The following is a 43,753-nucleotide window of genomic DNA, read 5'->3' on the forward strand; positions in this document are numbered from 1 at the left end:
AGACTATCGAAAAGGGATATTAGTAGGTAGTGGTTGTGCAGATGGAGATGTTTTTACAGCAATGATGCAGACAGGCTATGATGAAGCTAAAGACCTAGCAAAGAAATATGATTTTTTAGAAATTATGCCAAAAGAATCTTATCTACATTTAAAAGAGCGTGAGCTTATAAAAAGTGAAGAAGATTTAGAAGAAATTTTGTCAAATATTGTGAAGTTGGGTGAAGAGTTAGATATTCCTGTAGTGGCAACAGGGAATGTGCATTATTTAAATCCCGAAGATTCTATATATCGAGAAATTATCTTAAAGTCACTAAATCAAAGCAATACACAAGATACCTTACATCCAAAAGTTCACTTTAGAACAACAGATGAAATGATAGAGGCTTTCGCATTTCTAGGAGAAGAAAAAGCTCAGGAAGTTGTAGTGACCAATACTCATAAGATCAAAGAAATGATTGATCCAGAGATTGCTCCGATTAAGGACAAGTTATATACTCCGAAACTGGAAGGTGCGGAAGAAGAAATTCGCAATATTACCTATAACAAAGCGAAAGAATTATATGGTGAGCCTTTACCAGAGATCGTTGAAGCCCGTATTGAGCGTGAATTAGATAGTATTATTGGAAATGGTTTTGCAGTTATTTACTTAATTTCTCAAAAATTAGTAGAAAAAAGTAATCAAAATGGTTATTTAGTTGGATCACGTGGTTCTGTAGGTTCTAGTTTAGTAGCTACATTAACTGGTATTACAGAGGTAAATCCTTTATCTCCGCATTACCGCTGTAAAAAATGTCAATTCAATGAATTTTTTGATGATGGTTCAGTCGGATCTGGTTTTGACTTACCACCAAAAAATTGTCCGGAATGTGGAGAACCTCTTATTGCGGATGGACATGATATTCCTTTTGAGACTTTCCTAGGGTTTAAAGGAGATAAAGTTCCTGATATTGATTTGAACTTCTCAGGTGAGTATCAATCCAAAGCACACGATCATACAAAAGAGTTATTTGGAGAAGAGTATGTCTACCGTGCAGGAACAATTGGAACTATCGCTGAACGAACAGCTTTTGGACATGTCAAAGGTTTTGAAAATGATATGCAATTAAATTATCGTCGAGCGGAAGTAGATCGTCTTGTTAAAGGGATTACGGGAGTTCGTCGAACCACAGGTCAACACCCAGGCGGTATTATTGTTATTCCGGATTATATGGATGTTTATGATTTTACTCCTATTCAATATCCGGCAAACGATCAAGAATCAGAATGGTATACCACTCATTTTGATTTCCATTCAATTGAGGACAATGTTTTAAAACTGGATATTTTAGGACATGATGATCCGACAATGATTCGAATGCTTCAAGATTTATCTGGAATTGATCCAACCGACGTTCCTTTAAATGATCCAGATGTTATGGCCTTATTTAAAGGAACAGAAGTATTAGGAGTTACATCGGAACAAATTTATTCAAAGACAGGTACACTAGGTGTTCCAGAGTTTGGTACCCCATTTGTTCGTGAAATGCTTGAACAAACAGAGCCAGAGACTTTCTCTGAATTACTACAGATTTCTGGGTTATCACATGGGACAGATGTGTGGCTTGGAAATGCACAGGAATTGATTAGAAATTATGACATTCCTTTATCTGAAGTAATTGGTACTCGTGATGACATTATGGTTTATCTCCAATATAAAGGAGTAGATGACAGTCTAGCCTTTAACATTATGGAGCATGTTCGTAAGGGACGCGGGATACCAGATGAATGGCAGGCTGAGATGCGCGCGAATGATGTTCCAGAATGGTACATTGAATCGTGTCTTAAGATTAAATATATGTTCCCGAAAGCTCATGCGGCAGCTTATATTATTATGGCTTTACGTATTGCTTACTTTAAAGTCCATCATCCACTCTATTATTATGCAACATTCTTTTCAGTTCGAGCAAAAGACTTTGATTTAACCGCTATGACAGGTGGTAAATCTGTTCTTAAAGCTCGGATAGAAGAAATTTATAATAAGGGATTGGAAGCAACGACAAAAGAAAATACGTTAGTTGTTACTCTTGAAGTGGCTAATGAGATGTTAGAGCGGGGCTATGAGATTAAAATGGTTGACCTAAATAAATCAGATGCCCGAAATTTTATTATTGAAGGAGATGCTTTAATTGCTCCTTTCCAAGCTGTTCCATCATTAGGTGCGAATGTGGCTAAACAAATTGTAGCTGCAAGAGAAGAAAGTGATTTTCTATCTAAAGAAGATCTTGCAAAACGAGGAAAAGTTAGTCGGACAGTTATGGAGTATTTTGAGATAAATAATGTTGTTAATCATCTGCCAGATGAAAACCAACTTTCGTTATTTGATTTTTAACACAAACACAAAAGTTTAAGCAAAATATAGGATTGAATGAACCTTGATTAATTAAGGCGGGGAGTTTGCATTATACTTCCATTCATGATAATATAGCGCAGTAGTAGAGAATGAACGTGCTGGAGAGTGAGCCATTTTTTTGGCTCACTCTTTTTGCCGAAATACAAAGAACAAATTATCGAGAATTAAAATGGAAAACTAAAGAGGTGACAGAATGAACACAGTTGAAATTGTTGAGGATATTGTTAGACCGATTGCAGACGAAAAGGGTTTTCGGGTCGTTGATATAGAATATGTTAAAGAAGGAAAGAATTGGTTTCTGCGTATCTATATTGATAAGCCCGGTGGCGTTGATTTAAATGACTGTGCAATGTTTAATGAATTAGTAAGTGAACAAATGGACGCACTAGAGCCGGATCCTATTCCTTATGCTTATTATTTAGAAGTTTCATCACCTGGTGCTGAAAGGCCATTAAAAACAGAAGATGATTTTGAAGAGGCAGTTGGTCGCTATATTCATGTCACTCTTTTTGAACCAGTTGAAAAGAATAATGTATATGATGGTACGCTAAAAGATTTAACTAAAGAAAAAATGGTACTAACAGTAAAAGAAAAAAATAAAACAAAAGAGATCGAATTAAAACGAACCAATATATCTAAAGCTCGTTTAGCGATTGAATTTTAAAATAGGAGCGAATAAAAATGAGTGATGCATTAGTAGCGGCATTTGAGTTACTGCAATCAGAGAAAGGTATTTCAGCAGAAGTTATTCAAGAAGCGTTAGAATCTGCGTTAGTTTCAGCTTATAAAAAAGAATATGGAACCTCACAAAATGTAGAAGTAAAGTTTGACGTAAAAACTGGAAATATCGCCGTTTATCAAATGAAAGATGTAGTTGAAGTAGTAGAAAATGAAAATTTAGAGATTTCTTTAGAAGATGCCAAAGAAAAGAATTTCGCTTATGAGATAGGAGATAAAATCCGTTTTGAAGTGACTCCTAAAAACTTTGGGCGTTTAGCTGCCTCAACGGCTAAACAAGTAATTACCCAACGTTTGCGTGAAGCGGAACGATCTGTTATTTATCAAGAATACATTCAGTATGAAGATGATTTAATGACAGGGATTGTTGAACGCCAAGATAACAATTATGTCTTTATTAACTTAGGAAAAGTTGAAGCTGTTATGTCGGAACGAAACCAAATCGAAGGCGAAGTATATAAAGCACATGACCGCATAAAAGTTTATGTAAATAATGTACAAGACTCAACAAAAGGACCACAAGTCTTTGTAAGCCGCACACATCCAAACTTGGTAAAACGATTATTTGAACAAGAAGTTCCCGAAATTTATGATGGAATCGTGGAAATTATGTCTATTTCTCGTGAAGCGGGGGATCGTTCAAAACTTGCGGTCTTTTCTCATGATGAAAATGTAGATGCAGTCGGAACTTGTGTTGGACCTAAAGGTGTTCGAGTACAATCTATTGTAAATGAATTAAATGGGGAAAACATGGATATTGTTGAGTGGGACGAAGATCCAGTCGTCTTTATTAAGAACGCATTGAATCCTGCTGAGGTAATCGATGTTTATATTAATGAAGAAGAGCATGAATGTGTAGCTGTAGTGCCAGACACACAGTTATCATTAGCGATTGGCCGTCGAGGTCAGAATGTTCGACTAGCTGCTCGCTTAACCGGTTATAAAATTGATATTAAATCTGAAAGTGATTTTGATCCGGAAGAATACGCTGAACTTGAAGCAACAAAAGATATCACAGAAGATTCAGAAGAAGAGGAAATTTCCTCTGATCGTTCGATTGAACCTATTTTAGATGAATCAGAAGACTTTTTTGATACATTAGAAGATATGGCAGAAGAATCAGAACCTGAAGAAGTGGAAGATACAGAAGATTTCTTTGATATTTTTGATGATCAGCAGGATGAAGATTCTCCAGTAGATTCATTAGCTATTGATACTGATGAAGATACACCAAGAGAACATGATGAGGTAATGGAAGAACTTGAAGATGAGCATCTTGAAGAACCTATCGATTCAGACGAAGAAATAGATGAAGCAGATGATGAAGTTTCTCGAGAAGTTTCTGAAGATTTAGAAGAAATTGACGAAGAGTTAGATGAACAAGAATAAGTTTTTTGGGAAAAGATATAAGAGGTGGGTGGACATGGCGAAAAATAAAGTCCCATTACGAAAATGTGTAGTTACAGGAGACATGAAACCAAAAAAAGAAATGGTTCGAATTGTAAAAACGAAAGAAAACGAGATATTTATTGATGATACGGGAAAGAAAAATGGTCGTGGCGCTTATGTTTCAATGGACGAAACAGTCATTCAACAAGCAAAAGAAAAAGATATCTTAAGTGGCGTTTTGAGAACACAGATTACAGATGACTTTTATGAAGAACTATTGTCACATGTGCAGTATCGGATAGCTCGTATAGAAATTATGAAGCAAAATGAACAATAAACAAAAAGCATTAAATCTGCTTGGTCTTGCTTTACGTGCAAGACAACTAGAAAGCGGCAGTCCTACAGTATTAGATGCTGTTAGGAAAAAAAGAGCCCGTTTAGTAATTATTGCAGAAGATGCTAGTCCAAACACAAAAAAGCAATTTTTAGATAAATGTGATTTTTATAAAATACCTTCTTATGTTTTATTTTCCAAAGATGAAATTACACAGGCTATTGGGAAAGAAAGGACGGTATGTGCATTCACAGATAACGGATTTGCACAATCCTTTAAAAAATTGCTATAAAAGAACAGAAGGGTGATTGTATGAGCAAAAAACGTGTCTATGAATTTGCTAAAGAATTAAATGTTGAGAGTAAAGAGGTTTTAAAACAAGCCAAAGATTTAGGAATTGAATATGCAAGCCACATGTCTTCGATGACAGATGAAGATATGAAACGAGTAAAACAGAACTTGCAACAACCAACTCAAGCAAAACCTAAACAAAATGCAGCTCCTAAAAAAGAGGAAGCTAAAAATAAGCCTCAACAAAGTCAAAAGAAACAAAGTAATCAAAATAATCAAAACCAAAATCAACAACAAAATAACAAAAATCAAAAACAAACCTCATCTAAACCGAAAAAGAATAATTCGTCAAACAATAAACAACAAACAAATAAACAACAAAACAATAAGAAACAAAACAACAAAAAACAAAGTAAAGTTGAGAACAAACCTAAAGTGGCTAAACGTACAACGAATGAGCAAGAACGAGCAGAAATGCGTAAACAAAGTACAAGTGGAAGACGTAACAAAGGTAGACGATTCCGCGGTACTCGTGGAGGTCCAGCAGGAAGTAAGAGACGTCAAGGCCGAAGCAGAAATCAAGAACAACAACAAAGAGTAAGCCAAAAACCTTTACCGGAATCAGTAGAATATACAGAAGGTATGACAATTGCTGAAATTGCGCATAAACTACATCGCGAACCAGCTGAATTAGTGAAAAAACTATTTATGGATGGTGTTGTGGCTACGCAAAATGATTCATTAAGTAAAGACGTTATTGAAGTTTTATTATTAAACTACGATGTTGAACCAATTGAAAAAATTGAAGTAGACGTTGCGGATTTAGATACGTACTTCGAACAAGACGTAGATGAAGAAAGCCTAGTGAAACGTGCACCTACAGTGACAATTATGGGACACGTTGATCATGGTAAAACTACTTTATTGGATACTTTACGTGATGCAAGTGTTACACAAAGTGAAGCAGGTGGAATTACTCAACATATTGGAGCGTATCAATTAGATGTTGAAGGCGAACCAATTACATTTTTAGATACTCCTGGACATGCTGCATTTACAACAATGCGTGCTCGTGGAGCAGACGTTACAGATATTGCTATTATTGTTGTAGCTGCAGATGATGGGGTAATGCCGCAAACGGTTGAAGCAATTAACCATGCGAAAGCAGCGGATGTTCCAATTATAGTTGCAGTAAATAAAGTAGATAAACCAGAAGCAAATCCTGATCGAGTAAAACAAGAGTTATTAGAATATGAACTTGTTCCTGAAGATTGGGGTGGAGATACAATCTTTGTGGAAATCTCCGCATTATTTAACCAAAACATTGAAGAGCTCCTAGAAATGATTCTTTTAGTAGCAGAAGTTTCAGATTTAAAAGCTGACCCAACAGGTTTAGCAGTAGGTAGTGTGTTAGAAGCACGTTTAGACCGCTCTAAAGGACCAATTGCTACCTTACTTGTTCAAAATGGTACTTTAAGAAAAGGAGATTCTATTGTTGTAGGAACGACTTATGGACGTATTCGTACTATGGTGAATGACAAAGCTCAACAAATTCAAGAAGCAGGTCCTTCTACACCAGTAGAAATCACTGGTTTAAATGAGACACCAAAAGCTGGAGATCAATTTGTTGTCTTTAAAGATGAAAAAACAGCTCGCCAAATTGCTGAAACTCGATCAAATGAAGCCGTTGAAGAGCAACGTCAATCTGTCAACAAAGTAACTTTAGAAAATCTCTTTGATAGTCTTGAAGAAGGCGAATTAAAAGAAGTGAATATCATTGTAAAAGGTGATGTACAAGGATCTGTTGAAGCTCTTGTTGGAAGCTTAGAAAAGATTGAAGTAGATGGTGTTCGAATTAATGTAGTCCATACAGGTGTGGGTGCTATTAACGAGACAGACGTTACTTTAGCTTCAGCAAGTCACGGAATCATTATTGGATTTAACGTACGTCCTACACCACAAGCATCAGAAAATGCTAAATCAGAACATGTAGATGTGAGAACTTATCGAGTAATCTATGATGCAATTGATGAACTTGAGGCAGCAATGAAAGGTATGCTTGATCCAGAATATGAAGAACAAGTGACCGGACAAGCAACGGTTCGCGAAACGTACAGTGTTTCAAGAGTGGGTACAATTGCTGGTGCTTTAGTAAATAATGGTGTCATCAAACGTACAAGCTCTATTCGTCTAATTCGTAATGGAATTGTCGTCCATGAAGGTGAATTAGGAAGCTTGCGACGTTTTGATGATGATGTTCGTGAAGTGCAAAATGGCTATGAATGCGGATTTACTATTGAAAATTATAACGATATTAAAATTGATGATGTAATAGAAGCCTATGAAATGGTAGAAATCGAAAGATAAATAAACAAGAATAATGTAGGTGAAAAACATGGCAAATTATAGAGTAGGCAGAGTTTCGCAAGAAATATTAAGAGAAGTCAATGACATTCTCTTGAATACAGTTCGCGATCCTCGAGTGGATGGAATAACCATTACAGATGTGGATTTAACTGGGGATTTACAAGAAGCTACTATTTTTTATAGTACACTTGAGACAGATGATAAAACAAAAAAAGAAACACAAACAGGTTTAGATAAAGCAACTGGGCTTATTCGTAAAGAATTAGGTGCCCGTTTAACAACTTATCATACGCCAGAACTTGAGTTTAAAAGAGATGAATCTGTAGAATACGGAAATCGAATTGATGAATTATTAAATGAACTTAAAAACGAAGAGAATTAAATTGATTAATTGATAGTAATCCTGATGGGAATTCACTTTCTCATCAGGATTTTTTAAGTTTCGGTTCAAAAAACTGAAAGAATAGAGGATACAAAAGAAATGATGAATGTTACAGATGTAAGTTTACGCTTCTCAGATCGAGTATTATTTGAAGAAGTGAATCTAAATTTTACCCCTGAAAATTGTTATGGGGTTATTGGTGCAAATGGGGCTGGAAAATCGACATTTTTAAAAATTTTAACAGGAGAAATTGAACCATCCACAGGTACAGTTTCTCTAGCACCTGAGGCACGGATTGCGACTCTAAAACAGGATCATTATGAATATGAAGAATATTCAGTAATGGATACTGTTATTATGGGACATAAACGTCTTTATGATATTATGAAAGAAAAAGATACCTTATATATGAAACCAGAATTTTCTGATAAAGATGGTATTCTTGTAGCAGAACTTGAAGGGGAATTTGCTGCCTTAAATGGATGGGAAGCTGAACCTGAAGCAATTGATTTACTAGCAGGATTAGATATTCCAAGTGAGTTACATGGGCAAAAAATGAGCGAACTAAATAGTAGTGATCGTGTAAAGGTATTATTAGCACAAGCCCTATTTGGTGATCCTGATATTCTACTATTAGATGAGCCTACAAATGGTTTAGATACAAAGTCTATTGCATGGTTGACTGATTTTTTAATTAATTTTCAAAATACAGTCGTCGTTATTTCCCATGACCGACATTTTTTAAACAATGTTTGTACTCATATGGTAGATGTTGATTTTAAAAAAATTAAGCAATACGTTGGAAATTATGATTTCTGGTTAGAGTCTAGTCAGTTGGCTGAAAAATTGCAAGCAGACCAAAATAGTAAAAAAGAGGAAAAAATTAAAGAGTTACAAGGATTTATTGCTCGTTTTAGTGCCAATGCTTCAAAATCTAAACAGGCAACTTCTCGTAAAAAACAATTGGAGAATATTACTTTAGAAGATATTCAACCTTCTTCACGCCGCTATCCAATGGTCCATTTTAAACCAGAACGTGAGATTGGAAATGAATTATTATATGTTGAGAATATTTCAAAAACAATTGATGGCAAAAAAGTATTAGATAATATTAGTTTTCGATTGAATAAAGGGGATAAAGTCGCTTTTACGAGTATGAATGATCTTTCCATTACAACACTTTTTAAGATTATTATGGGAGAAATGGAACCAGATAATGGAACCATTAAATGGGGAGTTACAACCTCTCAAGCTTATTTACCAAAGGATCATTCCGATGAATTTTCTAATGGTGATTTAACGATTATAGACTGGTTACGTCAGTATGCATCTAAAGAGGAAGATGACAATACATTCTTGCGAGGATTTTTAGGGCGTATGCTATTTTCTGGAGAAGAAGTTATGAAAGAAATTTCTGTCCTTTCGGGTGGAGAAAAAGTTCGTTGTATGCTGTCTAAATTAATGTTAAGTAAAGCAAATGTGTTAGTTATGGATGACCCGACGAATCATTTAGATTTAGAATCAATTACTTCTTTAAATGATGGTTTGATTGCTTTCAACGGAGCTTTATTATTTAGCTCCCATGACCACCAATTTATTCAAACCATTGCTAATCACATTATCGAAGTGTCCCCTCACGGTGTGGTCGATCGTCCGGAAACGACGTATGATGATTTTTTAAAGAATAAGGATATTCAAAAACAAGTCGAATCTCTTTATGTATAAAACAACTAAAAGAGTCCGGGAAAATGCCCGAACTCTTTTTGGTTGTTAAAATGTTCTATTGATTTATGATTTAATATCTTAACGTTGCAGCTATTGGTGTATTTTCAGGCATTTCCTCGTGTTCTAGAATATAAACATTTCCTTTTGAATTTAATACGTTTTGGACGAGTTCATGAATAAAGTTATTTCGATCATCCGTTTCATCATATAATCCATCATCAGTGATTGAACCAGGGATATTAAAATCTTTTTCCAAGAATAAATGATCAATTCGTCCCTGTAAACTAGCAGATGTTAAATCATCTGGTATGTTCTCAATCCGATTTTCTGGAGAAGTTTCTCTTAATCGAGCAAGCAATTCTTCTCTTTCTGAATCATTTAGTTTACGGATGGTTTCGGAAACTTTCTTTTGAATATCTGGAACACTTAAGCCAGCAGCTGAGCCTATAATATTTACATCATTTAAATATCTATTGTTTGAGATTTCTTTAAATACAGATTGGTTTTCTTCAACTGAATAAACGATTAATGGATAGTTTAATTCATTTGAAAAGTTATCAATTATAAAACGATCGACCAAACGGAAATATCTTTCCCGATCAATATCTTTTTCTTGACTGGTTTCATTATGTCCATGGAAAAATTGTCCAGATCCTGCTTGACTAGACCCCGTGCTATAGGTACCAAAATTGAGGCTACCACCTTCTTTTTCCGTTCCTAGAGCTGTTTCTAAATCAACAGGAGCCTCTTCATATTCTGATAAATCTAGTTCTTGTAGTTTATCGCCATGACCTTCAAATAACCGGATACTTTCTCGATTTAATACAAGTAAGTGGTAATCTCGAGTATACTGGGCATTAGCGGCGACAGGAAGTATATAAGGTAATTCACTAATATATACATGGTCTGTTACAGAAATACTTAAATGATAGAAGAAAATATCATTAGGAGTGATATAGATTACAAGAGCTCCAATAAATTTAACCAGAGAATCACGGTTATTCAATGCTCTATTTAATTGTTCAAGTAAGGCGTCTTTCTCTTTTAACTCGGATTCTTCAACCCTTTTTCTAGCTTCACTGATAAGATTTTCGAATTGAATTCGATCTTTATCATTTGTCAAAGTGGTGGCATGCAATTCCTGAACAATGGTAATATATACTGTATCCTCTTGCAATAATTCTTCTGAAGGGAAAGTAAACAATTGTTTCATAAAAGATCACTACCTTTCTCTATTTTCTAATTTATAGTACCATAGAAGGCCACTTTAATTAAAGTAAGACGCTGTGAGCGTATTCAATTATTAAGGAAATATCTAAAAAATATCAATGAAAACACGTATGAATAACTTATAACTCTTAGTTTTTAACATGAATTATGTTACAATATACAAAGTGAAAAATAGAAATGGTGTGAAAATATGGTAGAAGGAATTTTACCCATTTGGAAAGAAAAAGGAATGACTAGCTTTGCTTGTGTAAGTCGAGTACGCCATTTATTGGGGATTAAAAAAGTAGGCCACGCGGGCACATTAGATCCCGAGGTAGAAGGAGTTTTACCAATTGCAGTTGGAGCAGGAACTAAAGTATTAGAGTACATGCTTGAAGCAGATAAAACATATACGGGTGAGATAACATTTGGGTACTCAACATCTACTGAGGATGCTACAGGAACCACCATTGAAAAATTACCTGTTTCAAAAGATATTCAAAATGAAGATATTGATCAAGTTCTAGCGGAATTTATAGGAAGTATCGAACAAGTTCCACCAATGTTTTCAGCAGTTAAAGTCAAAGGAAAAAAATTATATGAATATGCTTTTGAGGGGATTGAAATTGAAAGATCTGCTCGTCAAGTCCAAATCTATGAGCTAAAAAGAACTTCAGATATTGCCTATAATGAAGACCAAGAAACTTTAAGCTTTTCCTTTGAAGTCTCTTGTAGTAAAGGTACTTATATCCGAACGTTAGCTGTTGATATTGGAAAAAAATTAGGTTATCCGGCTCATATGTCTAAATTGACTCGTATTCGAAGTGGAAATATCTCAGCAGATCAAACGTATACTTTAGTAGAGGTTGAAGCAGCAGTTATCAATGAAAAAATAAACACTTTATTTCTTCCAATTGATTATGGACTTACTCAGTTTAATAAAACAACCATTGATGATAAATTATGGAGCCGAGTAAAAAATGGGGCTCTCCTAAATGAAGAAGAGGTCATAGCTGAAGAATATCCAGTCTTATTGGTATACAATCAAGTGATTGTTGCCTTGTATGATAAGCATCCAAAAAAAGCAGGAAAATTAAAACCTTCAAAAATGTTTAAGATAGAAATGTAGGTATAAATATTGAAGACAATTAAAATTAAACATCCCTATAAAAAAACTGAAATAGTGAATGAAGATATTGTCCTTATACTGGGATATTTTGATGGGGTACATTTAGCTCATCAAGAAGTGATTAAAGAAGGTGTCCGAATCGGACGTGAACGAAATTTGAAAGTGGCATTGATGACTTTCAATCGTCACCCAAGCATCGTTTATCGAAAGATAAATGCCGGACAATATGCAAGCTTAACCCAGCCTGAACAAAAAGAAAAAATTATTGAAAGTCTTGGGGTCGATATCTTATACGAAGTATTTTTCAATTCGGAGTTTGGAAATTTACCTCCTCAGGAATTTGTAGATCGTTATATTGTTGGCTGGCATGCGAAAGTGATTGTAGCAGGTTTTGACTACACTTATGGCAAAGCAGATGTTGCTTCAATGGCTCAATTATCTGACTATGCGAAAGGTCGCTTTGAAATTGTTAAAGTAGGGGAAGCGAAAGAATCAGGAAAAACAATTAGCTCAACCTTGATTCGTCAATATATAAAAAATGGAGAAGTTGAAAAAGCCAACGCTATGCTGGGCTATTCCTATGAAACTTTAGGATTTGTCATTCATGGAGATGCAAGAGGACGAGAACTAGGTTATCCAACAGCCAATATTTATTCCAACCCTTATACATTTCTTCCTGGTGTAGGAATTTATGCTGTTTGGTTTATTGTTAAAGGGAAACGATATATGGGGATGGCTTCCATTGGTTATAATGTAACATTTAAAGATCAATCGGAACTTTCTGTAGAAGTAAATGTTTTAGATTTTAATGAAGAAATTTATGGAGACGATGTAAAAATAGAATGGGTGGCTTATCTACGAGGGGAAGTTCAGTTTGATGGAGCACAAGGACTGATTGACCAACTTCAAAAAGATGAAGAAGCTACGCGAAAAATATTGGAAATGCAAAAAGATTAAAGCATAAAAAGTATGAATTTTTTATGCTTTAAACCCTTTTACATTGACACATTTCATAAAATTTGTTAAATTATACATAGGAATTAGCACTCGAATCATTCGAGTGCTAATTTGTTGGAAAGTAATTGTCTTGTAAGCGAAAGGATGTTGCGCGATGTTAACAGAAAGACAATTATTAATATTGAATAAAATAATAGAACGTTTTACAAAAGACGGACAGCCTGTGAGTTCGAAAACTTTGGTTGAAGATGGCTCAATAAATGTTAGCTCAGCAACTATTCGTAATGAAATGAGCACGTTGGAAGAGCTAGATTATATAGAGAAAGTCCATAGCTCATCGGGGCGAGTTCCTTCTGTAAAAGGTTATCGATTCTATGTTGATCATCTGATGCGACCAAAGCATGTAGATACACATAAACGAGGAAAAATTAAAAATTATATGAATTCTCAAATTTTTGAGATTAGTGATGTCTTCTACCAATCTGCTGAATTACTTTCTGAATTAACCAGTTATACAGCTATTGTATTGGGACCGCAGTCGAAATCAAAAATTTTGACTGGTTTTCGAATTGTACCATTGAATTATCAACAAATGATGTTAATCATGCAGCTAGATAATTTTGAAGTTCAGAATATGATTTTTAAGATTCCATCTGGTTTACATGTAGAGAATTTTAAACAAGTTACAGATTTCATGAACAACAATTTAGTTGGAGAATCTTTAAATACGGTTTATTATGCTTTGCAGACAGATTTACCGAATTTATTTGAAAAGTATCTAACGATGAACTGGAATATTATCGAAATGCTTGAACGAACGTTATTGCATTTTGAGGATGAACAAATGTTTGTTTCAGGTAAAATGAATATTCTAGATTTCACAGAAGATATGAATATTCGGCAAGTAAAAGATTTATATAGCATATTAGATAATGAAGGAAGCTTATTTACTTTATTTAATCAGTTATATGATCGGCAGGGAACCTATAATATTCGAATTGGAGATGAATTCGAAGACCGTTTGTTTGAATCATTTTCTTTAATGTCGGTCCCTTACCAAGATGATTACTTTGGTGGTGGCTTCATTGCCGTATTAGGACCTACAAATATGTCTTATGATTCGACTCTGGGAGTTATTCAAGTATTAAAAGAAGAAATACTAGGTAAGTTAGAAGATTTTTACCTCGAATAAAGATTAAAATCTTATTTAAAATCTTATAGGTATGTGCTACTATGGGGTAGTGAATGCAGTGAAAGGTAGGATGAGATTGACGGAAAAAGAAAATAAGTTCGATTCGGAAGAAAAAAATGAAGAACTTGAAGAAAATCAAGCCACTTCTGAGACTGAAGAAAAGTCAGATTCAGAAGTTGCTGAATTAAAACAAAAATTTGAAGAATTAGAAGACCAAAACTTGCGTCTTCAAGCAGAAATCCAAAATATGAGCCGCCGCAATAAAAAGGAAAGAGAAGCAGCGGTTAGATATCGTTCTCAGGATTTAGGAAAAGAAATGCTTCCAGTACTTGATAATCTAGAACGAGCACTGGATACAGAGGTAACAGATGAAGCAGGCGAGAGCTTAAAACAAGGCCTTGAAATGGTTCTTGAAAGCTTTTATCGAGCACTTAACTCAGCAGGAATAGAAGAGATAGAAGCAGAAGGTGAACCATTTGATCCAAACTTCCATGAAGCCTATGCTCAGGTTCCAGCAGAAGACGGCCAAGAAAGTGGCCATGTAGCTCAGGTTTATGAAAAAGGTTATAAACTACATGATCGAGTGTTACGTGCTGCGAAAGTGACTGTTACAGAATAAAGTTCGTTAAGTATTTTAATAATAATAATTAATGATGAAGGAGATTTTTTTTATGGCTAAGATAATTGGTATTGATTTAGGAACAACAAATTCAGCAGTTGCTGTATTGGAAGGTGGAGAACCAACGATCATCCCGAATAAAGAGGGAAATCGTACAACACCATCTGTTGTTTCATTTAAAGACGGGGAAACTCAAGTAGGTGAAGTTGCTAAACGTCAAGCAATTACAAATCCTAATACAGTAATGTCTATTAAACGTTATATGGGAGAAGATCATAAAGTAGATGTTGAAGGAAAACAATATACTCCTCAAGAAATTTCTGCTTTAATCTTACAACATTTAAAAAGCTACGCTGAAGATTATTTAGGTGAAGAAGTTACAAATGCAGTTATTACGGTTCCAGCTTACTTTAATGACTCGCAACGTCAAGCAACAAAAGACGCAGGTCGAATTGCTGGTTTAGAAGTTGATCGTATCGTAAATGAACCAACTGCTGCATCATTGGCTTACGGATTAGAAAAACAAGATCAAGAAGAAAATATTCTAGTCTTTGACTTAGGTGGAGGAACTTTTGACGTTTCTATTCTTGAATTAGGAGACGGTGTCTTCGATGTTCTTTCTACAGCAGGTGATAACTCGCTTGGTGGAGATGACTTCGATGATAAAATTATTGACTTCTTAGTTTCATCTTTTAAAGCAGATAATGGTGTCGACTTATCAAACGATAAAATGGCTTTACAACGTCTAAAAGACGCTGCAGAAAAAGCGAAAAAAGAATTATCTAGTGTGTCTTCTACACAAATTAGCTTACCATTTATCTCTGCAGGGGATGCTGGTCCATTGCATTTAGAACAAACATTAACTCGTGCGAAGTTTGACGAATTAACTCAAGATTTAGTTGACCGCACAAAAGACCCTTTACGTCGTGCAATTAGCGATGCAGGTCTTTCAAAATCTGATATTAACCAAGTTATCTTGGTCGGTGGATCAACACGTATTCCAGCTGTTGTAGATACAGTGAAACAAGAAACTGGAAAAGATCCAAACCGTTCAGTAAACCCTGATGAAGTTGTCGCAATGGGAGCTGCCGTACAAGGAGGAGTAATTTCTGGTGATGTGAAAGATATCGTATTGCTAGACGTTACACCTTTATCTCTTGGTATTGAAACAATGGGTTCTGTATTTACGAAATTAATTGATCGAAATACAACCATTCCAACAAGCAAATCACAAGTATTCTCTACAGCAGCAGATAACCAACCAGCCGTAGATATTCATGTTTTACAAGGTGAACGCTCAATGGCTACAGATAACAAAACATTAGGACGTTTCCAATTAACAGATATTCCACCAGCACCACGTGGAATCCCTCAAATCGAAGTAAAATTTGATATTGATAAAAATGGTATTGTAACAGTTTCTGCTAAAGATCAAGGAACTGGAAAAGAACAAAACATTACAATCAAATCTTCTTCAGGTTTATCTGATGATGAAATAGACCGTATGGTTAAAGAGGCTGAAGAAAATGCTGAAGCAGATAAAGAACGTAAAGAAGAAGTAGAACTTCGAAACGAAGCGGATCAACTCGTCTTCCAAACAGACAAAACATTAAAAGATCTCGAAGGTAAAGTTGACGAAGAAGAAGTTAAAAAAGCAGAGGCAGCTCGTGATGAGTTGAAAGAAGCTATTGAAGAAGATAATATTGATTTAATTAAAGAAAAACGTGATGCATTAAGTGAAATCGTCCAAGAGTTAACTGTAAAACTATATGAACAAGCAGCAGCTGAACAACAAGCTCAAGAAGGAGCTGCTGAAGGAGAAGATACAGCAACTGACGACGATGTAGTAGATGCTGATTTTGAAGAAGTAGATGACGACGAAGAATAAAATAAAGGTAGGAAAAAATTAAATTCAGTAGGATGCTTAAGAGAAAGCTAAATATTTAGCTTTCTCTTTCCACTGTATTTAATGATTCCTAACATTTTTTAGATAAAATGACGGAGGATTTAATGGCTGAAAAACGAGATTTATACGATGTATTGGGTGTCTCAAAAGACGCTTCGCAAGATGAAATAAAAAAAGCATACCGACGACTATCTAAAAAATATCACCCAGACTTGAACGATGCACCGGATGCCGAAGAAAAGTTTAAAGAAGTCGCCGATGCATATGAAACATTATCAGACCAAAATAAACGCTCACAGTATGACCAGTATGGGCATGCGTCAACGGATCCAAACTTCAATGGTGGAGGATTCGGTGGCTTTGGCGGTGCTGGTGGAGGAGATTCATTCTCTGGCTTTGAGGATATTTTTGATCAATTCTTTGGTGGTGGCAGAAGTGCTTCACGTAATCCAAATGCGCCAAGACAAGGTGAAGACTTACAATATGTAATGGATTTATCTTTTGAAGAAGCCGTTTTTGGAAAATCAACCACTATACGCTATAATCGAAAAAACGTTTGTAAAACATGTGAAGGAAGTGGAGCTAAACCAGGCACAAGCCCAGAAACATGTTCACGTTGTGGTGGAGCTGGTCAAATAAATGTTGAACAGAATACACCATTCGGTCGAGTAATGACACAAACCGTTTGTCCTGATTGTGAAGGAACAGGGAAAATTATAAAAGAAAAATGTCCAGACTGTAGTGGAGAAGGCTTCCAATCAGAACGACACTCTGTAAAAATTGAAGTTCCAGCAGGTGTTGAAGATGGAAACCAAATTCGTCTACAAAGTCAAGGAGATGCTGGAAAGAACGGCGGACCTTATGGTGATCTTTATGTAATATTCCGAGTAAAACCTTCTGATATTTATACACGTCGTGGAACGGAAATTTATTATGAATTACCTATCAATATTGTTCAAGCAACATTAGGTGATGAACTAGAAGTCCCAACAGTGCATGGAAAAGTAAAATTAAAAATTCCAGCAGGTACACAAGCTGGTACAACATTTCGCTTAAGAGGAAAAGGAGCTCCATCGTTACGTACTCACCATACTGGAGATCAACACGTACGAGTTAAGGTGGAAATCCCTAAAAAAGTTACAGAAGAACAAGCCCAACATTTACGTGAATTTGCTAAGGAAAGTGGCTACGAAGAAACAAAGGAACAAAAAGGTGAAACCTTTTTCTCAAAAGTAAAAGATGCATTTAAAGATAAAGATTAATTATTAATTGATAAATAATTGGTCAACATTTTTATTTACTTGAAGATTTTATGACGCTTTCAGTCAAACAATGTAAATAAATTGTTGACCTTTTTTTATTTAATAAAGAATGCGATATGTCCAACAAAGACAACTTTGGAAAGATTGTATATCAAGCAAATGCTTGATATAATAAAGAATGAAGATTTTTATGTAGAATAAGGATTGAGGTTATAAATGATTGATAAAAATAAAGCACGTGAACGCCAGAAAATAGTGCGTAACTTTTCAATAATTGCGCATATTGACCATGGAAAATCAACTTTAGCAGATAGAATCTTAGAATTTACAAAAACACTCGCTGACCGAGAAATGACAGAACAAGTTTTAGATTCGATGGATTTAGAGCGTGAACGTGGTATAACAATTAAATTAAATACAGTTGAAGTAGAATATACAGCCAAAGATGGTGTCACTTATATCCTTCATCTAATTGATACTCCTGGGCATGTGGATTTCACTTATGAAGTTTCACGAAGCTTAGCAGCTTGTGAAGGGGCTATATTGATTGTTGATGCTGCTCAAGGAATTGAAGCACAGACATTGGCAAACGTTTATTTAGCATTGGATAACGATTTAGAAATTGTACCTGTTATTAATAAGATTGACTTACCAGCGGCAGATCCTGAACGTGTGGCACTTGAAATAGAAGACGTCATTGGTTTACCAGCCGAAGATGTCGTGCTTGCCAGTGCGAAAAATGGGATTGGAATAGAAGATGTACTTGAAAAAGTAGTACAAGAAGTTCCTGCACCTCAAGGCGATATTGATCATCCCTTACAAGCTCTAATTTTTGATTCAGAATATGATTCATATCGTGGCGTTGTATTAAGTATCAACGTGCAAGAAGGAGTCATTCAAAAAGGGGATATCATTGAACTAATGCATAACGGAAAAACGTTTGAAGTGACCGAGGTTGGAGTGTTTTCACCACATCCAGTAGTCCGTGAAGCTTTAACCGTTGGAGATGTCGGTTATGTAACAGCAAATATCAAAAGTGTTAAAGATACACAGGTAGGGGATACAATTACCTTAGCCAATAATCCTGCTGAAAAACCACTTCCCGGTTACCAACAAATGAAACCAATGGTATATAGTGGCTTATTCCCATCAGATTCGGGAGATTATGAAGATTTACGAGAAGCCCTTGAACGATTACAGTTAAATGATTCATCTTTACGATTTGAACCGGAAGTTTCTCAAGCTTTAGGCTTTGGTTTCCGCTGTGGTTTTTTGGGTATGTTACACATGGACGTTGTACAAGAACGTTTAGAACGTGAATTTGACTTAGATTTAATCACGACAGCGCCTTCTGTAATTTATGAAGTAGATAAAACAGACGGAGAAACGATAGAAGTCTCAAATCCATCAGAGATGCCTGATCAGACATTCGTTGATAAAATTCATGAACCATTTGTAAAAGCAACGATCTCTGCTCCTAATGACTATGTAGGACCGGTAATGGAACTTTGTCAAAGTAAACGTGGAGAATTTATCACGATGGAGTATTTAGATGATATTCGAGTAAATATTCTATATTATCTACCACTGTCAGAAATCGTCTTTGATTTTTTTGACCGATTAAAATCCAATACAAAAGGGTATGCTTCTTTAAATTATGAAGAAGCAGGTTACCGAGAAAGTAATTTAGTAAAAGTCGATATTTTAATTCATGGAGACCAAGTAGATGCCTTAAGTTTTATTGTGCATAAAGATGAAAGTGAAGATCGAGGCCGAAAAATTGTTAAGAAACTAAAAGAGGTTATTCCTCGTCAACAATTTGAAATCCCTGTTCAAGCAGCAATTGGTAACCATGTCATCGCTCGTTCAACCGTTCGTGCTTTCCGTAAAGATGTTACTGAAAAATTATATGGTGGAGATGTTACTCGCCGTATGAAACTTTTAGAAAAACAAAAAGAAGGTAAGAAACGAATGAAAAGTGTTGGAAATGTAGATATTCCACAAGATGCTTTTATGGCTGTATTGAATTTGGATGAAGATCAGAGTAAAAAATAATTAAATAGACGGGTCTAAAAATATAGTGTCAAAAACCGTTTGTCTTCCTGTATTAGGGAGGTAAACGGTTTTTAAATTTTATAATTTTTCAGTTAAAAAATATTCAGTTCTTTTGTTTGTGAAAAAAACGGAATAAATTCTATTAGATATTCCTAAACATTGTGAGATATAACTTCATTACGAGAGCGTCTCTGCAAGATTGTGAAATTTGTGTTATAATAGATATACAGAATAATAAGGATCATTTAAAGGACTGAAATAATTTTTTTAGGAAATGAATAGCAGATTTTTATATGGAGGATAACAAATTGACAAAAACAAATCTTATAGAACTAGATTGGGACAGTTTACTTACACCGGAAGATCTATCTACTGAAGAAGTTGAAGTTCATGCCACACTCATTGCTAATTATCTTTCAAATATAACAATAGATGAAGGAATTCATTCAACGATTCCTAAGAACATAACAAAAGTAACCGTTAGTAATTCTTTATTAGAGACTAAAGATCTCGCACTAGACAAAATTTCCAATGATCAACTCTTTGAATATTTTCAAGAAGACAAAGTAAAAATCGATTCAACGATTCTTTTCCCTAAAATAAAAAGAATCAATCATTTGTTTTGGTTTTTACATAATTTAAGTACATTGAATATTCGTGATTCAAAACTGTTGATTAGTAATCAGGATGAATTATCGATTCATTTTCACCAATTAATTGAATCTGCTTTGTTCTTTGGCTTTTTAACCCGGGTGAAAGAAGAAAATAATATCTATTTGATCCCAACAAACGTGTACGAAGAATTCATGGAACAACCTACAGAACAACAATATCCTTTGTTTTTATTAGCTCTTGCTCATAATGAGACAGTAAGTGAAGTGCTTCAAGTTCAATTAAACGATCCCATTTATGATAATATTAGTCGAGAAATGGTCTATAACATTTTAGTAGGGGATCCAAATATTCAACAAGAATCTCTATCCAGTGATGAGATTAAAGGAATTGCCAATAATTTTAGGTATTGGTTTTTAAATATTAAAAAAATGGTTCTAGTTGACTAAAGATTATAAAAGGGAATAATAAAAGAAGCTATTAGAAATTTTCTATTAACTTCTTTTTATTTTATTTTTTATATTTTGCTTGCAGGCCTCATAAGATTGGATTGAGTAACAAGCGAGTGACGTTTTCCAATCCGACAGTTCACTCGATCAAACCACTGATAGGTTTCTTGTAAAAAAATACCTGCCGAGAGTCCTCTAGGTACTAAGTTACGGTAAGTCTTTGTTTTTCCTAAAATAACCTTAACGATAGGGACAATTGCTTTCTTAGGGTTTAACTGAGGGAAGGGGAACGCTAAATTTTTGTAATTAAAAATACGCGTATCTGCTTGATCATTCCAAGTTCTATATTTTTCAAACTCTTCATCATTGAAGCCTGTTAAAAAAGGACCAGGATTAATGGTAGCAACTTCAATATTAAATTCTTGAAGCTCTTGACTGAAAGTTTTAGCTATTGCTTCAATTGCAAATTTAGAAGATGAATAAGGTCCTGAAAAGGGGTTTACCATAAGCCCGGAAATAGAAGAAATAAAAATGATGCGACCATAATCTTGTTCAATCATTTTTCGAGAAAAACCTTGTGTGAGTAATAAAGTTCCGAAAACATTCACTTCATATTGCTTTCTGAAGTTTTCCTCTGGAATATCGACCAGGGCACCTCCTTCTTTTACAGCAGCATTGTTTACTAAAACATCCACATCCCATTTAAAAGCTTTTTGGCGATCTACAGGATCAGTGATATCGATTTTTTCAACAAGCATAGGGGTTTTGAGTGCTTTCGCGTCTGCTTTTAAAAGATTAGCTTGGAATTCTGTTTCTGTTGTAGCGATAACCTTCTTTCCTATTTTTGCGAGTGTGAGGGCGGTCAATTTACCTATTCCACTTCCGGCACCAGTAATTAAAATTGTTTCCGTGAGCATGTAAATTCCTCCAGTTCTTTTTATTGATTTTCTCATCTAAACTTTATCAATAGTTGATAAAATATAAAATCTATTTGACTTCTAATCGTTTAAAAAAGTGATTAATTTAATAACTAAATCTAGTAAATCAAAATGTTATCTTTTATCTTATTTGTTTTTAAGAAATTATAAAAAAATAATGTTACACACAGTATTTAACCATATTTTTTGATAGGATAAGAATACATAGGATTCAAAATTCAAGGAGGAAGAATAAATGAATGATAAAATTAAACAATTAAAAGAACAATTAGCTGATAGTCAAAAAATTGTTTTCTTCGGTGGAGCTGGCGTTTCAACAGAAAGTGGTATTCCTGATTTTCGTTCTTCCGAAGGCTTGTATATGAAAGAAAGTGGGACACATGTCTCAGCGGAAGAAATGATTTCTCATTCCTTTTATAAACGTTACCCAAAAGATTTTTTTAAATATTATTTTGAAAATTTAGTATTTGAAGATGCTAAGCCGAATAAAGCACATATCTTTCTTAAAGAACTAGAGGACCAAGGAAAAGAAGTTAGTATAGTTACCCAAAATATTGATGGTTTACATCAAAAAGCTGGAAGTTCCGTGGTCCATGAATTGCATGGTTCAACTTTAAGAAACTATTGTACGAAATGTCATCATCAATATAAAATAAACGAATTAGAATTAGATCATGAGGGCATTCCTCGCTGCCCAAAAGATGGAGCCATTGTACGTCCAGATATTGTGCTGTATGAAGAAGGTCTTGATCAAAATGTTATTCAAAAAGCTGTTGAAGATATTCAAGGGGCAGATATGTTAATGATTGCAGGAACTTCTCTTATTGTTTATCCGGCAGCTGGTTTAGTGAATTACTTTAATGGGAAACATTTGGTTGCCATTAATAAATCGTCTATTCGTGTGCCTGAGGGGACTTTGATGTTCGAAGATTCTATTTCCGATGTCTTTTCTAAATTATAGTCTTTAAGAAACGAAGTTAAACTTTATACGAAAAGAGTGCACTTATATTATAAGCTGCACTCTTTTCGTTTTTTACTCACTTTTTTTCTGCCAATCCATGGGGTTCATAAGTTCTACATGACGAATATCGTCTAGTATCGTGTTTACCAAGCGTCCATCTTTTAAAAGTAAATATATTCTTTCTTCAAAAGTGCCTGAAACCATACAAGGGACATCTTTAAAGTAAGTCCCATTTTGTAAAATATTTGCTTGAATTAAAACAGGATGTCCTGTGTGATAAGCTTGACTTAAAAGTTCACTAATTTCTACAAGAGATTGTTGAGGTTTAGCTTCTATTTCCTTTAAGCGTTCTTCTTTTGTCATTTTTGAGAGAGCTTCTGTATGATCAGACAACATTAAGCCTAACCACTTCATTTTTCCACGATCTTTATACCCTAACTGATCGGGAGTTAAACGGATAATTTTCTTTTCCATAATTTTCCAACCCCAATTCTAGTCATTTTTTTTGGTATTTGCTTGATGACCACCCAATAGTTTACTTCGTTGGAGGGCCATCCCATTTTGAATTAAACTACTGGCATGCAAAAGAGAAGTGTAACCATATTTTTCCCGAACTAAATCAATAACTTCATTCAAACGCTCATCTTTTAAGACATCTTCTGTGCTCTCAAATAAATTTAATTGATAATCTTGTTTAGAAGAAATCTTATGGAAAGTAACATTAATGACTCGAACAGGATAGGGTTCATAATATTCTCGGAATAATCGACTCATATATTCTACTAATTTTTTAGAGGAATCTGTTGCTTCAATGGTCATTTGATGACTAAAACCAGAATGGTCGGTCTGTTTAGAATAACCAATAGTTAATTTGACAGTACGGGTTGTTAATCCATGTTTCCGCAATCTCATCGCATTCTCTTCGGTGAGCTCGCGAATAACCACTTCGACATCATATGGATTTATGTAATCTCGATTTAAAATTTGATTTTTGGAAAAAGAGTTTTCTTTTGGAATAAAATGATCCGATAAAATCGTTCGATCAATTCCGTGCGCATGAAAGAAAAGTTGTTCCCCTATAATATTAAAACGTTTCTTTAATTTATGGACATCATATTGAGCCAAATCTTTTAAATTATGTATCCCTAATTGATTTAATTTTCTTTCTGTACGAGAACCGATCCCCCAAAAGTCTGTAAGATTTTCAATTTTCCAAATGGTATCTGCAACATCCTGATATCCCCAATAGGCTTGATAGTTATTATGTCTATCTTTTTTTGCTTGATGATCTAAAGCCAATTTTGCAAGTAATGGATTATCACCAATACCTACCGTTGCTATAAGATGCAATTCTTTCCAAATCTCTAACTGTATTTTATTTGCGATTTCATTCGTTGTCCCAAATAAAGCATGAGAAGAAGTAATATCTAAAAAAGATTCATCACTACTGTAAACATGTAAATCTTGCATAGAGACATATCGTTTAAAGATTTCGATAATTTCCATGTTCTTTTTTAAATAAAGAGCCATACGAGGTTCAACAATCTCTATTTGTGAATGCTTAGGTATTTCGTAGACCCTTGTTCCTGTTTTTACATTGTAAAGTTCTTTCACACGAGGGGATGCAGCAAGAACAAGCCCACCGTTATTATCGGGTTTGCTGACAACGGCAATCATAGCTTCCAGTGGATGTTGTTGACGCTCCACAGCTTCAACACTAGCGAAAAAAGATTTAATATCAATACATAAAATATCTCGGTGTGGTTCATTTGAGTAATCCATATAAAGAATTGTCTCTTGATTTTTACCCATAAGTTAAATTCCTTTCTAGAACTTTATACCGAATGTATGTTTGGTTACTATTATAAAAAAAGGATAAAATATAGTCAAGGGGAACAAAATAAGATTGTTCATTTTTTAACCGATAATATGGAGTGGATTGTTTATAAATATGGTAAAATAAAGAAAACCCAAGGAGGCAATAGAATGTCTGAGGATTTAGGGAATTATCTTTATAAAAATATGCTTGAGAAAGCTACATACTATCAATGGAAAATTATTGTGGATCGTTCTAAACGAGCTTTAGAAATTTATTTTACTATATCGCTGGATATTCCGGATGAACAATTTGTACAGGATACTAATGCAAAGGTGAATGAATCAGGACAATTGAATTTTGAAGAAGTGATTTGCTTTTATGATGAAGCAAATAATAAAATTGTTCCGCAAAATTATTTAGTAGCCATCCCTATAAATATAAGTGTAGGAGTAGAACAAGGATATGTAGATGCTTTTACTAAACAATTAAATATTATTGTCTCAAATGCCAGTGGGCAAATCAGAGAATATTTAACGGATGAAAGTCAAAATGAATTTTCACTCGTATGGAGTGAACAAAATATGGAAAATACTATACATACTATGCAGAAAACAGAAAATTATCATACAAATACATTAACCATTGAATTTGAAGAAAAAGTATCGCTGATTGATCAATTCAAGGAGGAAAATAATGGCGGAATGGAAAGAATATAGTGTCCATATCAATAAAGAGGCAGAAGACAGCGTTTCAGAATTACTGATTGAACTAGGATCAGCTGGAGTGAGCTTGGTCGATCGGAATGATTTTGAAACGATGCCTGAATATGGATTTGATTCGCTGTGGGCGTTAGATGAAGAAAAATTTCCCTCTGAAGGAATTATAGTTAAGGGGTATTTTCCAGTAGAAACAATTCATTCGGACTTAGAAAAAACACTTCATCAGCGACTAGAAAAATTAAAAGAGTATCATTTGAATGTAAGAGAATATACAGTTGAGTCAGCGATGCTAATGGATTCAGATTGGAATAATAAATGGAAAGAATTTTATCATTCTGTACCGATTACCCGCTATTTAACCATTGTGCCTGAATGGGAAGATTATACAAAAAGAAATTCCGATGAACAATTGATTGTGATGGATCCCGGTCTTGCTTTTGGAACAGGTACACATCCAACTACCCAATTATCCGTTCAAGCGTTAGAAATTGTTTTACGTGGAGGAGAAACAGTTCTTGATGTAGGTACAGGATCAGGTGTTTTGACAATTGCTAGTTCGCTTTTAGGAGCCACAGAAATTCACGCATTTGATTTGGATGATATTGCTGTCCAATCTGCTAAAAATAATATTAATCTAAATGAATTAGCAGCAGAAATCATAGTCAAAGAGAATAACTTGCTAAAAAATGTTACAATAAAAGCAGATGTAGTAGTTGCAAATATTTTAGCTCCTATTATACTAGAATTGATACCAGATGCTATGCATGTTTTAAAACCAGGCGGAACTCTTATTTCTTCTGGAATTATTAAAGAACAAGAGGAAGAAATTTTGAATGCATTAAAAAATGAAGGATTCAAAATCCGTCAAATTAATCAAATGAAAGATTGGATTGTTATTATTGCCCAAAAACCTCTTGATGAATAAACAGTTTATATTTCAAGATTTAATTTACATAATAAAACTATATTTAGAATAAAAAGGAGTATTTATTTATGGAAAATGTTGCTCAATATATCGATCATACAATACTAAATGCGGATGCTACAAAAGCAGATATTCAACGGATTTGCGAAGAGGCAAAAGAATATAACTTTAAAACAGTCTGTATCCAACCGTACTGGGTAAAATATGCAAAAGAAATATTAGAAGATTCAGAAGTTGGCATAACTACTGTTATTGGTTTCCCATTGGGAGCTAATACTACTGAAATTAAAGTAGCAGAAGCTAAGCTAGCAGTTGCTGAAGGCGCATCAGATGTTGATATGGTGATTAACATTGGTGCCTTAAAATCTGAAGATTATGATACGGTGTTAAACGATATTAAAGCTGTAGTTGATGCAGTTTCAGGAAAAGCAATCGTGAAAGTTATTATTGAAACATCTCTACTTACAAAATCCGAAAAAATTCGTGCTTCAGAATTGGCTAAACAAGCAGGCGCAGATTTTGTTAAAACCTCTACTGGATTTTCAACCGGGGGAGCTACCTTGGATGACGTTCAACTAATGCGTGCAACAGTTGGTCCAGATATGGGTGTAAAAGCTTCAGGTGGCGTTCGTACCTACGAAGATGCTAAAGCAATGATTGAAGTTGGCGCAACGCGTATTGGCGCTTCAAGTGGGATTTCCATTGTCGAAGGGTCTAAAGAAGTAGAGTAAGCTTTATTTGATAAAAGATAAGATGATGAAACTTCTAATTTTGGCCTTAAATGAATCAGTTGAAAATAAAAATCATAATCGTTATAATTAAGAGAACAAACCAGCACTGAAAGGTGCTGGTTTTTGTAAATCAATTGTAGGATAGAAAAAGAAGGTGTCTGAAATGACGAAAAAAACAGATTATACAGCACAAGAAGTTATTGCATTATGCTTAACTTATATGAATAGTGAGCATGTTAAATTCGTCAATAAAGCGTACGAATTTGCAGCGAATGCACACAAAAGGCAAATGCGAAAATCAGGAGAAGAATATATTATCCACCCAATTCAAGTAGCCGGCATTCTCGCTGAAATAAACATGGATCCTGTAACCGTCGCAACAGGCTTCCTTCATGATGTTGTTGAAGATACAGAATATTCATATGAAGATATAAAAGAAGAGTTTTCTGAAGAAGTAGCTGATTTGGTCGAAGGAGTTACTAAGTTAGGGAAGTTTAAGTTTACTTCAAAACGTGAACATCAAGCAGAAAACCATCGAAAAATGATTTTAGCTATGGCTCAAGATGTACGTGTGATTTTAGTAAAATTAGCAGATCGTCTGCACAATATGCGTACTTTGAGATTTCATAAGGTTGAAAAGCAAAGAGATATTGCGACAGAAACACTTGAAATTTATGCTCCTTTAGCCGATCGTTTAGGTATGAGTCGTATTAGATGGGAGTTAGAAGATTTATCTCTTCGCTATACTAATCCTCAACAATTTTATCGCATTGTCCATTTGATGGACTCTAGACGAGAAGATCGTGAACAATATATCGAAGACTCTATTGGGGCAATTAACACCTCAATTGAAGAATTAGATATTCAAGCAGATATTACAGGGCGACCTAAGCATATTTATTCTATTTATCGAAAGATGAAAAATCAAAAAAAACAATTTGAAGAAATTTATGATTTACTAGCTATTCGAGTAATCGTTGATTCAATAAAAGACTGTTACGCAGTTTTGGGAGCTATCCATACTCAGTGGAAACCAATGCCCGGGCGTTTTAAAGATTATATTGCGATGCCAAAAGCGAACATGTATCAATCTTTACACACTACAGTACTTGGTCCAAGTGCCACACCTCTAGAAGTTCAAATTCGAACACATCAAATGCACGAAATTGCAGAATATGGGGTTGCAGCACATTGGGCTTATAAAGAAGGTGTAACGACCAAAGTTCAAAATGATCAATTAGGAAATCAACTTTCTTGGTTTAGAGATATTCTCGAATTGCAAAGCGAATCGAATGATGCTTCTGAATTTATGGATGCGATCAAGCAAGACTTCTTTACAGATAAAGTATATGTCTTTACGCCAGGTGGAGATGTTATGGAACTTCCTGATGGTGCGAGCACACTTGACTTTGCTTATCATGTTCACTCAGAAGTTGGGGATAAATCAACTGGGGCTAAAGTAAATGGTAAGATTGTGCCGTTAAATTATAAATTGAAGACGGGAGATATTGTCGAAATTATTACCTCTTCCTCTTCTTCAGGGCCAAGTAGAGATTGGTTGAAATTCGTCAACACTTCCAAAGCGAGAAATAAGATTCGCCGTTACTTCAAAGCCCAAGATCAAGAACACGCCATTGAACAGGGAGAAAAAATTGTTAATGATTTAATTTTAGAATTAGAATTAGAGCCAAAAGATTTTATGAATCATGAAATTATGGATAAGCATGCACAAAAATTTAATTATAAAGACAGTGATAGTCTCTATGCAGCTATTGGCTTTAATGAAGTTAGACCATTAACTGTTGTTAATCGTCTAACAGAAGAAGCTAGGAAAGAACGAGATAGAGAATCATCAATATTATCAAATGATACGAAGATAGAGAAAAAGCCAGAACCTGAAAAAGTGACAATCCATCATGAAGATGGTGTGGTTGTAGAAGATGCTGAAAACTTGTTATTACGTCTCAGCAAATGCTGTAACCCAGTACCTGGAGATGAAATTGTCGGGTATATTACAAGAGGACGAGGAATTTCAGTTCATAGAAAAGATTGTCCAAACGTTATGTCAGAAGGGGATCTGCAAAACCGTTTAATAGAAGTGGAATGGGAAAATAAAAAAACAGAGAAAATTTATGATACAGATTTAGAAGTGTATGGTTTTGATCGCTCTGGCTTATTAAATGATATCCTTGAAGTGATCAATAGTATGACCAACCGATTGAGCAATATAAATGGTCGCGTGGATAATAACCAAATGGCGACAATTCGAATTACGATTGGTATTCATAACACAGAAGAATTAGAACGAATCATTGATAAACTCAATCAAATACCTGATGTTTATTCCATTCAACGAATTATTTTGTAAAACTTAAATATGAACGAAGAAAGTGGTCGAACAAATTGAAAGTTGTGATTCAACGAGTTTCAAAAGCGAATGTAGTGATTGATAAAGAAGAAAATGGTGCGATTGAGCGTGGTTTTCTTTTACTAGTAGGTGTGGAAGAAGAAGATACGAAAGAAGATGTAGATTATTTAACCCGAAAGATTTCTAATCTACGTATTTTTGAAGATGAGGCTGGGAAGATGAACCTCTCTTTACGTGAGGTAAAAGGAGAGATCCTTTCTATTTCACAATTTACACTCCATGCAGATACTAAAAAAGGGAATCGACCAAGCTTTATAAAAGCAGCGAAGCCGCATAAAGCTGAACAGCTTTATGAAGACCTTAATCAAAATCTCCGTAATGAAGGCTTTAAAGTAGAAAATGGGATTTTTGGAGCAGATATGGCTGTATCTTTAATCAATGATGGACCTGTTACGATTTTGATCGATTCGAAAAATAGATAAATAAAAAAGCTCAGTAAGTAAAAGCGATAAGTCATTGCTTCTTTACTTACTGAGCTTTATTTAATTATTGACTATAATATTCACGCAAAGCTTGGTAGATAGCTTCTACAACAGAGGCTTGATAAGATTGAGAATCTATATGCTCTAAATCTAGATCACTATTCATATAGCCTAATTCAAGTAAAATAGCCGGCTGCTGATTTGTCCTTAGAACGTAATAATCACCCATACGAACCCCGTTATTAGCTAGAGGAACACTTTGTGTTAAATAACGATTGACCGTATTAGCAAGTTCAAGATTTGAATCATAGTAATAATAAGAGGTCGTACCACTCATTGTATTAGCTTGGTCAACTGCATCATAGTGTAAACTAATAAAAGCATCTGCATGATTTGAATGAGCGGTTTGTACCCGTTGATCTAACGAAACATATTGATCAGATGAACGAGTTAGAATGACATTTGTTCCTGCATCTTCTAAACGATTTTTTAGTAACTGAGCGGTACTCAAAGTGACATCCTTTTCAACAATTTCTTGGTTGGAAGCAGTTGCTCCTGGATCGTAACCACCATGGCCTGCATCGACAACAATTGTTGCTTCAGCCAAAGAAGAAATTGTCCTTGCATATTGTGCTTCATTTGTTTCCGTAGTTGTTTCTGTCTCTTCATCGTCTTGAGTTTCTTCTACAATACTAGAAACCCAAGCAGCTACGTAACCTGTAGTATTTTCATCGATTCGAATATGATACCAATCTTCCCTATTTTCAATAAATTCAAACTTTTCACCTGGTTGAGCGGTATAGACTACTTCTCCGTCAGTTGAAGGTAAGCTTCGGATATTTGTAGGGAGGTCTCCCATCTCTACAAAAGAAGTAGAGGCACTTGAATTTGTCGTTTGGCTTTCAGCTGTCTCAGTATTCTCGGGTGCATCTATAATTTCTATGTAACTTCCATGAATCCAAGCCACTCGACCCATATATAGAACTTGATACCAATCTCCATCTTGATAAAGGACCTGTAACTCAGCATCTTTATAAACAGTACCTAATATTTCAGACTCAGCATTTGAAAACTGACGAATATTTACTGCTTCTCCTGTGACTTTGGCAAATTGAGCATCTCCTTGTGTTATTTCACCAGAACTGACTAACCAGCTAGCCACCCAACCTACTTGATCATCATTTAATCGAACTTTATACCATTTATTTTCCTCGCCTAAAAGAAATAAACGGTCATTTTCTTTGGCTTGAGTCATGACTTCATGGCTCAAACCGGGGCCTAGCCGCACGTTTAAAACAGCCGTCTCCACTCTGACGGTATTTTCGTTGGCTAACGCAACCATCGCACCAAAAGTTAAACTTATCAAGAGAATAAAGAAAGCAATAAATGCTTTTTTACTGGGTAATTTGTTCTCTATCTTTTTTGTAATTGTGTTCGAGGACATAAACTTACCTCCTATTTTAGCTGAAAACGGCTTATATAATAAGGATAGTATATCAATCTTAAATTAGTTTGTTAATACAAGCATTAAACAAATTGTAAAATGAAATTAATTTTTTAAAGAATTAATTAAAAATTTCCGTTTTTTCTATATATCTAAAGGAACATCTATCTAATTGACAAAAAAGGTGCCCTATGGTAGGATAACTTGTGATAACTTTTAAATAAGTGAGATCCAAAGACGGAAAAAGTAATTTTATTTAGACTATTTACAGAGAAGGTTTTGTAGTTGAGAGAAACCAATAGTGAATAAAATGAAAGACATTCTTGAGGATGACAGGAAAACTGTCACGTTAAAGGCGTTAACGAAGAGGGAATAAATTATTTTATTCCAAATAAAGGTGGTACCACGTTACGTCACACTAAATATAAACTTACACGTCCTTATTCGAAAGAATGAGGGCTTTTTTTATTGAAATTTTACAGAGGGGGAATAAAAGCATGAAATACCAAAAAATAAGAGGAACGGCTGATTTTTTGCCTGAAGAAACAAATAAATGGCAGTATGTAGAAAGTAAAATTGAATACTTATTAGAAAAATATTCTTATCAAGAAATTCGCTTACCTGTTTTTGAGCAGTTTGAATTATTTGCTCGTGGGGTAGGAGAAACAAGTGATATTGTCTCAAAAGAAATGTATGAATTTTATGATAGAGGAGATCGACATTTAGCTCTTCGTCCCGAAGGTACAGCAGGTGTCGTACGTGCTTATGTAGAAAATAAAATATATGGTCCTGAACATCATAAACCTGTTAAATATTATTATACTGGGCCCATGTTTCGCTTTGAGCGACCACAAAGTGGCCGTATGCGCCAATTCCATCAAATAGGCGTTGAGGTATATGGTAGTAATAATCCAGCAGTAGATGTTGAAACTATGGCTTTAGCAATGGATATTTTTAAATCCTTTGGTATTAAAGATCTAACATTAGTGGTTAATTCATTAGGTAATACAGCCTCACGCTTAGCCTATCGTGAAGCTTTAATTGGTTTTCTAACCCCTCATTTTGAAGAACTAAGTGAAGATTCTAAAGAACGTCTACACAAAAATCCTTTACGTGTATTAGATAGTAAGGATAAAAAAGATCAAGATATTGTAAAAAATGCGCCCTCAGTTTTAGATTATCTGGATGAAGATTCTAAGAAACATTTTGAAGAGGTAAAAGACATGTTGGAACTTCTAGAGATATCTTACGAAGTAGATCCTAATATGGTGCGTGGTTTAGATTATTATAATGATACGATTTTTGAAATTATGACCAATGACCCAAACTTTGGAGCAAATACAACCATTTGTGCTGGCGGACGTTATGATCAATTGGTAGAAGAAGTAGGTGGTCCTGCAACTCCAGGATTTGGATTTGCTATTGGTCTTGAACGTTTGGTTATGTTATTAGAAGGGATTCATTATGATTTTCCACAAAGACATCAACTAGATGCCTTTGTTGTGACGATTGGTGATGACGTCAATCATGAAGCGTTAAAATTAGCAAATGCATTAAGAAAACAAGGTTTAATCGTAGAAAGAGAATTTATCGGTCGTAAACCAGGCAAACAATTTAAAACAGCAGATAAATTAAACGCAAAAATGGTATTTACTTTAGGCACTCAAGAATTAGAGAACCGTACAGTGAATATGAAACTCTTATCCACGGGTAAAGAAATTTCATTAAATCTCGATGATATCTATGCTGAAGATTTTAAGGAAAAATATTCTGAGATACTAAGAAAATTAGAAGGTGAGGATTAAAGATATGAGTAGAACAAAATATTGTGGGCAAATCACTAAAAAGAATATAGGAGAAACCATCACATTAAATGGTTGGGTGCAAAAGCGACGTGACCTAGGTGGGATGATTTTCATTGATTTAAGAGATCGAACGGGTCTGGTTCAAGTGGTATTTAATGCAGACGAAGGAAATGATTTATTACAAACTGCTGAAACCCTTCGTGCAGAGCACATTCTTGAAATTACTGGGAACGTTGTTGAACGTTTGGAAGGTGCCGTGAATCCAAATATGGCAACAGGGGAAGTTGAAATTGAAGCGACAGAATTAACCGTTTTAAATACCTCTAAAACTCCTCCATTCGAAATCACGGACCAAATTAATGTTTCAGATGATTTGCGATTAAAATATCGCTACATTGATTTACGACGTCCACGTATGCAAGAAAATATTATGATCCGTCATGAAGTGAAAAAAGCCATTCGTCATTATTTAGACGATCATGGGTTTATAGATATTGAAACACCTTATCTAACAAAGTCAACGCCTGAAGGAGCGCGAGATTATTTAGTTCCTTCTCGTGTGCATCAAGGGAAATTCTTTGCGTTACCCCAATCTCCTCAATTATTTAAACAATTATTGATGAGTTCTGGGTTTGATCGTTATTATCAAATCGTGCGCTGTTTCCGTGACGAAGATTTACGAGGCGACCGCCAACCTGAATTTACACAAGTAGATATTGAAACAAGTTTTCTAAGTGAAGAAGAAATTCGAGAAAATACAGAAATAATGTTAAAGCATGTAGTTAAAGAGGTAAAAGGTCTAGAAATTAAAGAAGCCTTCCCAATAATTACTTATGATGAAGCTATGAATAACTATGGAAGTGACAAGCCAGATATTCGTTTTGAGATGAAACTAAAAGACGTAAGCTCGATTGTAGCAAAATCAGATTTCCGTGTATTTACTTCTACAATTGAAAACGGAGGCTCTGTTAAAGGATTAGCCGTTAAAGGGGCTGCGGATGAATTTACTAGAAAACAAATAGATGGTTTAGAGGAAATTGCTAAAGTTCATGGTGCAAAAGGATTAGCTTGGATTAAAGTAACGGACAAAGGACTGACAGGACCAATTTCTAAATTCTTTGCCGAAGAAGAAATGGCAAAAAATTTACTAGACGCAATGGATGCAGAAACGGGCGATTTACTTTTATTTGTAGCGGATAAAGAAAAAGTAACACATGATGCATTAGGAGCTTTGCGTGTTCATCTAGGAAAAGAATTAAAATTATATGATCCAGAAGAACTAGCTTTTATTTGGGTAGTGGACTGGCCATTATTAGAATTTGACGAAGATGAAAATCGCTACGTCGCTGCACATCATCCATTCACTCATCCAAAACCTGAAGATGTCGATAAATTAGTAACAAACCCAACAGAAGTTTATGCTCAAGCCTATGATATTGTATTGAATGGTTACGAGATTGGTGGAGGATCTATCCGAATTCATGAAAAGGAATTACAAGAGCAAATGTTTGAGGCGTTAGGTTTTACACATAAAGAAGCTGAGAGCCAATTTGGATTTTTACTTAATGCCTTTGACTATGGTTTCCCTCCTCATGGGGGAATTGCATTAGGATTAGATCGACTGGTCATGCTTTTAGCGAATGAGCCAAATATTCGTGAAGTTATTCCATTCCCTAAAAATGGTCGTGCAGCCGATCCATTAACCGATGCGCCTGCAGTTGTGTCTGATAAACAATTACAGGAATTAGCCTTACAGGTTACAAAGACTCCTAAAAAAACTGATGAGAAGAAAGATAGCGAATAGAGATAGAGGAGAATGTAAATGACATTATTAGGTTCACATGTAAGCATGAAAGCACCGAACTTGATGTTAGGCTCTGCTAAAGAAGCAGCTTTGTATCAGGCAAATACATTTATGATTTATACAGGGGCTCCCCAAAATACGAGACGACGCGCAATAGAAGAATTAAAAATTGCTGAAGCACATGAGTATATGAGTGAAAACAATATAGATGTAAAGGATATTGTTATCCATGCACCTTATATTGTAAATTTAGGCAATACATTTAAAACGGATAACTTTGAATTTGCGATTGAATTTATGAAAGAAGAGATTCGACGAGCGGATGCTATAGGGGCAAGACAAATGACGATGCATCCTGGGGCTCATGTCGGTGCGGGTCCAGAAGCAGGAATCGAAAAAATTGCAGAAGGACTTAATCGTATTTTACAAGCTGACCAAAACGTGCAAATTGCATTAGAAACAATGGCTGGAAAAGGAACAGAAATTGGTCGTTCCTTTGAAGAGTTAGCTCAGATTATTGAGCGTGTCAATCTAGATGATAAACTCTCCGTTACATTAGATACTTGTCATACTCATGATGCGGGATATCCTATTAAAGATGATTTTGATTGGGTTTTAGATGAATTTGATCGAATTATTGGCTTAGATCGTTTGAAAGTTATTCATGTCAATGATTCAAAAAATCCACAAGGAGCTGCTAAAGACCGTCATCAAAATATTGGCTTTGGCGAAATTGGCTTTGAAGCACTGAATTATGTTGTTCATCACCCAAAATTAGTACATCTGCCTAAAATTCTTGAGACTCCTTTTGTTGGAGAAGACAAGAAAAATAAAAAGGCTCCCTATGCACATGAAATTTATATGTTAAAACAAAAAACATTTAACGAAGATTTATTGGAAGATATAATGAATGAAACAGTAATAAATTAAGTAGTCAAAAAGAAGCTTAGAAGTGTATGTCCTATACATTTTTAGGCTTCTTTCGTTTTAAGGGGATAATAGATCACTGTATCGTTAACAGAATATCTTAATTAAAAGAATTCAGCGAACACCTGTGCTATAATAATAAGGTAAATAATCAGGAGGGTTATCACATAGATGAAGGATAAAATTATTGTAATTGTTGGACCAACTGCTGTAGGAAAAACGGCTTACAGTATAGAGCTTGCTAAACGATTGAATGGTGAAGTGATCAGTGGAGATTCTATGCAAATCTATAAAACGTTAGATATTGGTACAGCAAAAGCTACCCCTGAAGAAATGGATGGTATCCCCCATCATTTAATAGATATTAAAGAAATTGAGGAATCATACTCAGTGTCTGATTTTCAAAAAGAAGCATCCGAAAAAATTGCAGAACTTATTGCTGCTAAAAATCTTCCTATTATTGCTGGAGGAACGGGATTGTATATAGAGTCTTTACTATATCCTGTGTCTCATAGCGGTGAAGCGGAACCCAATTATGCATTAAGAAACGAATTGGAAGAATATGCAAAAGACAATAGCAATCAAGAGTTGTGGGAAAAATTAAATAAGATCGATCCAGATGCTGCTGAAAAAATTCACCCAAACAATGTTAGGAGGGTTATTCGTGCCTTGGAAGTGTATTATGAAACAGGTCGATTATTTTCTTCCTTTCAAAATGAAAAAAAGAAAAAAGAGTCTGCTTACGATGCCTATATTATCTGTTTAAATACAGATCGTTCATTACTCTATGAGCGAATTAATAAACGAGTAGATGTTATGATGGAAGAAGGACTACTTGAAGAAGCACAAAGTCTTTGGAAAAAGATAGGACCAGAACCAAAGGCTCAAAGTACAAAAGGCATTGGCTACCAAGAATTATTTCCTTATTTTAATGAGGAGATTACTTTAGATGAAGCTGTAGAGAAGATTAAGCAAAATTCAAGGCGTTATGCTAAACGACAGTTGACCTGGTTTAGAAATCGGTTAGAGAATGTTCATAGGTACGATTTTGTTTTAGAACCTGAACAGAAAGAAGAAAGTTTTACAAAAATCAAAGATTTTTTAAAGGATGAGTGATATGGATAGACCCGTTGAAACAGGAATAATTGTTGCGATTCAGACAAAGGAAACAGATGAACGTTTCAATTATTCCTTAGAAGAGTTGAGACAGCTTGTCGCAAATACAGGTGTTGAAGTCGTCGGAGAAGTCACTCAAAAAAGAGAAGTTTTAGATAGTCGTACATTAATTGGTAAAGGAAAATTACAAGAACTTAAACATATAGTAGAAGAACTAGAAGTAGCGGTTGTTGTGTTTAATCAAGAACTATCACCAAGTCAGGTACGAAATATTCAAGAAGAGATTGATGTTAAAGTCATTGATCGTATTCAAGTTATTTTAGATATTTTCTCTTTGCGAGCGACAAGTAAAGAAGGAGCCTTACAAGTTCAATTAGCACAATTGAATTACTTATTGCCAAGGCTGGTTGGACATGGAATTAATATGTCCAGACTAGGTGGTGGAATTGGTACACGTGGACCTGGTGAAACAAAGTTAGAAACGGATCGACGTCATATTAATCGGCAAATTAATGAGATTAAAAGAGAACTAAAAAAGGTAGAAAGTCATCGTAGTCGTCGAAGAGAAAGACGTCAACGTAGTAATCTCTTTAGAATAGGATTGATTGGCTACACGAATGCTGGAAAATCAACAGTTCTTAATGCCTTAACAGAGAGTGAAACGTATGAGAAGGATGAATTATTTGCGACATTAGACCCTATTACCAGACAGTTAGAATTGGAGTCAGGTCTACAAGTTACACTAACGGATACGGTAGGGTTTATTCAAGATTTGCCAACAGAATTAATCGAGGCTTTCCAATCGACTTTAGAAGAAACGAAAGATGTGGACTTGCTTTTACATGTTGTGGATGCCTCTTCATCGAATATTGATAGTCATGAAAATACAGTGTTAGGACTAATAAATGATTTAGATATGGACAATATTCCGATGCTTACGGTATACAATAAAAAGGACTTAGTAAAAGGAGAATTTTATCCAACGCTATTTCCAAATGTCGTTATCTCAGCAATTAATCAAGAAGACCAAAAAAATTTAATCGAAAAAATTGAAGAAACTGTTCGTGGCTTATTAGAAAAATATAAAGTAGCAATTCCTGCTAATCGTGGCGATGTATTAGCACAATTAAAAACAGAAACCATTATAACCAATCAAAACTACGATGAAGAATCTGAAAAATACCTGGTTACTGGTTTGGCAAAAGATGTCGACTGGCTAGATTATTTATTTAATGATTTATAATATTTCTCAAAGAGAAGGTGTTTATTTTTGAGTAATGAAAAAAACCTTATTAATTTAGGTAAAGAAAATAAGAAAAAAGAAAACAAACAAGTAAAAAAATCAAACGAAAAACAATCAAACTCAAAGAAAGATGTATCCTCTAAGTCATTTCGGATGATTTCAAAAATTGAACCTCAAAAAAGAAAAGGTCGTTATAACGTTTATATCAATGATGATTTCGCTTTTGGTATAGATGAAGAAGTTTTAATAAAATTTGAGTTGAATAAAGGACTACATGTCACAAAAGAACTTCAAGAGAAAATAGAAAATGAAGATTCATATTACAAAGCGTATCAAAAAACACTAAACTATCTTAGTTATTCCTTGCGCTCTGAAAAACAAATCAGAGACTATTTGGCTAAACACGAGCTTTATCATTTTAGTGATCGAATGATTGAGCAGCTGAAAAGCATGCGATTGATTGATGATTTGAACTTTGCACAAAGTTATGTTCGTTCACAAGCAAATATTAATCAAAAAGGCCCGAGAAATATCGAGCAAGATTTAAAACAAAAAGGGATCAAGGAAGAGTTTATCTTAACGGCTTTGGATGAATATCCTTATGAACAACAATTAGAAAACGCGATAAGTTTAGCCTCAAAAAAATGGGGACAGACAAGCAAAAACTCTGAAATTGAGAGTGTTCAGAAAGTAAAGGCATATTTGTTAAACAAAGGATATACTTTTGACCTAGTGAATGAAGCTATTACGGCAATCGACACAGAAAAAGACAATGAAGTTGAGTACAATGCCTTAGTAAAACAAGGGGATAAAGCAGCTAGAAGGTATTCCCGTAAGTATGAAGGTTATGAATTAACTCAAAGACTTAAAGGCTATTTATATAATAAAGGTTATCCTACTGAATTAATAAATCGGTATATGGATGAGAGGGAAATGGAATAAATTGTTTAAGATTGAATATACTAGAAAAGAACTCAAAGAAAAATTTAATATTGAAATGTGGACGGCCGAAAAAATTCGGTCGTTCCAGAAAATTTTAATGGATTGGTATGATCAACAAGAAGCAGATCATAATTTTCCATGGCGAGAATCTGGAGAACCTTATAATATTTGGATTTCTGAGATTATGCTTCAACAAACGAGAACGGATACCGTTATTCCATATTATGAAAGATTTACTGAAGCTTTCCCAACAATCAAAGACTTGGCAGAAGCTTCAGAAGATCAGGTATTAAAAATGTGGGAGGGGTTAGGTTATTATTCCCGTGCACGAAATTTAAGAGAAGCCGCCCAACAAATTATGATTCATCATGAGGGAGTTTTTCCAAATGATCCAAAAGAAATTATTCAACTAAAAGGGGTTGGTCCTTATACAGCTGGCGCAATTAGTAGTATGGCATTTGGTTTACCTACTCCTGCAATTGATGGAAATTTAATGCGGGTTTTAAGTCGTCTATTTGAAATTAATTTAGATATTACTAAAGCTAAAAATCGAAAAGTTTTTGAGACGGTTGCTTTATATTTAATTGACGAAGAAAGACCTGGAGATTTTAATCAGGCTTTAATGGATTTAGGTCGTACAATTTGTACTCCAAAAAATTATTTTCCTGAAAGATCGCCAGTGAAAGAATTTAATGCTTCTTATATCAATGATACATGGCATGAATACCCCGTTAAAAAAACAAAAAACAAACCGAAACCAATTACTTATATTTCATTAATGATTCAAAATGAAGTAGGAGAATACTTACTTGAAAGACGTCCTAAAACAGGTCTATTAGCAAGCACTTGGCAGTTTCCTATGATTCAAGTTGAAGAGATTGTAACGGACGGAACTTGGAAACCTTTTGAGCCCATTATTTTAGAAACATTAAAAAAAGAAGATAAAGTATATGTGGAACAGTTTGTAGAAGATAAATATAATATAATGGTTTCGTTAAATGAACAAACTTCAGGAGTAGTGGAACATATATTTAGCCATTTAAAATGGTCGGTATCCATTTTTAATGGAGAAAAAACTGAAAGTACATCAAACCGAAAAATCCCTAAAAATTGCGAATGGGTAAAGCCAAGAGATTTTGAACGTTACACTTTTCCAACAGTCCAGAAAAAAATATGGACAAATTTCACTGAAATTACCTTGTTTTAAATTGAATGGAGGAATATAGATCGAATGGAACATTTTTCAAGGAAAAAAAATAAACCGGGAAATAAAAAAGGGCAATATATCGGAATAGCTATCGTATCAATTTTACTAGTCATTGCAACAGTAATAGGCTATAAATATTGGGCGGACAAACAAAGAAAAGAAAAAGCGAATGAAGTGGCGAATTCATTTGTTGAAGCGCTAGAAGTTCAAGACTATGAGCAACTAACTGATACTTTATCCCCATCGTCTTTAGAGGAAATAGAGTATACAAAAGAAAAGGTAGAAGAAAGATATGCAACCATTTATGGCGGCATTGGAGCGAAGGATCTAGAAGTTGTTAATATGGAGCTAGAAGAAAATGAAGAAGACGATGCCTTTACCCTTCATTACGATTTAAATTTGACTACTTCATTAGGGAAATTAGAAACACAGTCTTATAAAACAAATCTTCAAGAAATAGATAATAATTATTTTGTTGATTGGGACACGCACCTCATTTTCCCTGAAATGGATTCAGACGATACCATCCAAATTCATTTTACTTCCGGTAATAGAGGGAATATTCTTGATCGAAATGGCGAATTGTTAGCCGGAGAAGGGAAAGGATGGCAGGTAGGATTACATCCAGCACAACTTGAAGAAGGTGAAGGAAAAGAAGAAAATCTAAAAACCATTGTGGAGAGATTTGATACAAGTGTTGAACAACTTGAGCAATTATTATCTGCAGAGTGGGTAACTGATGAAAGTTTTGTTCCTTTTACTACAGTAAATGAGGGAGAAACTCCCGAACTAACCGGTGTTGTTTATCAAGAAACCACTGCACGGACTTATCCTTTAGGTGAAGCTGGAGCTCATTTAATTGGGTATATAGGAGAAGTATTTGCAGAAGATATTGAAGAAGATCCCTCCTTAGAACCTGGAGATATCATTGGAAAAGCTGGTTTAGAAGCTACTTTTGATGAACGCTTAAAAGGAGATAAGGGCGGAGAAATTAGTATTTTAGATGAAGCTGGAGAAATGAAAAAGATCTTACAAGAAGCTCCTGTAGAAGATGGGGAAGATATTACGTTAACTATCGATTCTAAATTACAACAACGTTACTTCGATGGTTTTGCAGGAGAAAAAGGTGGAGCAGTGGTGACGCAACCGACTACTGGTGAGTTGCTTGTTTTAACAAGTTCCCCTTCATATGATCCAACCTTGATGGCTAGAGGAATTAGTGGGGACAAGTATCAAGAGTATGCAGAAAGCCCAGATTCTCCATTTTTAGCTCGATATGCGGCTCGTTATGCTCCGGGATCAACCTTTAAAATGATCACAGCAGGGATTGGTTTAGAATCAGGAATTACAAACTTAGAAAAAACACATACAATCACAGGTTTGCAGTGGAGAAAAGATGATTCATGGGGAAATTATAAAGTGACCCGAGTAAGTGACCATCCAACAGAAGTAAATTTAGAAGATGCGTTAATTTATTCAGATAATATTTTCTTTGCTCAAGAAGTTTTAGAAATGGGTTCTGAGTCGTATTTAGAAGGATTAAAGAAATTTCCCTTTGATGAGGAGTTTGATCTACCCATAAATATGAAACCTGCTCAAATTTCAAATAGTGGGTCCTTTGATTCAGAACCCTTGCTAGCAGACACCGCATTTGGCCAAGGGCAATTACTAATGAGCCCATTACAACAAGCGATTTTTTATAGTGCTTTTGCGAACAAAGGAACTCTTACTTTTCCAAAGCTTGAGTTAGAGTCAGAAGAACCAGAAGCTATGCAACCTATTGAACAAGAAACTGCAGAGACAATTGAAAAGCTATTAGTTCAAGTAGTTGATAATCCAAATGGGACTGCACATGTGCTCGATAAATCTCCACTCTCTTTAGCAGCCAAAACAGGGACAGCAGAATTTAAAGGAGCAGAAGAGGGAAATGATAACAATGGTTTCGTAGTCGCATTTGATGCGGAAAATCATTCGTTTCTATCTACAATATTTGTCGAAGATGAATCAGGAAGTAATGTAGTTAAACAATTTGCTCCCATTATAGAAAAACATGAATAATAAATTGTGAAATTGTCCTAATTCAAAATCTTGATTTGTTTTATTTATAAATATTTATGTTACAATTTTAGATGAGATTTATTTATTATTGAATGGTAATAAATAAAAGAATATCTGAGAGTTGGCTAAATATATGAAAAATAAACCAAAAGAAGGAGACTCTATAACGATAAAAAGTTATAAACATGATGGGAGTTTACACCGCACATGGCGGGACACTATGGTATTGAAAACAACTGAAAAAGCTTTAATAGGTTGTAATGATCATACACTGGTGATTGAATCAGATGGAAGGCGATGGCGAACGCGTGAACCAGCTCTTGTTTATTTTCACGAAGAATATTGGTTTAACATTGTTACTATGATCCGTCAAAAAGGTGTTTCTTATTATTGTAATTTAGCTTCTCCTTTTTTAATTGATGAAGAAGGCGCAAAATATATTGATTACGATCTAGATGTTAAAATCTTCCCGGATGGGGAAAAACGTCTACTTGATGTCGATGAATATGAAATCCATGGTAAAAAGTATAATTATCCCAATGAAATAGACCCCATTTTGAATGAGCATGTAAAGATATTAGTGGGCTGGATAAGAGATGAAAGAGGACCATTTTCAAAAGAATATGTTGACTTATGGTTCAATCGTTACAAACAGTTAACCGGTAAAAAATGAAAAAAGCGATGTAGAGAGAGCCTACATCGCTTTTTGTATTGAAAAACAAAAAACGTATCGCTTCGGTGTCATCACGGCAAAGCAATACGTTAATTAAGTCATTGAGTATCACCGTTTTATGTCAGTACATATCAGCTTACTGACATAAAAGGATGGGTCAAAAGACTTATAAAAGTTATTATAACATAGGTGATTATTAATGCAAATAAGAAAACTATTTAGTAATAATAATTACTTTGATCCTCAGTTGTAAAGTTAAGTGCACCACTTTGAACATGATAGATTATTATCTTCAGATCTTAGGGTTTTATGCTTTTACTCCCCCGAGGGGGAGTTTTTTTAATTTTTCATTTTCTGATAGATTTCTTCGGCTGACTGGTAATCATTTACTTCGCGTACACGTAGATTAATACTTTTAGTTGCTTCTATCATTTCTTCATCGGTGAAGTGATGTAGAGAAATACCTTTCGGTATAAACTCTCTTAACAACTTATTAAAGTTTTCATTGGATCCTCTTTCCCATGCAGAGTAGGCATGACAAAAATATATTTTTAAGTTGAGTTTTGGTTCATCTTCTAATGAAGCA

At 34.7% G+C, this 43,753-nt stretch carries 37 protein-coding genes (1 of these 37 running past the window's edge); 31 read left to right on the forward strand and 6 right to left on the reverse strand.

From position 1 onward, the window contains the following. From BUB96_RS02105 to BUB96_RS02140, 8 genes are all read left to right on the forward strand, one after another. Positions 1-2,368 carry the 3' portion of a PolC-type DNA polymerase III gene (locus BUB96_RS02105; protein ID WP_073295606.1) on the forward strand. 1,964 nt of this gene lie to the left of the window's left edge, so 2,368 of the gene's 4,332 nt are visible here — the last part of the coding sequence; the start codon falls outside the window, past its left edge; it ends in the stop codon at positions 2,366-2,368. A gap of 214 nt (positions 2,369-2,582) precedes the next feature. Then, complete coding sequence (rimP, locus tag BUB96_RS02110; protein WP_073295609.1) at positions 2,583-3,053, forward strand: ribosome maturation factor RimP; 471 nt, start codon at positions 2,583-2,585, stop codon at positions 3,051-3,053. A gap of 17 nt (positions 3,054-3,070) precedes the next feature. Continuing rightward, positions 3,071-4,516: a transcription termination factor NusA gene (gene nusA, locus BUB96_RS02115; RefSeq protein ID WP_073295613.1), complete on the forward strand. Its 1,446-nt coding sequence runs from the start codon at positions 3,071-3,073 to the stop codon at positions 4,514-4,516. A gap of 34 nt (positions 4,517-4,550) precedes the next feature. Beyond that, on the forward strand, positions 4,551-4,853 hold the full coding sequence (gene rnpM / locus BUB96_RS02120; RefSeq protein WP_073295616.1) for an RNase P modulator RnpM: 303 nt from the start codon (positions 4,551-4,553) through the stop codon (positions 4,851-4,853). Further along, positions 4,843-5,142 carry a L7Ae/L30e/S12e/Gadd45 family ribosomal protein gene (locus tag BUB96_RS02125; RefSeq protein ID WP_073295619.1) on the forward strand — a complete coding sequence of 100 codons (300 nt, stop codon included), beginning with the start codon at positions 4,843-4,845 and terminating at the stop codon, positions 5,140-5,142. Before rnpM ends, BUB96_RS02125 begins: the two co-directional genes overlap by 11 nt. A 20-nt stretch (positions 5,143-5,162) precedes the next feature. Continuing rightward, positions 5,163-7,508, forward strand: coding sequence for a translation initiation factor IF-2 (gene infB, locus BUB96_RS02130; protein ID WP_073295622.1), 2,346 nt, complete (start codon positions 5,163-5,165; stop codon positions 7,506-7,508). 28 nt (positions 7,509-7,536) lie between these two features. Beyond that, positions 7,537-7,890: a 30S ribosome-binding factor RbfA gene (gene rbfA / locus BUB96_RS02135; protein WP_073295625.1), complete on the forward strand. Its 354-nt coding sequence runs from the start codon at positions 7,537-7,539 to the stop codon at positions 7,888-7,890. A gap of 99 nt (positions 7,891-7,989) precedes the next feature. Then, positions 7,990-9,615, forward strand: a complete 1,626-nt coding sequence (locus tag BUB96_RS02140; RefSeq protein ID WP_073295628.1) for an ABC-F family ATP-binding cassette domain-containing protein — start codon at positions 7,990-7,992, stop codon at positions 9,613-9,615. A 70-nt stretch (positions 9,616-9,685) separates the two neighbouring features. On the opposite strand, the gene BUB96_RS02145 is transcribed toward BUB96_RS02140, so the two are convergent. Continuing rightward, complete coding sequence (locus BUB96_RS02145) at positions 9,686-10,828, reverse strand: baeRF6 domain-containing protein (RefSeq protein WP_073295631.1); 1,143 nt, start codon at positions 10,826-10,828, stop codon at positions 9,686-9,688. A 207-nt stretch (positions 10,829-11,035) separates the two neighbouring features. Here BUB96_RS02145 and truB point away from each other — a divergent pair, with 207 nt between their 5' ends. The 8 genes from truB (at position 11,036) to BUB96_RS02185 (ending at position 21,005) form a co-directional block, all read left to right on the forward strand. Further along, positions 11,036-11,953, forward strand: coding sequence for a tRNA pseudouridine(55) synthase TruB (gene truB, locus BUB96_RS02150; RefSeq protein WP_073295636.1), 918 nt, complete (start codon positions 11,036-11,038; stop codon positions 11,951-11,953). Between the two features lie 9 nt (positions 11,954-11,962). Beyond that, positions 11,963-12,910, forward strand: coding sequence for a riboflavin biosynthesis protein RibF (gene ribF, locus BUB96_RS02155; protein ID WP_073295640.1), 948 nt, complete (start codon positions 11,963-11,965; stop codon positions 12,908-12,910). Positions 12,911-13,064: 154 nt separating this feature from the next. Beyond that, positions 13,065-14,102 carry a heat-inducible transcriptional repressor HrcA gene (gene hrcA / locus BUB96_RS02160; protein WP_073295643.1) on the forward strand — a complete coding sequence of 346 codons (1,038 nt, stop codon included), beginning with the start codon at positions 13,065-13,067 and terminating at the stop codon, positions 14,100-14,102. 70 nt (positions 14,103-14,172) lie between these two features. Continuing rightward, positions 14,173-14,721 carry a nucleotide exchange factor GrpE gene (gene grpE, locus BUB96_RS02165; RefSeq protein ID WP_143274258.1) on the forward strand — a complete coding sequence of 183 codons (549 nt, stop codon included), beginning with the start codon at positions 14,173-14,175 and terminating at the stop codon, positions 14,719-14,721. A 52-nt stretch (positions 14,722-14,773) separates the two neighbouring features. Further along, entirely contained in the window at positions 14,774-16,609 is a 1,836-nt protein-coding gene (gene dnaK, locus BUB96_RS02170) for a molecular chaperone DnaK (RefSeq protein ID WP_073295649.1), read from the forward strand. A gap of 122 nt (positions 16,610-16,731) precedes the next feature. Then, entirely contained in the window at positions 16,732-17,889 is a 1,158-nt protein-coding gene (dnaJ, locus tag BUB96_RS02175) for a molecular chaperone DnaJ (RefSeq protein WP_073295652.1), read from the forward strand. Positions 17,890-18,105: 216 nt separating this feature from the next. Next, on the forward strand, positions 18,106-19,944 hold the full coding sequence (lepA, locus tag BUB96_RS02180) for a translation elongation factor 4 (protein ID WP_407639283.1): 1,839 nt from the start codon (positions 18,106-18,108) through the stop codon (positions 19,942-19,944). A gap of 308 nt (positions 19,945-20,252) precedes the next feature. After that, positions 20,253-21,005, forward strand: a complete 753-nt coding sequence (locus tag BUB96_RS02185; RefSeq protein ID WP_073295655.1) for a hypothetical protein — start codon at positions 20,253-20,255, stop codon at positions 21,003-21,005. Between the two features lie 68 nt (positions 21,006-21,073). On the opposite strand, the gene BUB96_RS02190 is transcribed toward BUB96_RS02185, so the two are convergent. Continuing rightward, positions 21,074-21,922, reverse strand: a complete 849-nt coding sequence (locus BUB96_RS02190; RefSeq protein ID WP_073295658.1) for an SDR family oxidoreductase — start codon at positions 21,920-21,922, stop codon at positions 21,074-21,076. Positions 21,923-22,178: 256 nt separating this feature from the next. Between BUB96_RS02190 and BUB96_RS02195 the strand changes: the two genes are divergently transcribed. Beyond that, positions 22,179-22,904 (forward strand): NAD-dependent protein deacylase, encoded by a 726-nt coding sequence (locus BUB96_RS02195; RefSeq protein WP_073295661.1) that lies wholly within the window; start codon positions 22,179-22,181, stop codon positions 22,902-22,904. A gap of 72 nt (positions 22,905-22,976) precedes the next feature. On the opposite strand, the gene BUB96_RS02200 is transcribed toward BUB96_RS02195, so the two are convergent. Both BUB96_RS02200 and BUB96_RS02205 read right to left on the reverse strand, forming a co-directional pair. After that, positions 22,977-23,378: a YolD-like family protein gene (locus BUB96_RS02200; RefSeq protein WP_073295664.1), complete on the reverse strand. Its 402-nt coding sequence runs from the start codon at positions 23,376-23,378 to the stop codon at positions 22,977-22,979. Between the two features lie 18 nt (positions 23,379-23,396). After that, positions 23,397-24,716 (reverse strand): Y-family DNA polymerase, encoded by a 1,320-nt coding sequence (locus tag BUB96_RS02205; RefSeq protein WP_084136683.1) that lies wholly within the window; start codon positions 24,714-24,716, stop codon positions 23,397-23,399. A 174-nt stretch (positions 24,717-24,890) separates the two neighbouring features. Between BUB96_RS02205 and BUB96_RS02210 the strand changes: the two genes are divergently transcribed. The 5 genes from BUB96_RS02210 (at position 24,891) to dtd (ending at position 29,948) form a co-directional block, all read left to right on the forward strand. After that, a complete protein-coding gene (locus BUB96_RS02210; RefSeq protein ID WP_073295667.1) occupies positions 24,891-25,439 on the forward strand; it encodes a DUF3013 family protein in 549 nt (182 codons plus the stop codon). Continuing rightward, positions 25,417-26,367, forward strand: coding sequence for a 50S ribosomal protein L11 methyltransferase (gene prmA, locus BUB96_RS02215; RefSeq protein ID WP_073295670.1), 951 nt, complete (start codon positions 25,417-25,419; stop codon positions 26,365-26,367). Before BUB96_RS02210 ends, prmA begins: the two co-directional genes overlap by 23 nt. 68 nt (positions 26,368-26,435) lie before the next feature. Continuing rightward, positions 26,436-27,098: a deoxyribose-phosphate aldolase gene (gene deoC, locus BUB96_RS02220; RefSeq protein ID WP_073295674.1), complete on the forward strand. Its 663-nt coding sequence runs from the start codon at positions 26,436-26,438 to the stop codon at positions 27,096-27,098. A 163-nt stretch (positions 27,099-27,261) separates the two neighbouring features. Beyond that, positions 27,262-29,466 (forward strand): RelA/SpoT family protein, encoded by a 2,205-nt coding sequence (locus BUB96_RS02225; RefSeq protein ID WP_073295677.1) that lies wholly within the window; start codon positions 27,262-27,264, stop codon positions 29,464-29,466. Between the two features lie 35 nt (positions 29,467-29,501). Next, complete coding sequence (gene dtd, locus BUB96_RS02230) at positions 29,502-29,948, forward strand: D-aminoacyl-tRNA deacylase (RefSeq protein ID WP_073295680.1); 447 nt, start codon at positions 29,502-29,504, stop codon at positions 29,946-29,948. A 64-nt stretch (positions 29,949-30,012) separates the two neighbouring features. On the opposite strand, the gene BUB96_RS02235 is transcribed toward dtd, so the two are convergent. Beyond that, positions 30,013-31,392, reverse strand: coding sequence for an N-acetylmuramoyl-L-alanine amidase family protein (locus tag BUB96_RS02235; RefSeq protein WP_073295683.1), 1,380 nt, complete (start codon positions 31,390-31,392; stop codon positions 30,013-30,015). A 497-nt stretch (positions 31,393-31,889) separates the two neighbouring features. Between BUB96_RS02235 and hisS the strand changes: the two genes are divergently transcribed. From hisS to ntdP, 9 genes are all read left to right on the forward strand, one after another. Then, positions 31,890-33,197 carry a histidine--tRNA ligase gene (gene hisS / locus BUB96_RS02240; RefSeq protein ID WP_073295687.1) on the forward strand — a complete coding sequence of 436 codons (1,308 nt, stop codon included), beginning with the start codon at positions 31,890-31,892 and terminating at the stop codon, positions 33,195-33,197. A gap of 4 nt (positions 33,198-33,201) precedes the next feature. Then, positions 33,202-35,001, forward strand: a complete 1,800-nt coding sequence (gene aspS, locus BUB96_RS02245; RefSeq protein WP_073295690.1) for an aspartate--tRNA ligase — start codon at positions 33,202-33,204, stop codon at positions 34,999-35,001. A gap of 18 nt (positions 35,002-35,019) precedes the next feature. Next, entirely contained in the window at positions 35,020-35,931 is a 912-nt protein-coding gene (locus BUB96_RS02250) for a deoxyribonuclease IV (RefSeq protein WP_073295693.1), read from the forward strand. A 168-nt stretch (positions 35,932-36,099) separates the two neighbouring features. Further along, on the forward strand, positions 36,100-37,044 hold the full coding sequence (miaA, locus tag BUB96_RS02255) for a tRNA (adenosine(37)-N6)-dimethylallyltransferase MiaA (protein WP_073295697.1): 945 nt from the start codon (positions 36,100-36,102) through the stop codon (positions 37,042-37,044). Between the two features lies 1 nt (position 37,045). After that, positions 37,046-38,287 (forward strand): GTPase HflX, encoded by a 1,242-nt coding sequence (gene hflX, locus BUB96_RS02260; RefSeq protein ID WP_073295700.1) that lies wholly within the window; start codon positions 37,046-37,048, stop codon positions 38,285-38,287. A gap of 27 nt (positions 38,288-38,314) precedes the next feature. Further along, on the forward strand, positions 38,315-39,229 hold the full coding sequence (gene recX / locus BUB96_RS02265) for a recombination regulator RecX (RefSeq protein WP_084136689.1): 915 nt from the start codon (positions 38,315-38,317) through the stop codon (positions 39,227-39,229). A 55-nt stretch (positions 39,230-39,284) separates the two neighbouring features. Beyond that, positions 39,285-40,436 carry an A/G-specific adenine glycosylase gene (gene mutY / locus BUB96_RS02270; RefSeq protein WP_234945777.1) on the forward strand — a complete coding sequence of 384 codons (1,152 nt, stop codon included), beginning with the start codon at positions 39,285-39,287 and terminating at the stop codon, positions 40,434-40,436. A gap of 24 nt (positions 40,437-40,460) precedes the next feature. Next, entirely contained in the window at positions 40,461-42,494 is a 2,034-nt protein-coding gene (pbp4, locus tag BUB96_RS02275; protein WP_073295708.1) for a penicillin-binding protein PBP4(5), read from the forward strand. Between the two features lie 133 nt (positions 42,495-42,627). Beyond that, a complete protein-coding gene (ntdP, locus tag BUB96_RS02280) occupies positions 42,628-43,167 on the forward strand; it encodes a nucleoside tri-diphosphate phosphatase (RefSeq protein ID WP_073295711.1) in 540 nt (179 codons plus the stop codon). A 339-nt stretch (positions 43,168-43,506) separates the two neighbouring features. Here ntdP and BUB96_RS10385 read toward each other — a convergent pair. Further along, on the reverse strand, positions 43,507-43,753 hold a 247-nt coding region (locus BUB96_RS10385), incomplete at its 5' end, for an IS30 family transposase (protein ID WP_200789016.1).

Origin of the sequence: Atopostipes suicloacalis DSM 15692 (assembly GCF_900129085.1) — a bacterium.
Taxonomy (GTDB): Bacteria; Bacillota; Bacilli; order Lactobacillales; family Carnobacteriaceae_A; genus Atopostipes; species Atopostipes suicloacalis.

What these genes read in the sequence shown, in the direction of transcription:
- rimP (WP_073295609.1), top strand. Translation starts at nt 2,583, where the DNA reads ATGAACACAGTTGAAATTGTTGAGGATATTGTTAGACCGATTGCAGAC.
- nusA (WP_073295613.1), top strand. Translation starts at nt 3,071, where the DNA reads ATGAGTGATGCATTAGTAGCGGCATTTGAGTTACTGCAATCAGAGAAA.
- rnpM (WP_073295616.1), top strand. Translation starts at nt 4,551, where the DNA reads ATGGCGAAAAATAAAGTCCCATTACGAAAATGTGTAGTTACAGGAGAC.
- BUB96_RS02125 (WP_073295619.1), top strand. Translation starts at nt 4,843, where the DNA reads ATGAACAATAAACAAAAAGCATTAAATCTGCTTGGTCTTGCTTTACGT.
- infB (WP_073295622.1), top strand. Translation starts at nt 5,163, where the DNA reads ATGAGCAAAAAACGTGTCTATGAATTTGCTAAAGAATTAAATGTTGAG.
- rbfA (WP_073295625.1), top strand. Translation starts at nt 7,537, where the DNA reads ATGGCAAATTATAGAGTAGGCAGAGTTTCGCAAGAAATATTAAGAGAA.
- BUB96_RS02140 (WP_073295628.1), top strand. Translation starts at nt 7,990, where the DNA reads ATGATGAATGTTACAGATGTAAGTTTACGCTTCTCAGATCGAGTATTA.
- BUB96_RS02145 (WP_073295631.1), bottom strand. Translation starts at nt 10,828, where the DNA reads ATGAAACAATTGTTTACTTTCCCTTCAGAAGAATTATTGCAAGAGGAT.
- truB (WP_073295636.1), top strand. Translation starts at nt 11,036, where the DNA reads ATGGTAGAAGGAATTTTACCCATTTGGAAAGAAAAAGGAATGACTAGC.
- hrcA (WP_073295643.1), top strand. Translation starts at nt 13,065, where the DNA reads ATGTTAACAGAAAGACAATTATTAATATTGAATAAAATAATAGAACGT.
- grpE (WP_143274258.1), top strand. Translation starts at nt 14,173, where the DNA reads ATGAGATTGACGGAAAAAGAAAATAAGTTCGATTCGGAAGAAAAAAAT.
- dnaK (WP_073295649.1), top strand. Translation starts at nt 14,774, where the DNA reads ATGGCTAAGATAATTGGTATTGATTTAGGAACAACAAATTCAGCAGTT.
- dnaJ (WP_073295652.1), top strand. Translation starts at nt 16,732, where the DNA reads ATGGCTGAAAAACGAGATTTATACGATGTATTGGGTGTCTCAAAAGAC.
- lepA (WP_407639283.1), top strand. Translation starts at nt 18,106, where the DNA reads ATGATTGATAAAAATAAAGCACGTGAACGCCAGAAAATAGTGCGTAAC.
- BUB96_RS02190 (WP_073295658.1), bottom strand. Translation starts at nt 21,922, where the DNA reads ATGCTCACGGAAACAATTTTAATTACTGGTGCCGGAAGTGGAATAGGT.
- BUB96_RS02195 (WP_073295661.1), top strand. Translation starts at nt 22,179, where the DNA reads ATGAATGATAAAATTAAACAATTAAAAGAACAATTAGCTGATAGTCAA.
- BUB96_RS02200 (WP_073295664.1), bottom strand. Translation starts at nt 23,378, where the DNA reads ATGGAAAAGAAAATTATCCGTTTAACTCCCGATCAGTTAGGGTATAAA.
- BUB96_RS02205 (WP_084136683.1), bottom strand. Translation starts at nt 24,716, where the DNA reads ATGGGTAAAAATCAAGAGACAATTCTTTATATGGATTACTCAAATGAA.
- BUB96_RS02210 (WP_073295667.1), top strand. Translation starts at nt 24,891, where the DNA reads ATGTCTGAGGATTTAGGGAATTATCTTTATAAAAATATGCTTGAGAAA.
- prmA (WP_073295670.1), top strand. Translation starts at nt 25,417, where the DNA reads ATGGCGGAATGGAAAGAATATAGTGTCCATATCAATAAAGAGGCAGAA.
- deoC (WP_073295674.1), top strand. Translation starts at nt 26,436, where the DNA reads ATGGAAAATGTTGCTCAATATATCGATCATACAATACTAAATGCGGAT.
- BUB96_RS02225 (WP_073295677.1), top strand. Translation starts at nt 27,262, where the DNA reads ATGACGAAAAAAACAGATTATACAGCACAAGAAGTTATTGCATTATGC.
- BUB96_RS02235 (WP_073295683.1), bottom strand. Translation starts at nt 31,392, where the DNA reads ATGTCCTCGAACACAATTACAAAAAAGATAGAGAACAAATTACCCAGT.
- hisS (WP_073295687.1), top strand. Translation starts at nt 31,890, where the DNA reads ATGAAATACCAAAAAATAAGAGGAACGGCTGATTTTTTGCCTGAAGAA.
- aspS (WP_073295690.1), top strand. Translation starts at nt 33,202, where the DNA reads ATGAGTAGAACAAAATATTGTGGGCAAATCACTAAAAAGAATATAGGA.
- BUB96_RS02250 (WP_073295693.1), top strand. Translation starts at nt 35,020, where the DNA reads ATGACATTATTAGGTTCACATGTAAGCATGAAAGCACCGAACTTGATG.
- miaA (WP_073295697.1), top strand. Translation starts at nt 36,100, where the DNA reads ATGAAGGATAAAATTATTGTAATTGTTGGACCAACTGCTGTAGGAAAA.
- hflX (WP_073295700.1), top strand. Translation starts at nt 37,046, where the DNA reads ATGGATAGACCCGTTGAAACAGGAATAATTGTTGCGATTCAGACAAAG.
- mutY (WP_234945777.1), top strand. Translation starts at nt 39,285, where the DNA reads ATGTGGACGGCCGAAAAAATTCGGTCGTTCCAGAAAATTTTAATGGAT.
- pbp4 (WP_073295708.1), top strand. Translation starts at nt 40,461, where the DNA reads ATGGAACATTTTTCAAGGAAAAAAAATAAACCGGGAAATAAAAAAGGG.
- ntdP (WP_073295711.1), top strand. Translation starts at nt 42,628, where the DNA reads ATGAAAAATAAACCAAAAGAAGGAGACTCTATAACGATAAAAAGTTAT.